Genomic DNA, 45,145 nt, shown 5'->3' with positions numbered 1-45,145 from the left:
TCTGGCACGGCTCCATCCGCAGCCCCGAGATCGCCGAGCAGGCCGCCTACTACGGGGACGGCTTCTTCCACAACAACATCTTCTGGCCCGCCACGCACACCAAGAAGCTCATCTCGCTCTACCGCCGTCGCTTCGAGCACTACGGCCACGGCAGGGCCGAGCAGGCTATCGTCGGCCTGGGCGGACAGGTGTTCATGCGCAAGAACTCCCAGGACGCGGTGAAGGAGTTCCGCCCCTACTTCGACCACCACCCCCTGATGGGCGGCGGGCCGTCGCTGGAGGAGTACATGGACCAGACCCCGCTGACCATCGGCAGTCCGCAGGAGGTCATCGACCGCACGCTGACCTTCCGCGACAGCTTCGGCCACTACCAGCGCCAACTCTTCAACGTCGACGGCGTCGGCACACCCCTGAAGACGGTCCTGGAACAGATCGACCTGCTGGGCGAGGAGGTCGTTCCGGTGCTGCGCAGGGAGTTCGCCGCCGGGCGGCCCGCGCACGTGCCCGACGCGCCCACCCACGCCTCACTGCTCGCCGCCCGAGGCGCCCCGGACACATCAGCGGCGACGGGCTGAGCCGCGACGGCGCGCCCCCGCTGCGGATCGCCCTTCGGCCGCGCCCGGAACCCGTCCCCGTGCCCACGGCCCGCTCTCGCCCCACCCGGGCCGGGCGTCCCCTGTCCGCCACCGACCGAGCCGAACACCGTCCCCACCAGAGAGGCCTTCCGTGAGAGAGCCGCGAACAGACAGAACCGGCGCCGTCGTCCACATCGCGCTGGACGAGTCACGCGCCGTCAGCGCCTACACCGTGAGCCTGGACGACGGCGCCCCCGTCGGGCGCGCGGACTTCGTCGACCCGCCCCGGGGCCCCGGTGAGCGCGTCTTCTTCCACACCGAGGTCGCACCGGAGTTCGGCGGCCGGGGCCTGGCCGGGCTGCTGGTCGGTGAGGCGCTGGCCGACAGCGCCCGCAGGGACCTCACCGTCGTCCCCGTGTGCCCGCTCTTCGCCAAGCACCTGCGAGAGCACGGCGACGAGTACACGGCACAGGGCGGACGGTTCCGTCGACCGAGGCCTGCCGACCTCGCCCTGGTCGAGGAGACCGTCGAGGGGGGCGGCGCATGAGAGCGGAGCGCCCCTACATCGACAAGGAACACCCCGAGGTCTACGCGGCGATGCTCAAGGCCGCGGCGGCCTCCAGGACCGCGGCACGGCAGGCGGGCCTGGGCGACGACACCATCGAACTGGTCAACATCCGGGTGTCGCAGATCAACGGGTGCCCCACCTGCCTGAGCGTCCACCTCCCCAAGGCGCGCGAGGCGGGGGTGGAGCAGAGCACCCTGGACGTGCTGCCCGCCTGGCGCGAAGCGGGACTGTTCACCGATGAGCAGAGGGCCGCACTCGAACTGGCGGAGTCGTTGACGGTGCTCGACCCGACGGTCGACCGACAGGCCGTCAACGCCCGCGCGGCGGCCCGTCTGACCACCGCCCAGATCTCCGCGGTGGAGTGGACCACCACCCTCATCAACGCCTTCAACCGCGTCTCGATCGCCAGCGGCCACCCGGTGCGCAAGCGGTAGACGGAGACGGTTTCCGCCGTCGTGGCGACCTACGGCCCGGTCAGGGCGCCACGCCGGCGGAAGCGGTCCGCGATCCGTCCACCAAGCACGTTCTGAGGGCCTGGAGCGCCAACGAGGCGGTCTGTGCCCGCTCCAGAAGCAGAATGTCGCGATGCAGTTCGGTGTCGAGCGGCAGACAGGCGATTCTCGGGTCGCCGTCCTCAGCCGGGATCGGGACACAGGCGACGGCCAGTCCCTCCCGCACCAAGGCGAGCTGGGTCAGATGGTCGGCGACGTGGAACGACACGTCGAGCTCGACGCCGTGTCGGCGCGCGACCTGCTCGAGCGCGGTGTGGGCGTCCGAACCCTGGGCACAGGTCGCCCAGCGCTCTCCGGCCAGATCACGGATGCCGAGAGAGCCACGGGAACACAGGGGGTGGTCTACCGGGACCGCGATGAACACGGCTTCTCGTGTGAGCTGCTCCGCGATGACACCCGTCGGCAGCCGCAGCGGGGAGGCGCTCCAGGACTCGGCGAGCACGAGGTCGACGGCACCGGCGGCGAGGCGGTCGAGGTGGTCTCCGGTCTCCCCGTCCTCGACGGACACCCGCACGCGGGGGTATTCGCGTTGGAACGCGGTCAGCCTGGAGCCGAGCACGCTCCGGATGACGGAGGCGATCGCCGCGACACGCAGATGGCCGATGTAGGTCTCGTCGCGATGAAGATCGTTCTCCGCCCTCCGTACGGCCTCGGCCACCTGCCGAGCGTATCCGGCGAGTACCTCTCCCTTCGCGGTGAGACGGAGACCGCGTCCCTCCGGCACCACGATCTTCGTCCTCGTCTCGGCTTCGATGCGTCGCAACTGCTGTGACACGGCGGAGCCGGTCATGCGCAGTGCCGTGGCGGCTCGGGTCACCGATCCCGTCCGGGCCACGGCGTCCAGTACGCGGAGACGGTCCCATCCCATAGTCATAAGGAGTACTTAACACAAATGGGTAGAACTATGAAGTAGTGCTGGCTCCAGGTGCGCACCTACTGTCGAGTGATGTCCTCTGTCGCTCCACGCCCGTCGCACAGTACTCCCCACCCTGGCGCAACGGTGGGAAGGGACGGCCCCATCGTCGCGTCGTCCCTGGTCCTGGCCGGAGCGCTGTGCCTTTCGGCCTCGGCGGTCCTGGTGAAGCTGGCCGACGTCGACGCCGCAACGACCGCGGTGGCACGGTGCGCGATCGCCGTGGTCGTGCTGGTCCCCCTGGCGCTCCGGGAACGGGCGCGGTCGGGGGCACTCTCACGCGGCGGTGTGCTGTGGTCCCTCGCCGCCGGAGCCGCTCTGGGCATCGACTACGCCGCCTGGACAGCCTCGATCTACTACGTCGGCGCGGGGATCAGCACCGTCCTGGTCAACGTACAGGTCCTGGTTCTGCCCGTGCTGGCCTTCCTCGTCGACCGGGAGAGGGTCACGACGCGCTTCGTCGTCACGCTCCCGCTGATGATCTTGGGGATCAGCCTGGTCGGCGGGCTGTGGAACGCCTCCCTCCGAGGGCCGGACACGAGCATCGGTGTGCTGCTCGGTGTCCTGGCGGGTTGCGGCTACGGCGTGTACCTGTTCATCACCCGCCGGTCGGCACGCCGCGGACAGGGTCTGTTCGTTCAACCGCTGACCTGGGCGTCGGCCTCCGCCGCGGTCGCCGCTGTCGCGGTCTCGCCGGTCTCCGGCGGTATCCAGCTGGACGGGATCCCAGTCCGGTCGTGGCTGTTGCTCGCGCTCCTGGCGGTGCTCGGTCAGGTGGCCGCCTGGCTGTTGATCCACCACGGCAGCGTCTCGTTGCCGCTGACGACGACCGGTGGGCTGCTGCTGGTCCAGCCGGTACTCGCGCTCGGCCTGTCCGCGCTGGTCCTGGGCGAGCACCCCACGGCCCTGCAGTCGGCGGGGGCAGCGATCGTGGTCGCCGGTGTCGCCACAGCAAACGGCCTGCTGTTCCGAAAGCGTAAGCGCTAGCGCGTCGACGGAAGCCTGCCGGAACTCCCGTATACGAACCCGCATCCCGTATCGCCCGTCGTCCTCGCAGGTCAGAGCATGCGTTCCGGACCGGTTCGTTCGAGGACCGTGCAGTCCGTGTCCGGGGCACGGGGAGAAAAGTCCTCGGGCTCTTCTCCCCGTGTCCACGTCCTCACCCTCCGGTGTGTACCGCCGCTGGAAAGAGCACCCGTCGTGGAGGATGTGCACGACCGGGCACCGGGCGCGCCGCCCACCGCCCAGACGAACCCTCCCGCGAAGGGGTGCCCCGTGAACCCGTCCCGTCCGAGGCCCCCGGGCCCCGTCCGCTCCGCGGCCGTCCCCGTGGTCGCCGTACTGGTCGTACCCGTGGTCCTGGCCGCGCCGTCGTCCCCGGTGGCGGCCGACGCCACCGCGCCGGTGAGCGGGATCGCCGGGGCCGTGGAGGAGAGAATCGCCGCCGGGGTCGGCCTCGCCTCCGGCCCCATCCCCGCCACGGGGGACGAGGGGGAGCAGTTCGCCAGCCTCCTCACCGTCGACCTCACCGAGGACATCGGGGTCGAGTACGTCGACGGGGGCGGCCTCACCTCCCCCGCGACGGTGGCGGACATGGTCGCCGCCGCCGACCCCCCGGAGGGCTCCACCGTGGTCGCCGCGGTCAACGGCGGCTACTTCGACATCGGCGCGACCCAGGCCCCGCTGGGCGCCGGGATGAGCGACGGGCGCCTGCTCACCTCGCCCGACCCGGGGTTCGCCAACGCCGCGGTCATCGACGCCGGGGGCAGGGGCAGCGTGCGCCGGGTCTCCTTCGACGGAACCGCGTCCCTGCCGTCGGGGGACCTCGAACTCGACGCCCTCAACACCTCCGCCGTCCCCGCGGACGGCCTCGGCCTGTACACGTCGGACTGGGGCGACCACCCCCGCGCGCACACGGTGCACGAACCCGGGGCCGACCCGGGTGACACGGCCGTCGCCGAGGCAGTGGTCTCCGGGGGCGCGGTCGAGCGGATAAGCGGCACCCCGGGCAGCGGCCCGATCGAGGAGGACGAGCAGGTCCTGGTGGCGCGCGGCTCGTCGGCGGAGCGGATCGCCGCCCTGTCCGAGGGCGACCCGGTCGAGGTGGAGCACACCCTCACGGCCGAGGGCGTCGAACCCCGCGTCGTCGTGGGCGGACGGCACGTGCTGGTGCGCGACGGCGAACCCGTCCCCGTCGAGGACGACTCCCGCGCGCCGCGCACCGCGATCGGGTTCTCCGAGGACGGCGGGGTCATGCACGTGGTGACCGCGGACGGGCGCAACAGTAGCCACGCCGGATCCACGCTCGCGGAGGTCGCCGCGCTGCTCGCCGCGTCCGGGGCCGAGCAGGCGCTGGAGCTGGACGGCGGCGGGTCCTCGACCCTGCTCGTGCGCGAACCCGGCGGCACCGGTCCGGTGCCGCGCAACCGCGCCGGGGACCGGCTCCGGGAGGTCCCCGACGGCCTGGTGGTCACGGCGCCCGAGGGCTCGGCCCGGACCTCGGGCATGTGGTTGCGGCCCGCCCTGGAGCCCCGGCCCGCACACGGCTCCCCCGTGCCGCCCCAGGCCGACCCCCGCCGCGTGTTCACCGGCATGCACCGCACCCTGGCCGCCACCGGGCACGACGAGGCCTTCGGACCGTCCGGGCCCGGCGCGCCCCGCTCCCCCGACGACCGCACCGGTGAACTTGAGCTGTCCGCGCCCAGCGGGCACGGCGACGGCCCCCGGTTCGCGGCGGCCGACCCCGGACCGGTGACCGTCACGGGACGGGCGGGGCCGCTCCGCGACACCGTCGGCCTGGAGGTGCTGCCCGCCCCGGACTCGCTCCTCGCCGCGCCCCAGCGCCTGGGCATGGCCTCCGCCGAGGACACCGCCTCCTTCGTGCTCACCGGCGTCACCGGGGACGGGCGGCGGGCGCCCGTCGAACCGGTCGACGCACGGGTCGGGGCCGTCCCCGACCTGGTCGAGGTCGTGGACCGGGGCGACGGCGGCTTCGAGGTGCGCCCGCGCGCCGGGGAGGGTTCGGAGGCCGGAGAGGAGTCGGGGACTGGAGAGGGGTCGGGAGTCCTCACCGTGAGCGCGGGCGGGGTGAGCACGCGGATACCGTTCTCCATCGGTACGCGGACGGCTCCCCTGGCGGAGTTCGAGGACGCCCGGGAGTGGACGGCGCGGTCCGCGCGCGGCGGCGCCGAGTTGCGCCCCGCGGCCGGGCGCGACGGCCCCGGCCTGGCGTTGGCCTACGACTTCAGCCGCGACATCCGCACCCGGACCGCCTCCGCCCACCCGCCGGAGCCGCTCGCCCCGGACCGCCAGGCCTTCGCGTTCACGGTGGGCGTGCGCGGCGACGGCAACGGCGCCCGCCTCATGCTCGGCCTCACCGACGCGCACGGTGTCGGCCACTCCCTGGAGGGCCCCGCCGTGGACTGGGAGGGCTGGCGCGACGTGCGCCTGGAGGTGCCCGAGGACGTCGGGCACCCGGTCACGGTCTCACGGGTGTACCTGTTGGAGGAGGACCCGGGCCGGGCCTACGCGGGTGAGGTGGTGCTGGACGGCCTCACCGCCCAGGTCACGACGGGGCCCTGACCCGCCGGGCGCCGGGCACCGGCTTGCGCCGACTGGCCCCGAACGCTGCCCGGCCCCCTCTGGTACGTGGTACGAAGGGGACCCGAGCACCACGACGAGCAGGAGAAGCGGATGAGCGCCCGTTTTCAGGAACTGGACTGGCGGGCGACCCCCATGGGGGAGCTCAGCCTCCGGCGCCGCCACGACCCCCTCTTCCGCAAGGAGGTCTACGAGATCAAACTCGACGACGACTTCCTGATGTCGAGCCTGTTCACCGCTGCCGAGGTCGAACTGGCCCGGCTGGCCCTGGCCGAGCTGGACGGGGCGGACGGCCTGCGCGTCGCCGTGGGCGGCCTGGGCCTGGGCTACACCGCCCACACGGTGCTGGAGGACCCGCGCGTGGGCTCCCTGGTCGTGGTGGAGGCCCTGGGCGAGGTCATCGACTGGCACCGCGAAGGGCTGATCCCCTCGGGTGCGGCGCTGGTCTCCGACTCCCGCTGCCGTCTGGAGCACGGGGACTTCTTCGCCTCGGTCGGCGCCGGGTCGGGGCCAGCCCCCGACCTGGGCGCGGAGCCGTTCCACGCGGTGATCGTGGACATCGACCACTCGCCGCGCCACCTGCTCCACCCGGGCCACGCCGGTCTGTACACGGCCGAGGGGCTGCGCCGCCTGCGCGAGCGCCTGCTCACGCCGGGCGGCGTCTTCGCGCTGTGGTCCAACGACGCGCCGGAGGAGGAGTTCACCGCCCTGCTGGCGGATGTCTTCACCACGGCGCGCGCGGAGGTCGTGGACTTCCCCAACCCCCAGCAGGACCACGACGCGTCCAACACCGTCTACGTCGCGGTGTCCTGAGCGCCCCCGTTCCCCCGAACGGGGAGTCGGCTGAGCGGGGTGTCAGCGTGCGGCGGCGCGGCCGACGACGACCCGGCCGGTCACTACGAGTTCAAGGCGCAGATCGCCGACACCGGCGCCCAAGCCGTCGACCGCGCTGAGGTCCACCCCGCGCACTGAGCGCGCGCCGGTTCCGCCCGAAGCCGGGGCGCGGGCGGTACCGGCACCGCCCGGCGTCAGGGTTTGCGGGCCACGCCGCCGTACTGGTCCATGCCGCGCCGGGAGCCGACCTCGATGGGGGCGGGACGCCACAGGGGGCAGGGGACCACGCCCGGCTCCAGGAGCTCCAGGCCCTCGAAGCGGGCGGCGACCTCCTCCGGGCTGCGCAGGAGGTAGGGCACCACGCCCTGCTTGTTGCCCACCTCGATGGCCTCGTTGTAGGCCTCGCTGGTGTTGGTGCCGTCGTAGCTCGCCAGGTAGCTGCCCGGGGGCAGCGCGTCCACCAGACGGCGCACGACCGGCAGGACCTCGTCGTCGGGCACGTGGCCCAGGACTCCCATGAGCATGAGCGCGACCGGCTGGTCGAAGTCCAGGGTCCGGGCGGCCCGCTCCAGGATCGCGTCGGGGTCGCGCAGGTCGGCGTCGACGTAGTCGGTGACCCCCTCGGGTGTGCCGACCAGCAGCGCGCGGGCGTGCGCGAGCACGAGGGGGTCGTTGTCCACGTAGACCACGCGGGCCTCCGGGGCGATCGACTGGGCGACCTCGTGGGTGTTGTTGGCGGTGGGCATGCCCGTGCCGATGTCGAGGAACTGGCGGATGCCCGCCTCGCCCGCCAGGTGGGTCACGACGCGGATCAGGAACTCCCGGCTGGTGCGGGCCAGGTCCACGATCTCGGGGAAACCCGCGGCGACCGCGTCGCCCGCCTCGCGGTCGATCGGGTAGTGGTCCTTGCCGCCCATCCAGTAGTTCCAGATCCGGGCCGAGTGGGTCCGGGTGGTGTCGATCTGCGGCGGGCTGCCGGCGGAGGCGGCAGTGGACGGGGACGCATCGTCGGACATAGGGGCATCCACCTCGGTAGACAGGGGGTTGACGTCACGGAACGCGGCCCCCGGCGCTCACGCGGTCGCGTTCCCGCCGAGGCCGGGGAAACCGCTAGCACCGATGCTATCCACACCGTGCGGGCGGGGCCCGGCTCGAAGCCCGGATCCTCGCCCCGGGGCCGTGTTCCGCAGCGGGGGGAAAGGCCCTCCCGGACAGGGGACGGCGGGCTCGGCCGGGAGCGCGGGACCGCCGTCGGCCCCGCGGCGCCGACGGGGGCGTGTGCGGTACGCGCCGGACACCCCGCCGCGCGGGCCGAGGGAGTCGGCCCGCGCGGCGGGGTGTCGGGGGCGCCGGTGTGCGGCGGGGCGGGCAGCCCGGAGGCCGGCGGGCGCGGTCAGGCCCGCTCGGCGGACTTGATGAGGCGCTTGGTGGAGCGGCGGAAGGCCCAGATGACCACCACGGCGACCAGCGCCGTCAGCGGGAAGCCCATCACGGTGTCGGCGACCGCGAGCCAGCCGGTGGAGTCGGCCAGGTAGAGCCAGCCCTGCACCACGAACCGCAGAACGCACATGACCAGCACCGCGAACGTGGCGGCGTGGTGCGCGACCAGCGTGGGCCGGTCCTCACGCCAGGCGTGGGTGCCTCCGTGCACGGCGTTCCAGACGACGCCGGTCACCGGGCGGTTCATGAGGGTCGTGGCGAGCGTGACCACGCCCACCACCAGCGCGGCCCAGATCCCGATCACGAAGAAGTCGTTGGCCGATCCGGTCCAGGTGACGATGCCTCCGGCCACCGCGACGCCGAACACCCCGCCCCATACGGAGCTGAAGGGCTTGCCGCGCCAGAGCTGCACCGCGGCGATCACCACGGCCAGGGCGATCGCGATCACGACGGCGACCGGCAGCGATACGAAGCCGATGGCGCCCGCGAAGACCAGGGCCGGGATCGCCGAGAGGACCATGCCCCACGGGCCGCCCGCCGCGTCCATCGCCGCCTGCCTGGTGTCGACGGGCTTCTCGGGCTGGGCGGTGCTGGGGGACTGCTCGGGCTGGGCGGCGGGGCGGTGCTCGCTCATGGTCACTCCGTCCGGGGAGGCGGTCGGGTCGGTGTGCTCGGGGGATTCGAGGAGGTTCCGGTCGGCGGTCGTGCCGCTGCGTGCCATGTCGTTCCTCTCTTTCACGTCCTCGTCCGGCTCCGCCGCCGGGTCGGCGCCCGTCGCGGTCGCGTCCGCGCCGCCCCCGTGCGGGGAAGGGGCGACGGGGTGTCCCGCGTTCGCTCCGGGTGTCTCCCGGTGGCGGCCGGTGTGAAGTTCATGTCCCCTATTCCACCGGTTCGCGCGCCCGCCCGGCAGTGCGACGGCGTCACGACTTCACCGTGACACCGCGCTGAGGCCGACCATGACGTGGTGTCACTGGTGGGACGCGAAACGCGAGGTCACCGATGCGTGGGGACGGCGCCGCGGTCCCGTGTCACGGGACCGCGGCGTCCGGGAAGCGGGCGCCCGCACGAGCGGCGCCGGGGGCTCACAGCCAGTCGTGCTCGCGCGCGTACCGCGCCGCCTCGTGCCGGGTCCGCGTCTGGGTCTTCTGCATCGCGTTGGACAGGTAGTTGCGCACCGTGCCCTCCGCCAGGTGGAGCTGGGCGGCGATGTCGGCGACCGAGTAGCCCTCGCTGGTCGCCCGCAGCACGTCCACCTCGCGGTCGGTGAGGGGGCAGTCGTCGATGACGGCGAGCGCGGAGACGTCCGGGTCGATCCACCGCTTGCCCCGGTGCAGGTTGTCGATGACCGAGGCGATGTGCGCCGGTTCCGCGGACTTGCTGACGAACCCCTGCACCCGGAGCTTGAGCGCCTTGCGGAGCACACCGGGTCTGGCGTGGCGGGTGAGCATGAGGATCACCTGGTCCGGCAGTTCGCGGCGGATCCGCTCGACGGCACCGAGCCCGTCCACGTTGGGCATCTCCAGATCGATGACGAGCACGTCGGGCCGGTGGTCCAGCACGGCCCGCACCGCCTCCTCCCCGTCCTCCGCCTCGGCGAGCACGGTGATCTCCCCCTCCAGCGGTAGCAGGGCGGCCATCGCCTTGCGCAGGAGGGCCTCGTCGTCGGCGAGTACCACGGTGGTCATCGGTCGTCCTTCCGCGTTGTGGTGGGTCGTTCCGGGGCCGGGCGGGGGAACTCCGCGGCGGTCGTGAACCGCCCGTCCGCGTGCTCCACCGTCAGTTCGCCGCCGCTGTCGGCCACCCGTTCGCGCAGGGTGGCCAGCCCCCGCAGGCGCGCGGGCGGTTCCTCGGCGGCGCCGTCGTTGACGATGGTGATGCCGGTCTCGGTCAGGGTGATGCGCACCCGCGAGGCCTGGGCGTGGCGCAGGATGTTGGTGGTGGTCTCGCGCAGCACCTGGCCCAGCAGCTCGCCCGCGCCCGGGGCCGCCTCGGCCTCGCGGTCCACGCGCACGTCGATGTCGGCGGCCTCGAAGAGGTTCTTGGCGTTCTCCAGTTCGGCGGACAGGTTCAGGCGCCGTTGGGCGTGGGCCAGCTCCCGGGTCTGGGTGATGGTGTCTCCCACCAGGGACTGGATCTCGCCGAGTTCCTCCTCGGCGCGGTCGGGGTCGGCGCGCACCAGTTTGCGGGCCAGCGCGGTCTTGAGCTTGACCACGTGCAGGGTGTGGCCCTGGATGTCGTGCAGGTCGCTGGCGAAGCGCATGCGCTCCTGGGCCACGGCCAGCTCCGCCTCGCGCTCACGCGCCGCCGCCAACTCCGCGACGAGGCCGCGGACCAGTTGGTTGAGGTAGGTGAGCACGACGCCGACCAGGGCGACGGCGGAGGAGACCAGGACATACTGGACCAGGGTGTCGAGGATGTCCTCGCGCACGAGAAGCCTCGCCAGCGGCACCGCCGCCGCGAAGGCGATCAGCCCCGCGGTCACCGCGGTCCGGTGGCGCGAGAGCTGGTGGACGACGAGGGTGGCCACGACGGCGAATCCGTAGGACCCGGACGCGTTGTCCCAGAGCAGCGCCCCGAGCAGCCACACGACCGCGGTGACGGCCAGGCAGGGAAGCGCGACGCGCGAGAGGCGGCCCGCCGCGCCCTGTGTGACGGCCGTCAGCGCCGCCGCCAGGCCCAGCGCCAGGCTGAGGGCGTCCCACGGGGAGTCGGAGTCGATCGACACCAGGATCGCGCCCACGGCGACCAGCGACGTGGTCACCGTGTTGAGGTTGAGCGCGTACAGCCGCCCCTGCGTCGTCTCGGCGTGTTCGGCCCCAGCGCTCCACACGTTCCGGAAGGGGCTCACCGCTCCTCCGTCGAGGGCCGGGGGGTCGCTCCGGGAGTCGGCGGGAGCGCCGGTACGGCCGTTGGCGGTGTGCACGGGGGCCGGGTGTCCATGTGCTGCTCTTCGGGTTCGGGGACGGTGGGCCCTCCCAGTATTCCGCCGATCGAGCCTGGCCCACCAGTGACACCGCGTCATGGGCTGACCCCCACAAACGTCACGGCCAGTTGGTGATGTGGTCCCACTGCCCCGCGGGCGCGGCGAGCGCTGCAATGGACGCATGACCTCCACAGCAGTCATCGACGTCGAACGGCTCAACCTCAAGTACGGGGACTTCCACGCCGTGAGGGACCTGTCCCTCCAGGTGGGGCGCGGGGAACTCTACGCGCTGCTCGGCACGAACGGCGCGGGCAAGACCTCGACCCTGGAGACAGTCGAGGGCCACCGCACCGCCACCTCGGGCACCGTACGGGTCTTCGGCCAGGACCCGCGCGACCGGCGCGCCGTGCGGCCCCGGGTGGGCATCATGCTCCAGGAGAGCGGGTTCTCCCCGGACCTGACGGTGAAGGAGTCGGTCCGCCTGATCGGCGGGCTCACCCGGCGCACGGACACCGTCGAACGCGTGCTCGGCATGGTCGGCCTCACAGCCAAGGCCGGGACCAAGGTGTCCCAGCTCTCGGGCGGCGAGAAGCGGCGGCTGGACTTCGCCACCGCCGCGTACGGGTCGCCGGAGCTGATCTTCCTGGACGAGCCCACCACCGGTCTGGACATCCAGTCCCGGGACGGGCTGTGGGAGGCAGTGGACAGGCTGCGCGAGGACGGCTCGACCATCGTGCTGACCACGCACTACCTGGAGGAGGCCCAGCAGCGCGCCGACCGCATCGGGCTGATGCACAAGGGCTCCCTCCACCGGGAGGGCACCGTGGCCGAGCTGACGCAGACGCTTCCAGCCACGATCCGCTTCTCCCTGCCCGACAGCGCGCCGACGCCGCCGGTCCAGGCCGCGCGCCAGGGCGACGGGGCGTTCCTCGTCGAGACCCTGGGCCTGCAGAAGGACCTGTACACCCTGCTGGGCTGGGCACAGGACAACGCGGTCGAACTGCGAGGGCTGGAGGCCGGGCCGACCCGGCTCGACGACGTCTTCCGCTCCATCGGCGACGACTAGGCAGTGTTCTTCGGACCTCCGCTCCGCTTCGGTCCGTGTCCGGGCACCCGAAGCACGGGAACCTTCGGCGCCTACGGTGAGACGGCTCGTTCCTCGCAGCCCCACCTCCGGCACCTCCAGAACCCCGTGGGCGCCCGAACCAACCCCACAAGCTGAAACCGGCTCAGAAAACAGTTCCCAACCGGTTCTCTCAGTGGCCGCGGCCGCGCCCCGCGGCGCGGCGGGCGGCCCGCGCCGAACACGCTCCGACTCCCCGCACCTTCCAGGAAAAAGGACCCGCACCATGCTCCCGATCGCTCAGAGCGAGCTGATCCAGATCTTCCGGAACCGGCTGGTTCTGGTCACGATGCTCATCGTCCCGGCGGCCTCCAGCGCGTTCTACATCTACATGCACCAGACCTTCCCCGCGCTGCGCGAGGCAGTGGACCTGGGCGCCATCGCCTCGATCCTGGTGTTCCTCGTGGTGACCATGGGGCTCTACACCACCTCGGTCACCACGCTCGCCTCCCGGAGGCAGAACCTCTTCCTCAAGCGGCTGCGCTCCACGGCGTCTGGCGACGCCGGAATCCTCACCGGGCTGCTGCTGCCGGTCACCGCCGTCACGCTGGTCCAGGTGACCGTGATCCTGGCCGTGCTGGCCGTGGTCGGCGGCGCCCCGGAGAACCCGCTCCTGCTGGCGGCGGCCGTCGTCGCGACGATGGTCATGATGGCGGGCCTGGGGCTGGCCACGGCCGGACTGACCAACTCCCCCGACCACGCCCAGGTGACCACGCTGCCCATCATGATCGGCGTCCTGGCCATCTCCGGATGGGTCGGGTTCACCGGCACCGAGGAACTGACCCTGCTCAAGCGGCTGCTGCCCGGCGGCTCTGCCTCGGAACTGGTCGTCAACGCCTGGAGCGGCGGCGTCCCGGTCACCGAATCCCTGTTCCTGCTGGCGCCCACGCTGGCCTGGGTCGTCGTCGCCGTCGCGGCGGCCACCCGGATCTTCCGCTGGGAACCGCGCAGGTGAGGACCCCGGGAAGAGCCGTCCACGCACGCGGACGGGGTACTTCCACGGCAGAGCCCGGCGGGACCCGCGAGGACTCCCGCCGCGTGCGGGCTCTCCGAGAGGACGCCTTCGAGAGGACAACGACATGGACCTGACGCTGCCGCAGCGGCTCTACCTGCTCAGCTACGACACCGACAAGAACCGGTTCGACCCCGTCAGCGCCGGCTACCGCGGCCAACTGCTGTGCGCCGCGGCGCTGGCCGACCTGGCCCTGGGCGGTCTGCTGAGCCCCCGCGACGGCATGGTGACACGCGCCATCGCCCGGGCTCCCCGGGACCCGTTCCTGGCCCGGGTCCTGGCCGACCTGTCGCCGAACGAGCCGCACCACTGGATCAGCCTCCTCTACCCCCAGATGGGCAGGGCGGAGGAGATGGTGCGCGGGGAACTGGTCGCGAACGGGGCGGTCGCGGTCAGGCGCGGCCGGACGCTGGGGGTGTTCCCCACCCGCACGGTCGTCCCCGACCGGCCCGAGGAGGTGGACCGGCTGCGTGAGCGCACGCGCGAGGCGGTCCTGGGCGGCGGCGACCCGGCGGCGGTACCCCTCCAGGACGCGGCCCTGGTCGCGATCGCGACCGAGGGCGACGTGTGGACCGTGTTCGCCCCCAACGAGCGCTGGCGGCACCGGCCCGCGGTCAAGGCGATCCAGGAGCGCTTCGACGCCGCCGCCCCCGGACTGCGCAACGCGGTCCGCACGGCCGTCATGGCCACCGGCAAGGGCGCGTCCGTCTGACCGGCGCGGCCGCGCTCATCCGCGTCCGCCCGGTCACGACGCCGACTCCTCCCCCGGTTCGGGGACCGAGACGTCGACCCGGACACCGGCCGGCCCGCAGCCCGCACCGCCCCAGCCGACCAGCGCGTCCCCGGCGACGGGGACGAGGGGGCCGCAGTGCCCCGACAGCGCCTCGGTCCGGAAACGGCGGGACCGCCCCGTGCCGGGGTCCCACAGGCTGATTTCTCCGGGTCCGGTCGCGACCAGCCCCAGTCCGTCGGAGAAGTCCATTCCTCCCGTGAGCAGACCTCCGGTGTACGTCGGCACCGGAGGACGGAAGTCGGAGTAGTCCAACGTGTCCGACGGCTCCGCGCCCGCCGGACCGACCTCGTACACGCCCGCGCTCTCACCGCCTCTCAGCGCCAGGAGCATCCGCCCCCCGGGCGAGGCCGCCAGCCCGACGGAGGCGTCCTGCTCCCTCGCCCCGGGAAGGTCGGAGACGTCCCGGACCGAGGCGGCCTCCTGCCCGAGGCGCATCGTCGCCAGGAACATCCCATCACGGGAGCCGCCGACGGCCACCACGGTGCCGTCCAGGGCCGCCGGGTCGTAGACGGTGGCGTGTTCGGCCTCGTGGCGCAGCGGGACGGTGCGCCACGCGTCCTCCTCAGGCGAGTACACCAGGAAGTCCCTCCCGCCGCCCTGCCCACCGCGCCCGCCGCCGAAGACGACGTGGCCGTCGGCGACCACTCCGCGCGCCTTGTACCTGCTCTCCGGCGCGGGCTCGATCGGCTCCCAGACGTCGCGTTCGGGATCGTAGAGGGCCCCGTCCCGTGCCAGGTGCGCGTCCTGACCGCCGTCGTGGGTCGGTGTGAAACCTCCCCAGACCAGCATCCGGCCCCCGACCATGACGGCGCTGTGGCGGGTCCTGGACTCCAGGCCGCTGTCGGCCAGGGGGCGCCAGGTGTCGCTCCCGGGAGAGTAGGCGGCGCCGTCGGAGAAGGAATCGTGCTGGCCGGAGGCGTGTCCGCCCCAGACCAGGACCTCCTCGCCGGACCAGACCAGGCTGTGGTCGGCGCGAGGCGTGAGGGGCCCTTCGGCGAGCGCGCGCACGGAGATCCGGACCTCCCACGGCTCCTGTGCCGACTCCCCGGTCAGGGAGCAGGAGGTGCTGGCGACCAGGAGTGCCAGTACCGGGGCCGCGATGCTGGTCAGGCGCCGCGCCCGCCCCCGACGCACCTCGGTGTTCCGGTGCGGTCGGGAGCCTCCACGGGAGGGTGCGCCGTCGTGTGGGGGGTTGGCCATGGCACCGCTTCCGCGCGCAGGGGGTGGTCCGTTCTGCCCCGATGATCCCAGAAAGCCCGGCGGCACGAGGGTTCCGTGTCGCAACCGGCCGTATAGGCCCTCCGGCACCGTGGCCGACCCGCCCGGCCACGACGCCGACCGCTCCCCGGCGCGTAGCGGTCCGCGGACCTCTGCCGGAACGCCGCATGGATGCCGGGAGGGATAAACATCGGATGTCGCCAGAAAAGACCGCCGTGTCGGATGTGCGTTGCCCGCGAGGACCGCAGCACTCCGTACCATGCGCGTTCGCCCTGGCCAGCGGCTTCCAATCACTCCGCGCGACCACCACGGCCGCCGCTGTAACCCTCCTCACACTGTACGAGTCCGGTCGCTTAGGCTAGCCTCCCCTTAGTTAGGGCGACCTACATAAGAGTGTTCGCGAAGTTCCTCAACCCATGCCCACATCCGCTTCGCGGATGCTGTCGGCATGCCCGTTTCCAGGAGGATGATCCATGAGCTCCCTCGCGCGGTCCGCACCGGGCCCGCTGCACGGGAACGCCGGTGCCCTCGGCACCAGGCCCGAGCCTGCACCCCCCTCCGACCAGGACCCCGACGACCCCCGGACACAGCTGTTCGACGCCCGGAGCGCCGAACACTACCGCGACCTGACCGGGGATGCCGCGGCCCGCGTCGCCCGTCGCATCGCCGGGGTCGACCGGCCGCTCACCGGAGCCACGGCCGAGGACCTGCGCCCCCAGATCGACAAGGTCGACCTCGACCAGCCGCTCCACGACCCCGGCGCGGCGCTGGACGAACTCGAACGCGTCTACCTCGACGACGCCGTCTACTTCCACCACCCCCGCTACATGGGACACCTCAACTGCCCCGTGGTCCTGCCCGCGCTGCTCGGCGAAACCGTCCTGTCCGCCGTCAACTCCTCCCTCGACACCTGGGACCAGAGCGCCGGGGGCACCCTGATCGAACAGCGGCTCATCGACTGGACGTGCGAACGCGTCGGCTTCGGAGAGACCGCCGACGGCGTCTTCACCAGCGGCGGCAGCCAGTCCAACCTCCAGGCCCTGCTCATGGCGCGCGACGAGGCCCACCGACGCGCCAAAGCGCAGGAGGGCCAGGACACACGCCTGGCCGAACTCCTGCCCAGGATGCGCGTCCTGACCTCCGAGGCCGGACACTTCAGCGTCGCCAAGTCCGCAGCCCTCCTCGGCCTGGGCTACGAATCCGTCATCACCGTGGCCTGCGACGACAGACGACGCATGCGCCCCGACGCCCTCGCCGCCCAACTGCGCGGATGCCGCGCCGAAGGACTCCTGCCCATCGCCGTCGTCGCCACCGCCGGAACCACCGACTTCGGCAGCATCGACCCCCTGCCCCGCATCGCCGACCTGTGCCGACAGCGCGGCGTGTGGATGCACGTCGACGCCGCCTACGGCTGCGGACTACTGGTCTCGCGCCACCGCCACCTGCTGGAGGGCGTCGAACGCGCCGACTCCGTCACCGTGGACTTCCACAAGTCCTTCTTCCAGCCGGTCAGCTCCAGCGCGATCGTGGTCCGCGACCGCGACGTCCTGCGCCACGTCACCTACCACGCCGACTACCTCAACTCGCGCTCGGACGGCAGCACCCCTCTGCTCTCCCCCAACCAGGTCGACAAGAGCCTGCAGACCACACGACGCTTCGACGCCCTCAAACTGTGGCTCACCCTGCGCGTCATGGGCGCCGAAGGCGTAGGCGCCCTCTTCGACGGCGTCCTGGACCTGGCCGCCGCCGCCTGGACACTGCTCGACGCCGACCCCCGCTTCACCGTCGTCACCCGGCCCAGCCTGAGCACCCTGGTCTTCCGCTGCGCCGCCCCCGGCGCCGACCCCGACACCGCCGACGCCGCCAACCGCTACGCGCGCGAGGCGCTGCTGGCCTCCGGCCGCGCCTTCGTGGCCCGCACCACCGTCGACGGCAGACCCCACCTCAAACTCACCCTGCTCAACCCCAGGGCCACCACGCAGGACGTCGCCGAGGTACTGGACCTGATCGCCGCGCACGTGGACCACTTCGTGAACGCACACCACGCACCCGACCTCCCGGCCCCGCCCGAGGCCCGCACCGACCCCGCCCAGCCGACCACCACCGGGAGGTCCCGTTGACCACCAGCCGCCACCCCGACCCGGCCGCCGACCCCGGCCGAATCCACGACTTCGCCGCCGTCGGCATCGGCCCCTTCAACCTCGGCCTGGCCTGCCTGACCGCGCCCATCCCCGACCTGGACGGCCTCTTCCTCGACGAGAAACCCGAGTTCTCCTGGCACTCCGGCATGCTCCTGGAGGAAGCCGAACTCCAGACCCCCTTCATGTCCGACCTGGTCACCCTCGCCGACCCCACCTCCCCCTTCTCCTTCCTCAACTACCTCAAGGAGACCGGCAGGCTCTACCCCTTCTACATCCGCGAGCGCTTCTACCCCCTGCGCGCCGAATACGACGACTACTGCCGCTGGGCCGCCCGGCGCCTGGGCGACGCAGTCCGCTTCGGCCAGCGCGTTGACTCCGTGGAGTACGACCCCGACCAGGCCCTCTACCTGCTGCACAGCACAGAGACCGCGACCGGCGCCCGGCACACCCACCGCGCACGGCGCCTGGTACTCGGCACCGGCACACCCCCCTACCTGCCGGAACCCTGCCGCGACCTGCCCGGCGACGCCGTGCACAGCTCCGGCTACCTGCCCTCCGCGCGGCGGCTGCGCGACAAGCGCAGCGTGACGGTCGTCGGCAGCGGACAGAGCGCCGCGGAGATCTTCCACGACCTGCTCCGGGACCTGGACGGACACGGCTACCAGCTCAACTGGGTCACCCGCTCCCCGCGCTTCTTCCCCCTGGAGTACACCAAGCTCACCCTGGAGATGACCTCCCCCGAGTACGCCGACCACTTCCACGCGCTCCCGGCCCCCACCCGCGACCGCCTCGTGGCCTCGCAGAAGAACCTGTACAAGGGGATCGACTCCGACCTCATCAACGCCATCTACGACCTGCTCTACGTCAAGAGCCGCCTGGGCCCGCCGCCCGTACGCCTGATGACCGCCACCGAGGTCACCGGCGCCCGCCACGACGCGGCGGGCGGCGCCTACACCCTGGACCTGCGCAACACCGACCAGGGGCGCGACTTCACCCTCGACACCGAGGGCCTGGTGCTCGCCACCGGCTACCAGTACCGGATGCCGGACTTCCTGGAGCCCATCACCGACCGCCTCGCCTGGGACGGGTCCGGGCGCTTCGCGGTGCGCCGCGACTACCGCGTCGACCGCGGGGCGCCGCCCGCCGGGGAGGACCCGACCGGCGCGGACGGCTCCCCCGACGACGGCCGCGGACCGGAGTCCGCCCGGGGCGCGGTCTTCGTGCAGAACGCCGAACTGCACACTCACGGCTTCGTCGCCCCCGACCTGGGCATGGGCGCCTACCGCAACTCCTGCATCCTGCGCGCGATGCTGGGCCGCGAGCCCTACGCCGTCGAGCGCTCGATCGCCTTCCAGGAGTTCGGCGCACCCGCGCAGCGCGCACCGGACGCCGACGCCCGGGACGGGAACGGCCCGAACCGGGAAGATGCGCTGGAAGCGGCCCTCCCGGCCTCCGGACCGGCCCGGGAGGCGGCGCGCCGATGAGGGACCGGACACCGGCACCGACCGCGCCCGACCAGGCCGCCGCGGCCGTCTTCACCCGCACCGACCCCGAACTCGGCGAGTTCCGCGTCCGGCCCGTGGACCCCGACGCCGACGCCCCCCTCCTGCACCGCTGGCTCACCCACCCCAAATCCCGCTTCTGGCTCATGTCCGAGGCCACCGAGGAGGACGTCGCCCGCGACTACCGCGCCATGGCCGCCTCCCCGCACGAACACGCCTACGTCGGCGAGTGGCGCGGCACCCCCGGGTTCCTGGTCGAGCGCTACGACCCCGGCCACAGCGAACTCGCCGCCCACTACCCGGTGCTCCCCGGCGACACCGGCATGCACTTCCTGGTGGCGCCCACCGACACGCCCGTACACGGCTTCACCCGCGCCGTGATCACCACCGCCATGGAACTGCTCCTCTCCGACCCCGCCGCCCGACGCGTCGTCGTCGAACCGGACGTGCGCAACACAGCCGTCCACACCCTCAACACCGCCATGGGCTTCCGGGTCCTCAACACCGTGGCCCTCAAGGACAAGGACGCCCACCTGAGCACCTGCACCCGCGACCAGTTCCGCGCCGCCGTCGCAGCGGCCCCGACCACAGGAGGCATCGGCCGATGACCACGCCCACCACCCGGCCCGGCACCCACGGGCCCCGCCTCCGGGACCCCCGCGACGCGGTCGGCCACCTGGACCCCCGGACCTGGGAGCGCGCCAACCGGCTGCTCGTGCGCAAGGCCCTGGCCGAGTTCGCCCACGAACGGCTGCTCAGCCCCGAACCCGGCCCCGACGGCCTCTTCTCGGTCACCAGCGACGACGGCGGCGTCGAGTACCGGTTCGCGGCCCGTGTCATGGCCCTGGAGCACTGGCGGATCGAGGCCGACAGCATCGTCCGCCGCGACCTGCGGCGCGACGGCGCGCGCCTGCCCCTGGACGCCCTCGACCTGGTCCTGGACCTGCGCAAGACGCTCGCCCTCGACGAGGACGTCCTGCCCGTCTACCTGGAGGAGATCACCAGCACCCTGGCCAGCAGCGCCTACCGCATGTCGGACGCGCAGCCGAGCGCCGCCGAACTGGCGCGCGCCGGGTTCCAGGAGATCGAGGCGGGGATGACCGAGGGCCACCCCTGCTTCGTCGCCAACAACGGGCGCCTCGGCTTCGACGCCGCGGAGTACCGCGCCTACGCCCCCGAGGCCGCCGCCCCCGTGCGGCTGGTGTGGGTCGCCGCCCGGCGCGATCGCACGACGTTCAGCTGCTCCGCCGACCTGGACCGCGAGGAACTCCTGCGCGGCGAACTCGGCGCCCAGGCCCTGGCCGTCTTCGACGCGCGGCTGACCGACACGGGTCTGGACCCCGGCGACTACCACCTGATCCCGGTCCACCCCTGGCAGTGGTGGAACCGGCTGGCGGTCACCTTCGCCGCCGACGTCGCCCGCCGCGACCTGGTGTGCCTGGGCCACGGACCCGACGAGTACCGCGCACAGCAGTCCATCCGCACCTTCTTCAACACATCCGCCCCCGAGCGCCACTACGTCAAGACCGCGCTGTCGGTGCTGAACATGGGCTTCATGCGCGGGCTGTCCGCCAAGTACATGGAGGCCACCCCGGCCATCAACGACTGGGTCGCCTCGGTCGTGGCCGACGACCCCTTCCTGCGCGCCACGCGCGTGGAGGTCCTGCGCGAAATCGCCGCGGTGGGCTACCGCACCACCCACTACGCGCAGGCCTCGACGGAGAAGTCGCCCTACCTGAAGATGACCGCCGCGCTGTGGCGCGAGAGCCCGGTGACACGGCTGCGGTCGGGTGAGCGCCTGGCCACCATGGCCTCGCTGCTGCACACCGACGCCCGGGGGAGGTCCCTCGCCGCTGAGTTCATCGCCGAGTCCGGCCTGGAGCCCGCGGACTGGCTGCGCCGCTACCTCGACGCGTACCTCGTCCCCCTGCTGCACTGCTTCTACGCCCACGACCTGGTGTTCATGCCGCACGGGGAGAACGTCATCCTCGTCCTGCGCGACGGGGTGCCCCAGCGGGTCCTGCTCAAGGACATCGCCGAGGAGATCGCGGTGATGAACGACGACGCCGAACTGCCAGCCGGGGTCGAGCGGGTCCAGGGAGCGGTGCCCGAGGACATGCGGGTGCTGTCGCTGTTCACCGACGTCTTCGACTGCTTCCTGCGCTTCCTCAACGGCATCCTCGCTGGTGAGGGCGTCCTGTCCGAGACCGACTTCTGGCGCACCGTGGCCGCGTGCGTGGCCGGCTACCAGGCGTCGGCGCCCCACCTTGCCGAGCGTTTCGCGCGCGACGACCTGTTCGCGGAACGCTTCGCGCTCTCGTGCCTGAACCGGCTGCAACTGCGCAACAACCGCCAGATGGTCGATCTGGAGGACCCGTCCGCGGGCCTGCAACTGGTCGGCACCCTGGAGAACCCCATCGCCGGGTTCCGTCCCGCGCCCCGGTAGGCACGGCGGGACAGGGGCTTCGGCGGTCCGCTGGGCCCAGAGGTCCAGAGGTCCAGCGGGGCCCGCGGACGCCGCGTACGCTCCGGGGAAGGGGCTCCGCGCCCCTCCCCGGGGGCGGGCTCCGGGATAGGCGTCGACACGCTGCTGCGGGGCGCGCGGCACCGTCACGGCGGATCCTCCGAGCGGTGGGTGGGCCGCTGCCTGACCTCGTGATCCCGTTTTACGCCGTTGGTTCTGGCTGAAAAGCCGCTCCTTTACGGCGTAGATTCACTTTTGTCCGTTTATGACGGATATGCCGTTGGGCCCGGGTCCCGGCGGCGCGCGTGATCCGGCCGGGGTCAGTCCTTCCACTCCTGGACCATGGTGTCGAAGGCGTGCACGCACATCACGCGCAGCCGTCCCTTACCCGTGTTGGTGAAACCGCGCCAGACCCCGGGCTGGACGAACAGGGTGTCGCCCGCCGCGGCGGTGAGCCCGCGATCGCCTACGGCGAACACGGCCTCGCCCTCCAGGGCGGTCCACGTCTCGGTGTAGGGGTGGCGGTGCGGGCCGGTCCCCTGCCCGGGGTCGCTGTCCACGTGGCCGGGGAGGCCCCGGCCCCGGTCATCGGGCCCCGGTGTCCGGACCCGGCGCCGGTACGTCGCGTTCCGGCTCCGCGTCCCGGTCCCGTTCGGGCGCGATGGCGCGGGCCAGGTGCTCGGCGACCTGGCGGCGCGTCGGGGGAGAAAGCGTGCCGCTGGACAGCGACTCGTACAGCCACAGGCCGTCCGCGGCCAGGCGCAGCACGAACAGTTCCATCTCCTGCGGCGTCAGCGGACCGGGGGAAGGCTCGGGCGTCCAGCGCCTCATCACCTCGTCCCATGGGGCGCGGGTGGCCGGTTCGTTCGCGGTCTCCAGCAGGAGCAGCAGCTCGGCGCGCGTGGAGCTGTGCGCGGCCACGCGGGCGTAGGCCGCCAGGCGCTCGCGGGACGTGGACCGGTCCGCGCTCCTCCCGGCGGCCTCCGCCAGGTGGTCGTCCCACCCCTGGGCCAGGTGTTCGTGCAGGGCTTGGAGCAGGGCCTCGCGCGAGGGGAAGTGGTAGAGCAGCCCGCCCTTGGTCAGACCCGTCTCGGACGCCACCGACTCGTAGGTCAGGGCCGTGACGCCGTCGCGCTGGACGACGCGGAAGGCCGCGTCCAGGATCTGTGTCCGGTTGCTCTTGCGCATGCTCTCCCCCGGGGTCAGTGGTCCGCGTACGCCGACGAGGACGTGCCGGGACCATGGTGGCGCAGCAGCCGCCAGGTGAGGGCCGCGCCGCACGCCAGGACCGCCGCGACCACGATCATGACCACGAGGTAACCGGTGTCGAAGGCGTCGTGGGCCGCGGCGACCACCGCGCCGTCGCCCCCGGCCGAGGCCAGGGCGTCGGCCAGGCTCCTCCCGGCGGCGGCCGGGGCGCCCTGCGGCAGTTGGACGGCGGCCGCGTAGACGAAGGTGACCAGGCTGCCCATCAGCGCCACAGCGGTCAGGTTGCCGAACTCGTAGGAGACCTCCTCCACCGAGGAGGCCATCCCGGCGCGGCTGGCGGGCGCGTTGCCGATGATCGCCGTGGAGGCCACCGACATCGCCGCGCCCAGTCCGGCGCCGGTCAGCAGCAGTCCCGCGACGACCCAGCCGATGCCCGCCTGGAATCCCAGGACCGAGACGGCCACGCCCGCAACACCCGCGGCGAGCCCTCCCGCGATCAGTGGCAGCAGGCCGGTCCGGTGCAGGAACGCGCCGCCCAGCAGCGCGGTCGGAAGCGAACCCGCCGCCACGGCGGCCACCAGCAGCCCGGCCTCCAGCGGCGTGAAGCCCACGACGAGCTGGAAGCGCTGGGTGGTGACGAGCTGGATGCCGCCGATGGCGAACATCGAGAACGCCGCGGCCAGCACGCCGGAGGTGAAGGCGGGGTTGCGGAAGACCGCGAAGTCCAGCAGCGGGTCCTCCAGGCGGCGCTGGCGGCGCGTGAACAGGGCGAAGGCCACCACGGCCACGACCACGGCGACGCCGAAGAGCGGCCAGCGCGGCGGCGTGTGCGCCAGTTCCTTGATCGCCAGCACCGAGGCGACCAGCCCGGCCATGGCCTGGAGCGAGGAGACCAGGTCCCAGTGCTTGCCGGGGTCGGGGACGTTGGGCGGCGCGATCAGCGCGGTCGCGACCAGGGCAGCGACGACCACGGGCACGTTGAGGAGGAAGACCGAGCCCCACCAGAAGAACTCCAGCAGGACCCCGCCCACGATCGGCCCCAGCGCGGCGCCGACCACCGAGACGCTGCCCCAGACGGCGATGGCGATGTTGCGTTCGCGTTCGATCGGGAAGGCGATCCTGATCAGCGCCAGGGTGGCGGGCATCATCGCCGCCGCGCCCACCGCCAGCAGCGCGCGCGAGGCGATGAGGACCCAGGCCGTCGGCGAGAAGGCGGCGACCAGCGAGGCCAGGCCGAAGACCACCAGCCCGACCACGAACATGCGCACGTGGCCGATCCGGTCGCCCAGCGTGCCGCTGCCCAGCAGCAGACCGGCCATGACGACCGGGTAGGCGTTGATGATCCACAGGCTCTGCGCGCCGGTCGCCCCCAGTTGAGCGGTGAGGGTCGGCAGGGCGGTGTACAGGATCGTGTTGTCCACGGTGACGAGCAGCAGTCCGGCCGCCACGGTCACCAGCAGCAGCCACCGGCGTGTCGCCGTCATGGCCGTCGCGTGCGTCTGATGTGAGCCCATGGCCCGAAATTTACCTTACATCCGGTACAGTTTCGCGCCCGCTCCGCCGTCCCCGACGGGGCGCCCTCCCGCGGCTCGCGGGCGTTCACGGACGTGCGCGGCGCGCCTTCGGGCACGGTGCGCCCCCGCGCGCGGAAACACCCGGCGGGGCCTTTCGCGCGACCTGATCCGCTGCTTCCGGAGGCCCGGCGCCACTGGCCGAAGAGGGCACTGCGCACGTGGTCGCGGACGGGACCGAGACGCTCCCCGACGCACGAGGACCCGAACCCGTCGCACGTTCGCCCGGCCGCCCGCCATCCGAGCGGTCCAGCACGGCGTCCACCGTTCGGTTGACCCCCGGGGTCCGCAGCATCGGCGCCGGACCGTGGCCGCGCGGGCGATACGAGGCGAGCGCCCGCGGACCAGGGTTGAGGGCATGGCAGTCATCGACGTCACCGACCTCAGCAAGGGCTACGGCGGCCACACCGCCCTGGACCGCGTGTCCTTCTCCGTGGAGGAGGGCGAGGTCTTCGGAATCCTGGGCCCCAACGGCGCGGGCAAGACCACCGCGGTGGAGTGCGTGGAGGGGCTGCGCCGCCCCGACTCCGGGAGGGTCCGCGTCCTCGGATTCGACCCGTTCCGGCAGGGCCGGGAGCTGCGCCAGCGCATCGGCGTGCAACTCCAGCACACCCAACTCCCCGAGAACATCAGGGTCTGGGAGGCCCTGGACCTGTACGCCTCCTTCTACGCCCGGCCGCGCGACTGGCGGGAACTGCTGGAGGAGTGGGGCCTGGCCGACAAGCGCGACGCGCGCTTCGGCAGGCTCTCCGGCGGCCAGAAGCAGCGGCTGTTCATCGCCCTGGCCCTGGTGGGCGATCCCCGCGTGGCCTTCCTGGACGAGCTCACCACCGGACTCGACCCGCAGGCGCGCAGGGCCACGTGGGAACTGGTCAAGCGGGTACGCGCCAACGGAGTGACCGTGGTGCTGGTCAGCCACCTCATGGACGAGGCGGAGGAGCTGTGCGACCGGGTCGCGGTCCTGGACCGGGGCGGCGTCGTGGCGCTCGACAGCCCGGCCGGCCTGATCGAGGGCGTGGCCGCCGAACACAGCATGCGCTTTCGCCTGACGGGCCGGGAGGGCATCGGGGCGGACGAGCTGCTGGGCGGTCTGCCGGGAGTGTCCCGCGTGACGCTCACCGGGGACCAGGTCGTGGTGGCCGGCAGGGGCGACTTCGCCACGGCGGTCACCGCCGCTCTGGCCCGCGAGCACGTCCTCGTCTCGGACCTGCGCATCGACAGACTCACCCTGGACGACGCCTTCCTCGCCCTGACCGGCCGCTCCCCGCACGCCTGAGCCAGGCCTCCGGCGACGTACGACCCCCGTCCCCTCCAGCACCGCACCGAGGACACCGCATCCCATGAACACCCTCGTCAAGCTCACCACCGTCGAGACCAAGCTGCTCACACGCGAGCCCGGAGCCGTCTTCAGCCTGCTCATACCCCTGTTCATCCTCGTGGTCTTCGGCGGTTCGATCTCCGAGGGCGACACCGTCCTGGTGCCGTTGGCGCTGACGGTCGCGATCGGGCTGGTGGGCCTGTACATGCTGCCCACCTCCCTGGCCACATACCGGGAGCGGGGCATCCTGCGCAGGCTCTCCACGACGCCCGTGGGCCCGGGGAACATGCTCGCCGTGCAACTGCTCCTGCAGTTCGCGCTCATCGTGGTAACGGCCGGTTCGCTCGTCGGCGTGGGAGTGGGCGTCCTCGGCGCGCACATGCCCAGGGTGGCGCCGTTCCTGGTCGTCTTCCTCCTGGGCACGGCCGCCGTCTTCGCCGTCGGCCTGCTCATCGCCTCCCTCGCGCCGAACGGGCGATCAGCCAACGGCGCGGGCGTGCTGCTGTACTTTCCCCTGGCCTACCTGGGCGGGCTCATGCAGCCCGCGGACCAACTGCCCCCCGTCGTGTCCCGCATCGGTGGGTACACTCCCCTCGGCGCGGTGAGGCAGAGCTTCCACGATGTCTGGGCCGGTGCGGCCCTCCAACCCCCGTTGCTGGCCGCGATGGCCGCGTACGCCGTGGTCCTCGGCCTCGTCGCCGCCAGGACCTTCCGCTGGGAGTGAGCATGCAGACGCCACCTGAGCGCCACCTGGGCGCGCGTGAGGAGCGGGTGCGCCGCCTCACCGCGGCCGTGCCCCACCTCCTGCTGCTCGTCTCCACGGTCCTGGCGCTGCTCACCGGGGACGGGACCCGGGGCGAACGCCTGGAGACGCTGGCCCTGGCCGGGTTCGCCGCGGCCCTGATGTGGGTGGCGACGGGCCTGTTCCCCGGCCGGGTGTCCGGCCCGGTCGCCATGGGCGCCTACCTCACCTGTCTGGTGGCGCTCATCGCGGTGCTGAGCGCGCACAGCACCTGGTTCGCGGGGTTCTTCGCCTTCACCGGCTACATCCACTCCTGGTGGCTGCTGCGCGGCGCGTGGCGCTACGTCGGGGTTACCGCCACCGCCACCGTCTCCATCACGGCCTACATGGGCGGTCCGCCCGAACCGAACGCGACCTCGGTGCTGCTCTACCTCGTGTTCACCTCCACCATCGTCGTCGTGGTCAGCGTGTTCAGCCACCTCGGCGAGGTGACGGCGGAGCGCAGCGCCGAACGCGAGCGGATGGTGGAGCGGCTGCGGGAGACCATCCGGGAGAACGAGGGCCTGCACGCCCAGCTGCTCGTCCAGGCGCGGGAGGCCGGGGTGCACGACGAGCGCCAGCGCATGGCCCGGGAGATCCACGACACCCTCGCCCAGGGACTGGCGGGCGTCATAGCCCAGCTCCAGGCCGCCGAGCGTTCTCGGGAGGCCGACAAGGACCCCTCGGTGTGGCGCACGCGGGTCGCCAACGCCACGCGCCTGGCCCGGGAGAACCTGGCCGAGGCCCGGAGGTCCGTGCATGCGCTGGGGCCGACCCCCTTGGAGGAGGCGACGCTGTCCGGCGCGCTGGCCGAGGCCACCGCGCAGTGGTCGGCGCTGCACGGGGTGCGCGCCGAGTTCACGGTCACCGGCACGGCAGGACCGCTGAGCGCGGAGGTCGCGGCGGCGTTGCTGCGGGCCGGGCAGGAGGCGCTGAACAACGTGGCCAAGCACGCCGGGGCGGGGCGGGTGGGTGTGACCCTGTCCTACATGGAGGACAGGGTCACCCTCGACGTGCGCGACGACGGGAACGGTTTCGATCCCGCGCGCCTCGGCCGGGACGGCGTCGGTGGTGCCGACGGCCCCGAGGACCCGGGTGGTTCCGCCGCGGCCGGTGGTGCCGGTGGTGCCGGTGGTTCCGGCATGGACGGCCTTCCCCCCGACGCGGGTGGAGGCTTCGGGCTGACATCGATGCGGCAGCGCCTGGACCGCGTGGCGGGCACCCTGGAGATCGAGTCCGAACCGGGCGCCGGGACGGCTGTCAGCGCGTCCGTCCCCGCCCTCGCACGAGAGGCCCACCGTGAGTGATTCCCCCGTCCGGCTGCTGATCGCCGACGACCATCCCGTGGTCCGCGACGGCATCCGCGGCTTGTTCAACGGCGAGCCGGGCTTCGAGGTGGTCGGTGAGGCGTGCGAGGGCTGGCGGGCCGTCGAGCTGGCGCGGACGCTGGAGCCCGATGTCGTCCTGATGGACCTGCGTATGCCGGGGATGGACGGCGTGGCGGCGATCCGGAGGCTGGTCGAGGAGCGGGTGCCCTCCCGGATCCTGGTGTTGACCACCTACGCCACCGACGGCGACGTGGGCCCGGCGGTCGAGGCCGGAGCGACCGGTTACCTGCTCAAGGACGCGCTGCCCGAGGAACTCATACGCGCCGTCCGGATGGCCGCGCGCGGGGAGTCCGTGCTCTCCCCGGCCGTGGCCGCCCGGCTGCTGGGGCGGGTGCGGACTCCTCCGACGCCCCTGAGCGACCGGGAACTGCAGATCCTGCGCCTCATCGCCCGGGGCTCCACGAACCGGGAGGCCGCGGCACGCCTGTTCGTCAGTGAGGCCACGGTCAAGACCCACGTGCTGCACGTGTACGGCAAGCTCGGCGTCAACGACAGGGCGGCGGCCGTGGCGGAGGGGTTCCGGCGCGGGCTGCTCACCCCGGAGGAGGACTGAGCCAGCGGTCCGGCGCGCGGCGTCCGCGACCGCCCGGGTTTTTGCCGAAACGGCAAAGGACTTTGGCGGAGCGGCGCCGAGGCCGCATCGTGGCGGTATGGACGAGAACGAGTTGGTACGGGCATCCGGTAAGGCGTGGGACGTCGTGGTGGTCGGGGGCGGCGCGGCGGGCCTGTCGGCCGCGCTGACACTGGCCCGGGTCCGCCGTTCGGTGCTGGTCGTCGACGCAGGGGAACCGCGCAACGCGCCAGCCGCCGGGGTGCACGGCCTGCTGTCCCGGGACGGGGTTCCGCCGCTGGAACTGCTCAGGCTGGGGCGGGAGGAGGTCGCCTCCTACGGCGGGCGGATCGTGTCCGGCCGCGTCTCGGGCGTGCGCCGGGAGGACGGGAACCTGGTGGTGAGCACCGGGGACGGGGGCCGCGCGGTGGCCCGGCGGCTGCTGCTGACCACGGGGCTGGCGGACGAGCTGCCCGACGTCCACGGCCTCGCGCGGCTGTGGGGGCGGGACGTGGTGCACTGCGTGTACTGCCACGGCTGGGAGGCGCGGGACACGGCCGTCGGTGTACTGGGGACCGGGCCGGGGTCGTTCCACCAGGCGCTGATGTTCCGTCAGCTCTCGTCCGAGGTGACGCTGTTCCCGCACACCGGCGTCGACCTGGACGACGAGCAGTGGGAGCAGCTGGCCGCGCTGGGCGTCGGGGTGGTCGAGGGCGAGGTGCGCGGCCTGGAGGTCGACGAGCGGGACCGGCTGGCGGGAGTGCGCCTGGCCTCCGGCAGGGAGTTCGCGGTGCAGACGCTGGCGGTGGCGCCGCGGTCCGCGGCCCGTGCGGACTTCCTGGCCGACCTGGGGCTGGCGTTGACGGAGCACCCGACCGGGATGGGCTCGCAGTTGGCCGTGGAGGCGGGCGGGTTCACCGGTGTCGAGGGGGTGTGGGCCGCGGGCAACGTCGCCGACGTGATGGCGAACCTCCCGGTCGCGGCGGCGTCGGGGGCCCAGGCGGGGGCAGCGCTCAACGCGGACCTGGTCGCAGCCGACGCGGAGGCGGCCTCGGCGGCGCGCGCCGCCCTCGGCTCCGCCCGGGCGCGGGGGCGCGTCACGGGCTGAGCCCTCCCCCGCCCGGCCCTCCGGCCGTGGCAGCTTTTCCCGGCTCCTTCCGGCCCGGCCTCAGGACGCCGGGCCGGAGGGGCCCACCTCGGCGGAGGCACCGTGGGGCCCTTCCCCGGGGGGCCCGCTCGCGGCGCCGTCGCCCTCGGCGATGCGCGCGGCCCGCAGGACCGCCTCCAGGAGCCCCGGCATGCGCGCGCCGAGGTCCTCCCGGCGCAGACAGCTCATGCGCGAGGTGCCCTCGTAGTACTGGCGGATGACGCCCGCCTCGCGCAGCACGCGGAAGTGGTGGGTGGAGGTGGACTTGCTCACCGGCAGTTCGAAGGCGATGCAGGCCATGTCGTCGTGGCCCCGGGCCAGTTCGCGCACGATGCGCAGGCGCACGGGGTCGGCCAGGGCGTGCATGACCGTCTCCACCCGGATCTCCTCGGCGGGCGGGTGCTCCAGTCGGCGTCCGCCTCCGGTCCTTCGTTCCCTGCCGGGCATGCCATGACCTCCGGTGCCGTACGCCGTGCGACTTCCACCACAAAGTACGAGGACGGTCGTAGTTTGACAATCATCGTAGTACGTTGCTTATCGTAGTACGAAAACCATCGTATTAGAGCCCGGCCGCCGTGCGCCGGACCCGCTCCCCGATGGAAGCCGACCACCTGCCGCAGACGGAAGGGCACCCCTTGAGCACGCTGTTCACCCCCTTGAAGCTGAGGTCGCTGGAGATCCCCAACCGCGTGTGGATGTCCCCGATGTGCATGTACTCGGCCGCCTCCGAAGGACCCGACACCGGAGCCCCGACCGACTTCCACCTCTCGCACCTGGCCGACCGGGCCGCGGGCGGGACCGGCCTGGTCATGGTCGAGGCCACGGGAGTGCGGCCCGACGGGCGGATCAGCCCCTGGGACCTCGGCCTGTGGAACAGCCGCCAGCAGGAGGCCTTCGCGCGCGTGGCCGCCGCGATCAGCGCCCACGGGGCGGTCCCGGCCATCCAGCTCGCGCACGCCGGGCGCAAGGCCTCGACGGACAAGCCCTGGCTGGGCGGACGGTCCGTCCCCGAGTCCGAGGGCGGCTGGCCGACGGTGGGCCCCGGCACCGAGGCCTTCCCCGGCTACGCCGCGCCGGCCGAGCTGACCGCCGACGGGATCCGGCAACTGGTCCGCGACTTCGCGGACTCGGCCGAGCGGGCGCTGGCCGCCGGTTTCCAGGTGGTCGAGGTGCACGGCGCGCACGGTTACCTGCTGCACTCCTTCCTGTCGCCCGCCACCAACCACCGCACCGACGAGTACGGCGGCAGCCCCGGGAACCGGATGCGCTTCGCGCTGGAGGTCGTCGAGGCCGTGCGCGAGGTGTGGCCCGGGCACCTGCCGGTGTTCTTCCGCACCTCGGCCACCGACTGGCTGTCGGAGGACGAGACCGACGAGCGCGAGGGCTGGACGGGCGAGGACACCGTCCTGCTCGCCGAGGAGCTCCAGTCCCGGGGCGTGGACCTGCTCGACGTGTCCACCGGCGGCCTGGTCGCCGACGCCCGCATCCCCGTGGGCCCGGGCTACCAGGTGCCCTTCGCCGAGCGGGTGCGCGGCGCCACCGGCCTGCCCACCGGCGCGGTCGGGGCGATCACCGAACCCGCCCAGGCCGAGGAGATCGTCGCCTCGGGCCGCGCCGACGCGGTGTTCCTGGCACGGCAGCTGCTGCGCGAGCCCTACTGGGCCCACCGCGCCGCGGAGGAGTTGGGCGCGGAGTCGCACTGGCCCGAGCAGTACGGCTACGCGGTCGGCCGCCCGCGCGCCGCCAGCGGAGCCTGAACCGGGCGTAGCGGAGCCCCGCGGGCCCGGACCGCGCGGCTCCGGGTCCGCCCCCGGGGCCCGTCGGAAGCGCCGAAGGCGCCGGGCGGGTCCGGCGGGGCCGGGGCCGGGAGCGCTCTTCCCCTGCGCTTTCGGCCGCCGGGAACGCCGTCGTGGGCGGCGCCTGTCACGGGCGCCGCCCACGGGGGCCCGACGCGGCCCGGGCCGGTGTCAGGCCGAGGCCGGAAGGAGCGCGGCCACGTCCTCGGAGCTGACCTGCTCGTATCCCAGGGCCACGTAGAGCTCTTCGAGTGACGGGTACCCCGAACGGCGCGCCACCCCGGTCATCGTCCCCGACGACTCGGCCTCGATGAGCCGGTCCGCCCCCACCAGGGCGACCATCCGCTCCCGGCCGGTCCGCTCCGCCCGCTCGTGGGCGCGCGTGCGGTGCCAGGCGGCGATCGCGACCCGCGCCCTGCCGGTCCTGACCGACTCCAGCCACCCCCGGTCGGGGGCGGGTACGGACTTGGTGATGATGTGCACCGTGTCCCCCTCGCGGACCCGGGTCGCGGGGCCGACCAGGCGACCGTCGATGGCCGCCGCCGAGTAGCGGTCGCCGGTGTCGGCGCCGAGCGCGTAGGCCACGTCGACCGGTGTGGCCCCCTCGGGGAGGGTGAGGACCTGGCCCTGCCCGGTGAGCACCGTGATGCTGTCGGCCAGGTCCGTGCGCACGCCCTCCAGGAGTTCCTCGGCCGAGGCCTGCTCCTGCCACCCCAGCAGCCGGGTCAGCCACTCCGGGTCGGTGGTGCGCTCGGTGGTCAGGCGGCCGTCCCTGCCGGTGGCCTGGCGGATGTCGGCGATGATGCCGTACTCGGAGACCTGCTGGGCGTGGGAGTCGCAGATGATGATCTGCACCCGGCGGCCGGACTCGGTGAGGACGGTGGTGTGCAGCGCCCGGTACAGGTTGTACCGGGGGGTGGCGATGAAGTCGCGGAACTTGGCCGGGTAGGGCTTCCACCTGCCGTGGACCGCCCCCAGGGCCAGGTAGGCGTTGCGCTCGTCGCCCTTGACCACGATCACGTACCGGACGGTGTCCAGGGGGTCGGGGTCGCCGGTCAGGCCGGTACCGGAGGTGAACACCGAGTACGGGTGGCGCGGGCGCACCTCCACCCGCGCCTTGACCCGGAAGGAGGCCAGGCCGTCGCGCAGGGAGACGCGCAGCGCGTCCACCTCGTGGGCGGAGCTCTCGCGGACCCGGGCCACCCGGGTGCTGACCCGCTCGAAGTCCTCACCCTCCAGGTACTCGAAGCACAGGTCCTCCAGGTCGCGCTTGAGCCGGTACACGCCCAGCCGCTCCGCCAGGGGGATGAGGAGCTCCCGGGTGCCCTGGGCGATCTTGACGCGCTTGTGCGGGGGCTGGAACTGGAGGGTGCGCAGGTTGTGGAGCCGGTCCGCGAGCTTGATCAGCAGCACCCGCAGGTCGTCGCGGGCGGCCACCACCATCTTGCGGAAGGTCTCCCCCGCCGCCGCGCTGCCGTACATGGACCGGTCCACCTTGGTGACGCCGTCCACCATGACGCCGACCTCGGTGCCGAACTCCGCCGCGAGGTGGGCCAGGCTGAACGGGGTGTCCTCCACCGTGTCGTGCAGGAGTGCGGCGACCAGCGTCGCGGTGTCCAGACCCATCTCGGCGAGGATGGCGGCCACGGCGACCGGGTGGATGATGAACGGCTCGCCGCTCTTGCGCCTCTGCTCCTTGTGCAGGTGCTCGGCCACGGCGTAGGCCCGGCTCAGCAGCGCCACGTCGGCCCTGGGGTACCAGCGCTGGTGCTCCCTGACCAGGTCCCGGACCCGGTCGGCGGGGGTGGAGGCGGCCTTGGCCGCGTTGAGCCCCTGCCACCACTGGGTGGACGCCGTCACATCGGGTGCGCCCATCGCGACCCCCTGTCCGCACGCTGATCCGAGTCCGCTCAGTGTAGTGACCGGAAGCCGCCGCGAGGCCGGGAATCCGGAGTCCTCGACCGGGGCCGGGGCCGGGCCGTCTCCCGCCGGCGGGACAGGGGCCGCCGCGGCTACTCGCCGGTGAAGACGGGCCCGACCCGGGCGAGGGAGGCGCTGACCCCGGCCTCGTGGTCCTTGGTACCGAGCTGCTTGTTCTGCTCCACGACCTCCCGGTCCAGGGCGGCGGGCAGCGCGGCGAGCAGGTCGGCGCGGAGCGTGGCCTTCATCGAGCGCACGGTCAGCGGGGCGGACGCGGCGATGCGGTGGGCGTGGTCCACGGCCGCCGACCGCAGGGCGGCCTCGTCCACCAGCAGGTCGGCCAGGCCGGTGGCGTGGGCCTCGGTGCCGGTCACACGGCGGGCGGTGTAGAACATGTCGGCGGCCCTCTGGCGGCCGACGATCGCGGGCAGGGACACGCTCAGCCCGAAGCCCTGGTGCAGGCCCAGGAGCCCGAAGTTGGCGTGGAAGCGGGTGGAGGGCGCGGCCACCCGGAAGTCCGCCGCGCAGGCCAGGCCGAGGCCGCCGCCCACGGCCGCGCCCTGGACGGCGGCGACCACGGGTACAGGCAGGGCGAACAGGCGCAGCGCCTCACCGTAGACGGCGCTGAGGGTCCGGACCGGAGTGTCGCCGACCCCGCCCGCCGCGAAGTCCACCCCGGCGCAGAAGTTCTTGCCCTCCGAGCACAGCACGAGGGCGCGGCGGTCGCCGGTGGCGACCAACTCCTCGGCGGTGTCCGCCAGCTCCTTGAGGAGGGCGTGGTCGAAGTGGTTGTTGGGCGGCCGGTGGATCTCCAGGACGGCGACATGACCGTCGAGGCGGACGGAGAGTTCCTCGCTCATCTGACGCCTTCCAGTGCGTTCGGTGCGACCGGCGAAGATGTTACCGCCGAGTAGCCCACCCGCGGGCGCCCGCCCCCTCCCCAACGCGCACGCGGCCCGAACCGGACGGACCGGGCACAGGGGCAGCCCGCACCACGCGTGGGGCGTGTGACGGAAGCCGTCGGGCCGGCTCCCCTCACCCGGTTGCGCCAAAGGCGCCCCCGCGCGCCCGCCGGTCCAGCACACTGGCCTTGCCGGTCGCCCGACAGCGGCGATCGCGCTTCGGACACGCGAAGACACGAAGGGTTCTGCCATGGCCAGCATTCCGGGCGACCTGCTCTACACCACGTCCCACGAATGGGTCCGCCGGGAGTCCGGTGACACGGTCGCCGTCGGACTGACCGACTTCGCCCAACGGCAGCTCGGCGACGTGGTCTACCTGGAGCTGCCCGCGGTCGGTACGGTCTTCGACGCCGAGGAGGCGGTGGGCACGGTGGAGTCGGTCAAGGCCGTGTCGGAGTTCTACGCGCCGTTCGGGTGCGAGGTGGTCGAGGTCAACGACGAACTCGCGGAGGAGCCCGAACAGGTCAACGACGACCCCTACGACTGCTGGCTCTACCGGGCCCGGCCCGCGGACCCGGGGGCGGTGGACGGGCTGCTCGACGCCGAGGCCTACGCGGAGCTGCTCAGGGAGGAGGCCGAGGAGTAGGGCTCGTGGACGCGGGGCGCGCACACCCTCCCGGGCGTGCAGCCCCGGCGGGCGCGTCGATCCCCCGCCGCCCGTACGGCCGGGCCCCGACTTCCCCGGGGCCCGGCCGTACGGGCGGCGGGGCCGGGCACACCGCCTCACGGTGTGCCCGGCCGCGGGTCAGACCAGCCCGCGGCGGACCAGCAGGGGCTCCATGCGGGGCTCGCGGCCCAGGAAGTCGCGGACCGCCTCCATGGGGTCCACACCGCCGCCCACCGCCAGCACCCTCTCCCGGAAGCGGTCGCCGCCCTCCCTGGTGGGGCCGCCGTTCTCGGTGAACCACTCCACGCTCTCGGCGTCCAGGACCTCGCTCCACACGTAGGAGTAGTAGCCCGCGCTGTAGCCGTTGGCGAACACGTGCATGAAGTAGGCCGACCGGTAGCGCGGACGGACCAGGGGGTGCAGGACCCCCGCGGCCTCCAGGGCGCGCGCCTCGAAGGAGGCCGGGTCCTCCACGGCCTCGCCCGGGGCCAGGCGGTGCCAGGACCAGTCCAGGAGCGCGGCGGCCAGGTACTCGAAGGTGGCGAAGCCCTGGTTGAACTGGCGGGCGGCCGTCAGGCGATCCACGAGTTCGGCGGGCACCGGCTCACCGGTCTCGTGGTGGCGGGCGTAGTTGGCCAGGACCTCCGGCCAGGTCGCCCACATCTCGTTGACCTGGGAGGGGAACTCCACGAAGTCGCGCGGCACGCTCGTGCCCTGCACGCGCGGGAAACGCACGGCCGACAGCAGCCCGTGCAGGGCGTGGCCGAACTCGTGGAAGGCCGTCTCGACCTCGTCGAAGGTGAGCAGGGTGGGGCCCGAGGCGGGCTTGGTGATGTTGAGGTTGTTCACCACCACCGGCCGCTCGTCCAGCAGGAAGGACTGGGCGACCAGGTTGTGCATCCACGCGCCGCCGCGCTTGGTCGGCCTGGCGTAGGGGTCCAGCAGGAACAGCCCCAGGGGCGAGCCGTCCCGGTCGAACACCTCCCACACCCGCACGTCCTCGTGGTAGCCGCGCAGGTCGGGCCGCTCGGCGAAGGCGATCCCGTACAGCAGCGCGGCGGCGTGGAAGACGCCGTCCTCGACCACCCTGCCGAGTTCGAAGTAGGGGCGCAGGACGCTGTCGTCGAAGTCGTAGCGCTCCCTGCGCAGCCGCTCGGCGTAGAAGGGCCAGTCCCAGGGCTCGATGTCGTGCCCGGCGTGCTCGGCCAGGGCCCGGGCCTCCTTCTCGACGTTGCGCCGGGCGGGTCCGACGAGCTGGCCGAGCCGCTCCTCGACCGCGTCGACGGTCCTGGCGGTCTGGTCGGCGACGGTGTAGGCCGCGTGGTCGGGGTAGCCGAGCAGCGCGGCCCGCTCGGCGCGCAGGACGGCCATGCGCGCGGCGATGTCGAGGTTCTCGGGGGCTCGCTCGGCGCTCAGGGTGTAGAGCCGCTCGCGGGTGGCCCGGTCGGTGAGCTGTGCCAGCGCGGGCTGGACGGTGGTGTTGAGCAGGGGCAGGACGTACTCCCCGTCCCGCTCGATCGCGCTGATGCGGGCCTCGTCGAGGCCGTCGAGGTCGGAGACGTCGCCGGTGACGAGGGAGGCCTCGCGGGTGGCCCGGACCACGTTGCGGGAGAACTCGGTGCTCAGCCCGGCGAGCTCGGCGTTGAGCTCGCGCAGCCGGGCCTGCTGGTCGTCGTCCAGGTCGGCGCCCGCCTTGACGAAGTCGAGGCGGTACCGCTCCAGCAGCCAGGCCTCCTGCGGGTCGGAGGCGGTGACCTGCCGCACGCGCTCCCACAGCTCCCGGTTGAGCGAGACGGCGTCCCGGTGCTGGGCGGCCCTCGGGGCGATCTCCCGCTCGATCTCCTCGATGCCGTCGGTGGCGTCGGACCCGGCCAGGGTGTGCAGAACCGTCTCCACCCTGGCCAGGAGCGCGCCGGAGCGCTCCAGCGCGGCGATCGTGTTGTCGAAGGTCGGGGGCCGCGGGTCGCGGACGATCGCGTCCACCTCGGCGAGGTGCTCGGCCACGCCCTTGTCGAACGCGGGCAGGAAGTGCTCCTCGCGGACGGCGGCGAAGTCGGGGAGCCGGTAGGGAAGCTCGCTCGGGGACAGGAACGGGTTGTCGGTCAAGGATCGTGCTCCTCGTTCGTCGGTACCGGCCCCGCTCCCCCGCGGTGGTGTGCGGCGGAGCTGTGGACGACGCGCCGGGTTCCGCGGCGTCGGGGTCCTCGGCCGGGCGGGCTCCGGTGCTCTCGGGGCGCTCGTGCTGTTCTACCTTGCTCCCCGGCCCGTGTCACCCGCACGTCCGGGATTCGGCGCCGACCCCGGGTTCCGCCGCCGCTTCGGCGGCGGCCGGACCGTTCCCCTCCCCAGCCACCGGACCGGCGCCCGCGGTCCGGTGGCCGGGCCCGGCCCCGCGGACCGGTTGTCCGGGCTCCTTCCCGGCAGCGGTACGGGGACGTCGGCACACGCGACCGCGTCCGCTTCACCGCTCGGAGGCGGTTCCCGGACGGTCGTCGGCCCCCACCCGGGCGGGGAACGCGCACCCGTCCTCTTGAAAACAAATATCCAAAGTGTTTTTATGGTTTCAAGCACTCGTCGAACGGAACCCCCATGGACCTGCTCACCGATTTCCTCGCCTGGGCCTGGCCGCGCCACCTCAACCCGCTGAGCTGGTACGTGCGACCGCTGTTCTTCCTGCCCATCGCCTACTTCTGCTGGACCCGCAGACCCGTGCCGCTGGCCCTGACCGTCGTGGCCATGCTCTCCAGCTTCTTCTGGTTCCCCGCGCCCGAGGAGATCGATCCGGCCATGGCCGGAGTCCTGGAGATGGAGAAGGAACTGTTCACGGACCCCACCTGGGTCACCTGGGCCACCCTGCCGCTGGTGCCCGCGCTGCTCGGCTCACTGTGCGCGGCGTTCTGGTACCGCTCCCTGGGCTGGGGCCTGGTCGTCGTCAACGGAGGCCTGGCCGCCAAGATCGCCTGGACCGTCGCCAACTCCGGCTCGGACGGGCTGGCCACCGTGTTGCCGCTGGGCCTGGCCATGGCGGTGGTCACCGCGGTCGTGGTGGCGGTGGCACGCTGGCGTTCGCTCCCCCTGTCCCTGACCGGCCGCCGACACCGGAGACAGGACGGACACGCACCGGTCGCCGCGCCCTGACCGGAACCGCTGACCCAAAGCACCACGGGCGGACACCGCCGACCGAGGGAGGAACCACCGTGCCACCCGCGTTCTCCGCACAGGAGAAGGAACGCATCACCGATCTGCTGCTGGAGTCCGGACGCGCCCTGTTCACCACACGGGGGCTGCGCAAGACCTCCCTGGAGGAACTGGTCGCGCCCGCCGGTATCGCCAAGAGCAGCTTCTACGCCTTCTTCGACTCCAAGGAGGCCCTCTACCTGGAGCTGATGCTGCGCCAGACGGCCGAGGTCAGGAAGCGCGTCATCGACGATGCCCTGAACAGCACGGACGACACCCGGGAAGGGCTGCGGCGGTTCCTGCGCGCCAGCCTGGACGAGTTGGCCGACAACCCCCTGTACGGGCGGCTCGTGACACACCCAGAGGAGATGGACGCGGTCGCGCGCAAGGTGGCTCCGCTGCGCGCCGCCTCCTCCCCCGACAACCCCGCCGCCGCGCTGGGCGCGTTCGTGGACGCCCGGCGCGGGACGGGCGAACTGGTGGACGCCCATCCGGCCGCCATCGTCGGCGTCCTCCAGGCCGTCCTGCTCCTCCCGGTGAACGCCGACCGGCTGGCGGCACCGGAGCACTACCACCAGACCCTCGATCTGCTGATCGACATCGTCGCGCGGGGTCTCACCCCCCGGAAGGAATGACCGACGTGCACGCACTCCTGCTCACCCACGGCACCCGCGGAGACGTCCAGCCCTTCCTGGCCCTGGCCGGGGCCCTGGACGCGGCCGGGCACACCGCTGTGGTCGCGGGCCCCGCCTCGGCCGCCCCGCTGGCCTCAGCGCACGGTGTCGCCTACCACCCGGTGGACGACGGCCCCAACACCCTCATGGGCGACCCCGAGTTGGACGGCGTGATGGACACCGGACTGCGGGGGCCGCGCGGCGCCGTGCACGCCGCCGCCCTCCTGCGCAGGATCACCCCGCTCATGCGCAGGGTCTACGACGACATGGCCGCGCTCGCCGACGAGGACGCGGACGTGGTCGTGCACATCCCCGGCATGCCGGGAGGGCACCTCGCCGAACGCCTGGGCGCGCCCTCCGTCCCGGTGGCCCTGCAGCCCTCCTGGGTGCCCACCCGCGCCTTCCCCGCCCCCGGCGTGCCCTGGCCGGGGTGGATGCCCTCCGCCCTCAATCCGCTCACCTACCGGCTGGCCGCCCTCGCGCTGCGCGGACAGCGCACGGTGGCCGAGGGGTTCCGGGAAGCACTGGGCCTGCCCCCGAGAGCCGGGCGCCACGACCCGCTGCGCCAGCCGGACGGCAGCCCGTCCACCGTGCTCCAGGCGTTCAGCCGCCATCTGCTCCCGCCACAGGCGCACTATCCGCCCCGGGTGAGCACCACCGGCTTCTGGTTCCCGCCGCCGGACACGGAGTGGCGGCCCTCCCCGGAGCTGGAGGCGTTCCTGGACGCCGGGAGGCCGCCGGTGTTCGTCGGGTTCAGCAGCCTGCCCACCGCCGACCCCGCGGCCACCGGGCGCGTGGTGGGCGAAGCCGTACGCCGCGCGGGGGTGCGCGCGGTCGTCGCCTCGGGCCGGGGCGGCATCACCGCCGAAACCGGCGGCGGCGACGTAGTGGTCATCGACGGGGCCCCGCACGAGCGGCTGTTCCCACGGTGTGCGGCGGTCGTGCACCACGGCGGCGCCGGGACCACCGGCGCCGCGCTCGCCTCGGGCAGACCGCAGGTCGGGTGCCCCTTCTGGGGTGACCAGCCGTTCTGGGCGCAGCGGGCCCACGAGGCCGGGGCCGCCGTCGCCCCGCTGCGGGGCCAGCGCCTGACCGTGGACTCGCTGGCCTCGGCCCTGGTCCGCGCGGTCGGTGACCCCGCCCTCGCGGAAGGGGCGCGCACCCTGGGCGAACGGGTGCGCGCCGAGGACGGCGCGGGCACCGCCGTGCGGCTGTTGGAGGAGGTCGTCCGGCGCGGAAACCCCTGAGCCGGGGTATCGGTGCCCGCGTTACCCCTCGTCCTCGGTCCCGGAGGGTCCGTGCCCGGCTCCGCCGTGCCGCGGGATCGGGACCGGGTCAGCCGCACGGGTTCCGGCGCGGACGCCGCCGTGTCCCGGGGCGGCGCCCGCGGGCCTGGGTCCGGGCCGGGGCCTGCCCCGGCCCGGGCACCATCGCGGTCAGGCCTCGACCCGGTGAGTGTCGACCGTCCACGCGCGTGCCTGGTCGCTCGGGGTCACCCCCAGGCCGGGGCGGCCGGAGAGGTGCATGCGCCCGCCCGAGATCTGCGGGTGCTCGTTGAAGAGGGGGTCGAGCCACTCGAAGTGCTCCGCCCACGGCTCGTGCCGGTAGGCGGCGGCCAGGTGGATGTGGACCTCCATCGCGAAGTGCGGGGCAAGCTGGAGGTCGCGCCGGTCGGCCATCGCCATGACCTGGAGGAACTGCGTGATGCCGCCGATCCGGGGCGCGTCGGGCCGGACGATGTCCGCGCCCCCGTGCCGGATCAGCTCGGCGTGCTCGGCGACGCTGGTGAGCATCTCCCCGGTGGCGATGGGGGTGTCGAACACCGCGGCCAGGCGTCCGTGGCCCTCGAAGTCGTAGGCGTCCAGCGGCTCCTCGGTCCAGAACAGCCCGAACTCCTCGAAGGCCCGGCACATGCGCTGGGCGTCGGCGCGCGACCACTGCCGGTTGGCGTCCACCATCAGCGGCACGCCGTCGCCCAGGTGCTCGCGCACCGCGCGCCACAGGCGCACCACAAGGGGCCTTCTCACCCTTCCGTCCTTGCCCTCGACACGGAAAGCGCTTCCCCACCCTGGTGCGCGCACCCGCCCACGGCGGGCCGCGCCGCCGGGACCAGATGAGCCGCCGCGGGCCCGTGGGCGGCACCGCGCCGCGGCCGGACCACGGGGTCAGGGGCGGCCCCGGCCGGGGACCAGCGCCGCTCCGGCGAGCGGCACCAGGGCGAGCAGGAGCCAGGGCAGCGGCCCGCCCAGGTCCAGCAGCGCCCCGGCGGGCACACTGCCCAGGAGCACCACCAGCCCCGACAGCGAGGACAGCGCGCCCGTGAACAGGCCCAGGTGGCGGTCCTCGACCAGGTCGGGGATCCAGGCCCGCACCGTGGGCACGATGAGCACCTGGCCCAGGGTCAGCGCGGTGACGAACACAGCGGAGGGCACGAGCCCGTCAAGCGCGCCGACCGGCATGGACGCGGCGGCCCCGGCGAAGCCCAGGCAGATCAGCACCAGCCCCCACACCAGCGTCGCGCGCCGCGTCAGACGGGCGGAGGCCCAGCGCAGCATCGGCACCTGCGTGGCGATGTAGAGCAGCGACGCCCAGGCCAGCAGCCAGCCCAGCGCGGTCTGGGAGCCGGTCGCCCGCTCCACCTCCGCTGGCAGGGCCAGGTAGAGCTGGTTGTAGGCCAGCAGGTAGCCGCTGTAGGCCAGGCTCAGCGCCAGGAACCTGCGGTTGCCCAGCAGCAGCCGCAGTCCCTCCCGCGGGCGCGGCCTCCCCCGGTCGGCCGACGCGGGTGCGCCCGGTGCCGTGCGCGGCATCAGCCGCAGGTGCCCGGCCAGCACGGCGGCGAAGACCGCGGCCCCGGCCAGGCAGGCGGCGCGGAAGCCGCCGAGCAGCAGCAGGACGCCCAGCGGCGGTCCGACGAGGGTTCCCGCCTGGCCCGCGACGGAGAACAGGGCGAGCATCCGGGTGCGGGGTTCACCGGTACTCCGCTCGTGCCGCACGGCCTGGCGCACGATCTCGGTCTCCACGGCCGGGGAGAACAGCGCGGCGGCGAAGCCGATGAGCAGGACCGAGGCGATGACCGAAGCGGTGCCCTGAGCGAAGCCGAGCCAGCAGAACCCGGCCACGCGCAGCGCGCAGCCCGCCAGCACCACCGGGCGCGCGCCGAACCGGTCGGTGAGCGTGCCGCCCACCACGAACAGGCCCTGCTGGCTGAAGGTGCGCAGGCCAAGCACGAGGCCGACCAGCCACCCGGCCAGGCCCAGGGCGCCGCCGAGGTGGTCGGCGAGGTAGGGCAGGACCGCGAAGAAGCCGACGTTGAACGCGAACTGCGAGCCGATCAGCAGCAGGGGCAGCGCGGGCAGGCCGTACACGTCGCGCAGCGCCTCGGCCCGGCGGGCGGTGGTCCGGGACAGGAGGCTGGCGCCCCTGTTCCCGAGCCCGGTCCCGGCCGTGTTCCCGGACCCGCTCATGTCCCCGCTCTCGCTACCGCTCCCGTGCCCGCTTCCACTCCCGTGCCCGCTCCCGGCCCCGATTCCGTCCCTGTGGGGCGGCCGTGCCGGGCTCACGGGACGCTCGGCAGCGACCGGTCCCCGGAGCCGCCTGGGAGGGCCGGGACCGCCTCCACCAGTTCGCGGGTGTAGGGGTGGGCGGGGTCGGAGCACACCCGGTGGGCGGGACCGGTCTCCACCAGCCGTCCCGCGCGCATGACCGCCGCGCGGTGCGCCACGTGCCCGACGAGCGCCAGGTCGTGGCAGATGAACAGGTAGCCCAGTCCCAGTTCGTCCTGGAGACCGGTGAGCAGGTTGAGCACCCCGGCGCGCACGGAGGAGTCCAGGGCCGACACCGGTTCGTCCAGGACCAGCAGGCGCGGCTCGCAGGCCAGCGCGCGGGCGATCCCCACGCGCTGGCACTGCCCGCCGGAGAGCTCGTGCGGCAGCCGGTCGCCGTGCGCGGGGTCCAGTCCGACCTTCTCCAGGAGTCCGGCCACCCGGTCGGGACCGGTCGCGCGGTCCCAGCGGCCGTGGATGCGCAGGGGTTCGGCGACGGCGTCGCGCACGCGCAGGCGCGGGCTGAGCGAGCCGTAGGGGTCCTGGAACACCGGCTGGATCGCGGGGCGCAGGGCGCGCAGCTCCCTCTCGCCCATGGCGGTCAGCTCCCGGCCCTCGAAGAGCACCGTCCCGCTTTGGGGGCGGCGCAGTCCGATCACGGCCGCGGCGGTGCTGGACTTGCCGCACCCCGACTCCCCGACCAGGGCGAGCGTCTCCCCCGCGCCGACGTCGAAGGAGACGCCGTCGACGGCCGTCACCGGGGCGGACCGCCGGGTGCGGCCCGGGTAGCGCACCACCAGATCGCGTACGCCCAACAGCGGTGGGGTGGTCATGGCGTCCCTCCTCGTGGTGTGTGCGCGGTGTCCGTGAACAGGGAGGACACCGGGTCGGGCAGGTCCTGCCAGCGGTGGCACGAGACCAGCCTGCCCGGCTCCCCCGCCGGAGCCGGTGAGGGCTCCTCTGCGCGGCACCGGTCCTCCGCCAGCGGGCAGCGGGGCGCGAAGGCGCAGCCGCCGGGCAGCGCCTCCGGTGAGGGGGGCGTTCCGGCGATGGCGGGCAGGCGGCGGTCCCCGGTCCCGGGCCGGGGCAGCGCGGCGACCAGGCCGGCGGTGTAGGGGGCGCGCGGCCGGGTCAGGACCGGCCCCACCGGGCCCGACTCGACGTGGCGTCCGGCGTAGACGACCGCCACCCGGTCGGCGTAGCCGCCGACGACGCCCAGGTCGTGGGTGACCAGGACGAGCGCGGTGCCGTTGCGCTCCCGCAGCCCGCACAGCAGTTCCAGCGTCCGGGCCTGCATCCTGGGGTCGAGGGCGGTCGTGGGCTCGTCGGCGAACACCAGGTCGGGTTCGTTGACCGTGGCCATCGCGATGACCGCCCGCTGGCGCATGCCGCCGGAGAACTCGTGCGGGTAGGCGTGCGCGCGTCGGGCGGCGTCGGGGATGCCGACCCGGTCCAGTGCGGCCACCGCCCGCTCCCACGCCGCGGCCCGGCCCATCCGACGCACGGAGCGCAGGGCGCGTACGAGCTGGGCGCCCACGGTGTGCACGGGGCTGAGCACGGCGAGCGCGTCCTGGGGCACCAGGGACATCCGCCGCCCGCGCAGGGGCCGCAGGACGGCGGGCGGTGCGCCGACCAGCTCCCGTCCGTCCAGGCGGACGCTTCCGGTGACGGAGGCGCCGTGGGGCGCCATGCCCAGGACGGCGCGGGCGGTGACCGACTTCCCGGCCCCGGACTCCCCCACGAGCGCGAGCACCTCGCCGGGGCGCACGTCGAAGGAGAGCCCGCGCACGGCGCGGACCCCGCCCCCTCGCAGCCCGGGCAGGGTGACCCGCAGGTCGCGGACCGAAAGCAGTGCCTCGTCGCTCATCTGCGTCCTTCCGGTGAGAGTTCGGCCTTCGGGCCGGAGTGGAGGGGGACCGGGCCCCGCGCGTCGGGGCGGCGGAGGCGGCCGCGCGTCCGGGTCGGGCCGCCGACCGCCGCGCCCGCGCGGCCCGCGGGGAGGAGCCCGCCTTCTTCGAAGGTCACGTCAGGGCCCCTGGGGGCGGTGCGGTCGCGGCCGGACGGGGACCCCGGCGCCACGGGGGTGTCCACGAGCCCTGGGGAAGCGTGGACGAGGAGACGGCGAACGCGGCCAGCAGCAGGAGCATGGCGGCCGGGGCCAGCGCCGCCAGGGGCGCGCGCTCCACGTAGGCCAGGGACTCCGACAGGCTCAGGCCCCACTCAGCCGAGGGCGGCTGCGAGCCCAGGCCGAGGAAGCCGAGCGAGGCGATGGCCAGCGCGATCCCCGGCAGGCGCAGCACGGCGTGGCGGGTCACCGGCCCCAGGACCGCGGGCAGCACGTGCCGGACCAGGATCCAGCGGGGACCGGCTCCCAGGGCCCGCTGCGCGGTCAGGTAGGCGGCCGCGCGCGTCTCCTGGACCAGCGCGGAGGTGTGCGCTGCCAGCGGGGGCCAGGAGACCAGGGCCACGGCCACGGCGGCGCCGAGTGGGCCGGGGCCGGCGACGGCGGCCACCAGGATTCCGGCGATCACCGGGGGCAGGGCGTTGGCCATCTCCGATGCGCCCGCCGACAGCGCGGGAACGAACCCGATCAGCAGGGCCGCGGCCAAGCTGACCAGGCACACCAGCGCCGCGGTGCCCACGGTGGCCAGTGCGCCGTGCCCGAGCCGGGCCAGGACGTCGCGGCCGACCGCGTCGGTGCCCAGGGGGCGGTCCCAGGAAGGGGCGGCGAGGCGCTGGGCCACCTCGACGGTCATGGCGTCGCGGGTCAGGCCCCACAGGCACACCGCCAGGATCAGCGCAGCGCACACGGCGGGCACCGCGCGGCGCACGGACCCGGCGGGGGCGGTGCGCTGATCCTGGCGGTGTGCCTGTGGGGCCTGACC

General features: G+C 73.4%; 40 protein-coding genes and 1 pseudogene. 23 read left to right on the top strand and 18 right to left on the bottom strand.

The features are described from left to right. The 3 genes from ABD54_RS07800 to ABD54_RS07790 all read left to right on the top strand — a co-directional run. Positions 1 to 575: LLM class flavin-dependent oxidoreductase (locus ABD54_RS07800; RefSeq protein ID WP_047868741.1), on the top strand; the 575-nt coding region annotated here is incomplete at its 5' end. A gap of 151 nt (positions 576 to 726) precedes the next feature. Then, a complete protein-coding gene (locus tag ABD54_RS07795; RefSeq protein WP_047868740.1) occupies positions 727 to 1,122 on the top strand; it encodes a GNAT family N-acetyltransferase in 396 nt (131 codons plus the stop codon). Beyond that, positions 1,119 to 1,577, top strand: coding sequence for a carboxymuconolactone decarboxylase family protein (locus ABD54_RS07790; RefSeq protein WP_047868739.1), 459 nt, complete (start codon positions 1,119 to 1,121; stop codon positions 1,575 to 1,577). Before ABD54_RS07795 ends, ABD54_RS07790 begins: the two co-directional genes overlap by 4 nt. A gap of 40 nt (positions 1,578 to 1,617) precedes the next feature. Here ABD54_RS07790 and ABD54_RS07785 read toward each other — a convergent pair whose 3' ends face one another. Next, positions 1,618 to 2,523 carry a LysR family transcriptional regulator gene (locus ABD54_RS07785; protein ID WP_047868752.1) on the bottom strand — a complete coding sequence of 302 codons (906 nt, stop codon included), beginning with the start codon at positions 2,521 to 2,523 and terminating at the stop codon, positions 1,618 to 1,620. 132 nt (positions 2,524 to 2,655) lie between these two features. On the opposite strand from ABD54_RS07785, the gene ABD54_RS07780 reads away from it, so the two are divergent. The 3 genes from ABD54_RS07780 to ABD54_RS07770 all read left to right on the top strand — a co-directional run bounded on the left by ABD54_RS07780 (position 2,656) and on the right by ABD54_RS07770 (position 6,981). Next, complete coding sequence (locus ABD54_RS07780; protein WP_235432007.1) at positions 2,656 to 3,555, top strand: DMT family transporter; 900 nt, start codon at positions 2,656 to 2,658, stop codon at positions 3,553 to 3,555. A 288-nt stretch (positions 3,556 to 3,843) separates the two neighbouring features. Next, positions 3,844 to 6,150 carry a phosphodiester glycosidase family protein gene (locus ABD54_RS07775; RefSeq protein WP_082166734.1) on the top strand — a complete coding sequence of 769 codons (2,307 nt, stop codon included), beginning with the start codon at positions 3,844 to 3,846 and terminating at the stop codon, positions 6,148 to 6,150. Positions 6,151 to 6,261: 111 nt separating this feature from the next. Further along, a complete protein-coding gene (locus tag ABD54_RS07770; protein WP_047868738.1) occupies positions 6,262 to 6,981 on the top strand; it encodes a spermidine synthase in 720 nt (239 codons plus the stop codon). 215 nt (positions 6,982 to 7,196) lie between these two features. Here ABD54_RS07770 and ABD54_RS07765 read toward each other — a convergent pair whose 3' ends face one another. The 4 genes from ABD54_RS07765 to ABD54_RS07750 form a co-directional block, all read right to left on the bottom strand. Further along, on the bottom strand, positions 7,197 to 8,018 hold the full coding sequence (locus ABD54_RS07765; RefSeq protein WP_047868737.1) for an SAM-dependent methyltransferase: 822 nt from the start codon (positions 8,016 to 8,018) through the stop codon (positions 7,197 to 7,199). A gap of 377 nt (positions 8,019 to 8,395) precedes the next feature. Next, positions 8,396 to 9,163, bottom strand: coding sequence for a DUF3159 domain-containing protein (locus ABD54_RS07760; RefSeq protein ID WP_053063558.1), 768 nt, complete (start codon positions 9,161 to 9,163; stop codon positions 8,396 to 8,398). Between the two features lie 361 nt (positions 9,164 to 9,524). Next, positions 9,525 to 10,127: a DNA-binding response regulator gene (locus tag ABD54_RS07755; protein WP_047868736.1), complete on the bottom strand. Its 603-nt coding sequence runs from the start codon at positions 10,125 to 10,127 to the stop codon at positions 9,525 to 9,527. Continuing rightward, positions 10,124 to 11,290, bottom strand: coding sequence for a sensor histidine kinase (locus ABD54_RS07750; protein WP_047868748.1), 1,167 nt, complete (start codon positions 11,288 to 11,290; stop codon positions 10,124 to 10,126). The genes ABD54_RS07755 and ABD54_RS07750 overlap by 4 nt, the downstream gene beginning before the upstream one ends. Positions 11,291 to 11,546: 256 nt before the next feature. Here ABD54_RS07750 and ABD54_RS07745 point away from each other — a divergent pair, with 256 nt between their 5' ends. The 3 genes from ABD54_RS07745 to ABD54_RS07735 all read left to right on the top strand — a co-directional run bounded on the left by ABD54_RS07745 (position 11,547) and on the right by ABD54_RS07735 (position 14,212). After that, positions 11,547 to 12,431, top strand: a complete 885-nt coding sequence (locus ABD54_RS07745) for an ABC transporter ATP-binding protein (protein ID WP_047868735.1) — start codon at positions 11,547 to 11,549, stop codon at positions 12,429 to 12,431. 283 nt (positions 12,432 to 12,714) lie between these two features. Beyond that, a complete protein-coding gene (locus ABD54_RS07740) occupies positions 12,715 to 13,443 on the top strand; it encodes an ABC transporter permease (RefSeq protein WP_047868734.1) in 729 nt (242 codons plus the stop codon). Between the two features lie 124 nt (positions 13,444 to 13,567). Further along, on the top strand, positions 13,568 to 14,212 hold the full coding sequence (locus tag ABD54_RS07735) for a GPP34 family phosphoprotein (RefSeq protein ID WP_047868733.1): 645 nt from the start codon (positions 13,568 to 13,570) through the stop codon (positions 14,210 to 14,212). Between the two features lie 33 nt (positions 14,213 to 14,245). Here the strand turns inward: ABD54_RS07735 and ABD54_RS07730 are convergent, their stop codons facing one another. Continuing rightward, entirely contained in the window at positions 14,246 to 15,493 is a 1,248-nt protein-coding gene (locus ABD54_RS07730; protein ID WP_082166732.1) for a kelch repeat-containing protein, read from the bottom strand. A 491-nt stretch (positions 15,494 to 15,984) separates the two neighbouring features. On the opposite strand from ABD54_RS07730, the gene ABD54_RS07725 reads away from it, so the two are divergent. From ABD54_RS07725 to ABD54_RS07710, 4 genes are read left to right on the top strand one after another with little or no spacing between them, the layout of a single operon-like run. Beyond that, positions 15,985 to 17,631: an aspartate aminotransferase family protein gene (locus tag ABD54_RS07725; RefSeq protein ID WP_047868732.1), complete on the top strand. Its 1,647-nt coding sequence runs from the start codon at positions 15,985 to 15,987 to the stop codon at positions 17,629 to 17,631. Further along, a complete protein-coding gene (locus ABD54_RS07720; RefSeq protein ID WP_047868731.1) occupies positions 17,628 to 19,136 on the top strand; it encodes a lysine N(6)-hydroxylase/L-ornithine N(5)-oxygenase family protein in 1,509 nt (502 codons plus the stop codon). Before ABD54_RS07725 ends, ABD54_RS07720 begins: the two co-directional genes overlap by 4 nt. Then, positions 19,133 to 19,762, top strand: a complete 630-nt coding sequence (locus ABD54_RS07715; RefSeq protein WP_047868730.1) for a GNAT family N-acetyltransferase — start codon at positions 19,133 to 19,135, stop codon at positions 19,760 to 19,762. The genes ABD54_RS07720 and ABD54_RS07715 overlap by 4 nt, the downstream gene beginning before the upstream one ends. Further along, positions 19,759 to 21,600 carry an IucA/IucC family siderophore biosynthesis protein gene (locus tag ABD54_RS07710; protein WP_047868729.1) on the top strand — a complete coding sequence of 614 codons (1,842 nt, stop codon included), beginning with the start codon at positions 19,759 to 19,761 and terminating at the stop codon, positions 21,598 to 21,600. The genes ABD54_RS07715 and ABD54_RS07710 overlap by 4 nt, the downstream gene beginning before the upstream one ends. A 338-nt stretch (positions 21,601 to 21,938) precedes the next feature. Here the strand turns inward: ABD54_RS07710 and ABD54_RS07705 are convergent, their stop codons facing one another. The 3 genes from ABD54_RS07705 to ABD54_RS07695 are packed head-to-tail and all read right to left on the bottom strand — an operon-like array spanning position 21,939 to position 24,311. Then, on the bottom strand, positions 21,939 to 22,178 hold the full coding sequence (locus ABD54_RS07705) for a cupin domain-containing protein (RefSeq protein ID WP_082166731.1): 240 nt from the start codon (positions 22,176 to 22,178) through the stop codon (positions 21,939 to 21,941). A gap of 25 nt (positions 22,179 to 22,203) precedes the next feature. Next, positions 22,204 to 22,806 carry a TetR/AcrR family transcriptional regulator gene (locus ABD54_RS07700; RefSeq protein WP_047868727.1) on the bottom strand — a complete coding sequence of 201 codons (603 nt, stop codon included), beginning with the start codon at positions 22,804 to 22,806 and terminating at the stop codon, positions 22,204 to 22,206. Between the two features lie 14 nt (positions 22,807 to 22,820). Next, positions 22,821 to 24,311 carry an MFS transporter gene (locus tag ABD54_RS07695; protein ID WP_047868726.1) on the bottom strand — a complete coding sequence of 497 codons (1,491 nt, stop codon included), beginning with the start codon at positions 24,309 to 24,311 and terminating at the stop codon, positions 22,821 to 22,823. Between the two features lie 445 nt (positions 24,312 to 24,756). Here ABD54_RS07695 and ABD54_RS07690 point away from each other — a divergent pair, with 445 nt between their 5' ends. The 5 genes from ABD54_RS07690 (at position 24,757) to ABD54_RS07670 (ending at position 29,543) form a co-directional block, all read left to right on the top strand. Continuing rightward, positions 24,757 to 25,674, top strand: coding sequence for an ABC transporter ATP-binding protein (locus ABD54_RS07690; RefSeq protein ID WP_047868725.1), 918 nt, complete (start codon positions 24,757 to 24,759; stop codon positions 25,672 to 25,674). 64 nt (positions 25,675 to 25,738) lie between these two features. After that, positions 25,739 to 26,440 (top strand): ABC transporter permease, encoded by a 702-nt coding sequence (locus ABD54_RS07685; RefSeq protein WP_047868724.1) that lies wholly within the window; start codon positions 25,739 to 25,741, stop codon positions 26,438 to 26,440. 2 nt (positions 26,441 to 26,442) lie between these two features. Beyond that, on the top strand, positions 26,443 to 27,804 hold the full coding sequence (locus ABD54_RS07680; protein WP_047868723.1) for a sensor histidine kinase: 1,362 nt from the start codon (positions 26,443 to 26,445) through the stop codon (positions 27,802 to 27,804). Continuing rightward, positions 27,797 to 28,438 (top strand): response regulator transcription factor, encoded by a 642-nt coding sequence (locus ABD54_RS07675; RefSeq protein WP_047868722.1) that lies wholly within the window; start codon positions 27,797 to 27,799, stop codon positions 28,436 to 28,438. Before ABD54_RS07680 ends, ABD54_RS07675 begins: the two co-directional genes overlap by 8 nt. Positions 28,439 to 28,535: 97 nt before the next feature. Beyond that, entirely contained in the window at positions 28,536 to 29,543 is a 1,008-nt protein-coding gene (locus ABD54_RS07670; RefSeq protein ID WP_047868721.1) for an NAD(P)/FAD-dependent oxidoreductase, read from the top strand. Between the two features lie 60 nt (positions 29,544 to 29,603). Here ABD54_RS07670 and ABD54_RS07665 read toward each other — a convergent pair whose 3' ends face one another. Next, positions 29,604 to 30,029, bottom strand: a complete 426-nt coding sequence (locus ABD54_RS07665; protein ID WP_047868720.1) for a helix-turn-helix transcriptional regulator — start codon at positions 30,027 to 30,029, stop codon at positions 29,604 to 29,606. 188 nt (positions 30,030 to 30,217) lie between these two features. Between ABD54_RS07665 and ABD54_RS07660 the strand changes: the two genes are divergently transcribed. Next, positions 30,218 to 31,339, top strand: a complete 1,122-nt coding sequence (locus ABD54_RS07660; RefSeq protein ID WP_047868746.1) for an NADH:flavin oxidoreductase/NADH oxidase — start codon at positions 30,218 to 30,220, stop codon at positions 31,337 to 31,339. Positions 31,340 to 31,549: 210 nt separating this feature from the next. Here the strand turns inward: ABD54_RS07660 and ABD54_RS07655 are convergent, their stop codons facing one another. Beyond that, on the bottom strand, positions 31,550 to 33,253 hold the full coding sequence (locus tag ABD54_RS07655) for a bifunctional (p)ppGpp synthetase/guanosine-3',5'-bis(diphosphate) 3'-pyrophosphohydrolase (RefSeq protein WP_047868719.1): 1,704 nt from the start codon (positions 33,251 to 33,253) through the stop codon (positions 31,550 to 31,552). A 137-nt stretch (positions 33,254 to 33,390) separates the two neighbouring features. Then, on the bottom strand, positions 33,391 to 34,158 hold the full coding sequence (locus ABD54_RS07650; protein ID WP_047868718.1) for an enoyl-CoA hydratase/isomerase family protein: 768 nt from the start codon (positions 34,156 to 34,158) through the stop codon (positions 33,391 to 33,393). 292 nt (positions 34,159 to 34,450) lie between these two features. Here ABD54_RS07650 and gcvH point away from each other — a divergent pair, with 292 nt between their 5' ends. Further along, complete coding sequence (gene gcvH / locus ABD54_RS07645) at positions 34,451 to 34,846, top strand: glycine cleavage system protein GcvH (RefSeq protein WP_047868717.1); 396 nt, start codon at positions 34,451 to 34,453, stop codon at positions 34,844 to 34,846. 159 nt (positions 34,847 to 35,005) lie between these two features. Here gcvH and ABD54_RS07640 read toward each other — a convergent pair whose 3' ends face one another. Next, positions 35,006 to 36,973, bottom strand: a complete 1,968-nt coding sequence (locus ABD54_RS07640; RefSeq protein ID WP_047868716.1) for a M3 family metallopeptidase — start codon at positions 36,971 to 36,973, stop codon at positions 35,006 to 35,008. Positions 36,974 to 37,456: 483 nt separating this feature from the next. On the opposite strand from ABD54_RS07640, the gene ABD54_RS07635 reads away from it, so the two are divergent. Genes ABD54_RS07635 through ABD54_RS07625 form a run of 3 tightly spaced genes read left to right on the top strand, consistent with a single transcriptional unit; the run spans position 37,457 to position 39,965 of the window. After that, positions 37,457 to 38,005: a hypothetical protein gene (locus tag ABD54_RS07635; protein WP_053063557.1), complete on the top strand. Its 549-nt coding sequence runs from the start codon at positions 37,457 to 37,459 to the stop codon at positions 38,003 to 38,005. A 59-nt stretch (positions 38,006 to 38,064) separates the two neighbouring features. Further along, on the top strand, positions 38,065 to 38,679 hold the full coding sequence (locus ABD54_RS07630) for a TetR/AcrR family transcriptional regulator (RefSeq protein WP_047868715.1): 615 nt from the start codon (positions 38,065 to 38,067) through the stop codon (positions 38,677 to 38,679). Beyond that, on the top strand, positions 38,676 to 39,965 hold the full coding sequence (locus tag ABD54_RS07625; protein WP_053063556.1) for a glycosyltransferase: 1,290 nt from the start codon (positions 38,676 to 38,678) through the stop codon (positions 39,963 to 39,965). The genes ABD54_RS07630 and ABD54_RS07625 overlap by 4 nt, the downstream gene beginning before the upstream one ends. Before the next feature lie 189 nt (positions 39,966 to 40,154). Here ABD54_RS07625 and ABD54_RS07620 read toward each other — a convergent pair. The 5 genes and pseudogenes from ABD54_RS07620 to ABD54_RS07600 form a co-directional block, all read right to left on the bottom strand. Continuing rightward, a pseudogene (locus ABD54_RS07620) lies at positions 40,155 to 40,727 on the bottom strand (enolase C-terminal domain-like protein); the annotation flags it as partial. 156 nt (positions 40,728 to 40,883) lie between these two features. Then, a complete protein-coding gene (locus tag ABD54_RS07615) occupies positions 40,884 to 42,182 on the bottom strand; it encodes an MFS transporter (protein WP_235432006.1) in 1,299 nt (432 codons plus the stop codon). A 92-nt stretch (positions 42,183 to 42,274) separates the two neighbouring features. After that, on the bottom strand, positions 42,275 to 43,093 hold the full coding sequence (locus ABD54_RS07610; protein ID WP_047868714.1) for an ATP-binding cassette domain-containing protein: 819 nt from the start codon (positions 43,091 to 43,093) through the stop codon (positions 42,275 to 42,277). After that, positions 43,090 to 44,127: an ABC transporter ATP-binding protein gene (locus tag ABD54_RS07605; protein WP_047868713.1), complete on the bottom strand. Its 1,038-nt coding sequence runs from the start codon at positions 44,125 to 44,127 to the stop codon at positions 43,090 to 43,092. Before ABD54_RS07605 ends, ABD54_RS07610 begins: the two co-directional genes overlap by 4 nt. A 154-nt stretch (positions 44,128 to 44,281) precedes the next feature. Next, a partial coding sequence (locus ABD54_RS07600) for an ABC transporter permease (RefSeq protein ID WP_047868712.1) occupies positions 44,282 to 45,145 on the bottom strand: 864 nt, incomplete at its 5' end.

Source organism: Nocardiopsis sp. RV163, assembly GCF_001029525.1.
GTDB lineage: Bacteria > Actinomycetota > Actinomycetes > Streptosporangiales > Streptosporangiaceae > Nocardiopsis > Nocardiopsis dassonvillei.
The sequence above is the reverse complement of the archived record's forward strand: the minus strand, read 5'-3'. Positions and strand labels throughout refer to the sequence as shown.

Coding starts and splice junctions, on each gene's coding strand:
- ABD54_RS07790 (WP_047868739.1), top strand. CDS start 1,119: ATGAGAGCGGAGCGCCCCTACATCGACAAGGAACACCCCGAGGTCTAC.
- ABD54_RS07785 (WP_047868752.1), bottom strand. CDS start 2,523: ATGGGATGGGACCGTCTCCGCGTACTGGACGCCGTGGCCCGGACGGGA.
- ABD54_RS07655 (WP_047868719.1), bottom strand. CDS start 33,253: ATGGGCGCACCCGATGTGACGGCGTCCACCCAGTGGTGGCAGGGGCTC.
- ABD54_RS07695 (WP_047868726.1), bottom strand. CDS start 24,311: ATGACGGCGACACGCCGGTGGCTGCTGCTGGTGACCGTGGCGGCCGGA.
- ABD54_RS07610 (WP_047868714.1), bottom strand. CDS start 43,093: ATGACCACCCCACCGCTGTTGGGCGTACGCGATCTGGTGGTGCGCTAC.
- ABD54_RS07635 (WP_053063557.1), top strand. CDS start 37,457: ATGGACCTGCTCACCGATTTCCTCGCCTGGGCCTGGCCGCGCCACCTC.
- gcvH (WP_047868717.1), top strand. CDS start 34,451: ATGGCCAGCATTCCGGGCGACCTGCTCTACACCACGTCCCACGAATGG.
- ABD54_RS07770 (WP_047868738.1), top strand. CDS start 6,262: ATGAGCGCCCGTTTTCAGGAACTGGACTGGCGGGCGACCCCCATGGGG.
- ABD54_RS07685 (WP_047868724.1), top strand. CDS start 25,739: ATGAACACCCTCGTCAAGCTCACCACCGTCGAGACCAAGCTGCTCACA.
- ABD54_RS07725 (WP_047868732.1), top strand. CDS start 15,985: ATGAGCTCCCTCGCGCGGTCCGCACCGGGCCCGCTGCACGGGAACGCC.
- ABD54_RS07755 (WP_047868736.1), bottom strand. CDS start 10,127: ATGACCACCGTGGTACTCGCCGACGACGAGGCCCTCCTGCGCAAGGCG.
- ABD54_RS07760 (WP_053063558.1), bottom strand. CDS start 9,163: ATGGCACGCAGCGGCACGACCGCCGACCGGAACCTCCTCGAATCCCCC.
- ABD54_RS07745 (WP_047868735.1), top strand. CDS start 11,547: ATGACCTCCACAGCAGTCATCGACGTCGAACGGCTCAACCTCAAGTAC.
- ABD54_RS07730 (WP_082166732.1), bottom strand. CDS start 15,493: ATGGCCAACCCCCCACACGACGGCGCACCCTCCCGTGGAGGCTCCCGA.
- ABD54_RS07740 (WP_047868734.1), top strand. CDS start 12,715: ATGCTCCCGATCGCTCAGAGCGAGCTGATCCAGATCTTCCGGAACCGG.
- ABD54_RS07650 (WP_047868718.1), bottom strand. CDS start 34,158: ATGAGCGAGGAACTCTCCGTCCGCCTCGACGGTCATGTCGCCGTCCTG.
- ABD54_RS07735 (WP_047868733.1), top strand. CDS start 13,568: ATGGACCTGACGCTGCCGCAGCGGCTCTACCTGCTCAGCTACGACACC.
- ABD54_RS07625 (WP_053063556.1), top strand. CDS start 38,676: ATGACCGACGTGCACGCACTCCTGCTCACCCACGGCACCCGCGGAGAC.
- ABD54_RS07715 (WP_047868730.1), top strand. CDS start 19,133: ATGAGGGACCGGACACCGGCACCGACCGCGCCCGACCAGGCCGCCGCG.
- ABD54_RS07605 (WP_047868713.1), bottom strand. CDS start 44,127: ATGAGCGACGAGGCACTGCTTTCGGTCCGCGACCTGCGGGTCACCCTG.
- ABD54_RS07665 (WP_047868720.1), bottom strand. CDS start 30,029: ATGCCCGGCAGGGAACGAAGGACCGGAGGCGGACGCCGACTGGAGCAC.
- ABD54_RS07670 (WP_047868721.1), top strand. CDS start 28,536: ATGGACGAGAACGAGTTGGTACGGGCATCCGGTAAGGCGTGGGACGTC.
- ABD54_RS07765 (WP_047868737.1), bottom strand. CDS start 8,018: ATGTCCGACGATGCGTCCCCGTCCACTGCCGCCTCCGCCGGCAGCCCG.
- ABD54_RS07700 (WP_047868727.1), bottom strand. CDS start 22,806: ATGCGCAAGAGCAACCGGACACAGATCCTGGACGCGGCCTTCCGCGTC.
- ABD54_RS07710 (WP_047868729.1), top strand. CDS start 19,759: ATGACCACGCCCACCACCCGGCCCGGCACCCACGGGCCCCGCCTCCGG.
- ABD54_RS07615 (WP_235432006.1), bottom strand. CDS start 42,182: ATGAGCGGGTCCGGGAACACGGCCGGGACCGGGCTCGGGAACAGGGGC.
- ABD54_RS07680 (WP_047868723.1), top strand. CDS start 26,443: ATGCAGACGCCACCTGAGCGCCACCTGGGCGCGCGTGAGGAGCGGGTG.
- ABD54_RS07690 (WP_047868725.1), top strand. CDS start 24,757: ATGGCAGTCATCGACGTCACCGACCTCAGCAAGGGCTACGGCGGCCAC.